The organism is Clostridium gallinarum, from assembly GCF_014836325.1.
Taxonomy (GTDB): Bacteria; Bacillota; Clostridia; order Clostridiales; family Clostridiaceae; genus Clostridium; species Clostridium gallinarum.
This window is the reverse complement of record NZ_JACSQZ010000015.1, coordinates 1-57,671: the sequence shown is the minus strand read 5'-3', so window position 1 is coordinate 57,671 and position 57,671 is coordinate 1. Positions and strand designations below refer to the sequence as shown.

Here is a 57,671-nt window from a genome sequence, read left to right as displayed (position 1 = left end):
TGGAGTAGTTATAACTTCATCACCTTTTCCTATTCCCATTGCTTTTAAAGCAAGTACTAGGGCATCAGTTCCATTCCCTACTGATATTGCATGCTTAACTCCTATATAGTTTACAAATTTTTTCTCAAAGTCTAAAACTGTTTTTCCCATTATGTAATTAGCTGAAGATAATATTCCTAAAGTTGCTTCATTTAACTCTTTAGATAATGACTCATATTGAGCTTTTAAATCTATTAAAGGTATATTCATAGTTATACTCTCCTTTATAAGTTTATACAAAAAAACTAACAATAATATTTTACCACATTTATTGTGTTATACAATGTTTTTGTACAAATTCTTAGACTAATTAATATATAAATGATAAAATATTAACTATAAAATTACAATTTAATATAGGGAGTTGAATTAGTTGAAAAAATATTTACTTAATGTCTATGATTTTTTTTCAAATAGCTTTTATTTAAAATTATTATATTTATTGGTTAGTTTATCTTATGTAACCATAATTTTTGATTTTCCTTTCTTTAAAATTTTAAATAAGATTTGTCTTCTTTGGGTTGCATTCTTATTTATAATTAACTTTGTAGGTATTATACGAAGAAAAAGAAAAATTTATATCTTTAATATATTCTTATATTTATTTTTGGCTGTAACTTTATTTTTTACTATTTATAAGTATCCTACTGATTTAAATTATAAAACCTGGCTTATGAACGTATTAATATTTACAGTTATTTTCTCTATAGATAATTATAAAGATAAAGAAACTATAAAAAATGAAATTAATATATACTCATTTTTTTATATTGCTTTTTCTTTTATTGCCTCTTTATCTTCTTTAGTTTTAATATTTTTAAATAAGAATATTGTAATTAATATAATTAATTCTGATGGAGTTGAAGAAACACTTTATTTTATCGGGATATTTAAAAATGAAAATTCTCTTGGTGTAGCTGCTGCTATTTCAATAGTACTAGGTATTTATTTACTTTCAAAATCTAAATTAAAGAAAGTTAATATATTTTTAATTATTAATACAATACTTCAAGGAGTAACTTTAGTTTTATCTTCTGGCAGAAGTGGATATCTTATTATACTTTCTCTTATATTTATCTTTGCTTTTGTTTATATAGAAAATAATTTTATAAGAACTTTAATGGTTGTTCTTCCTATAGTTTTTATATACTTTATTTTCAAGTTAGATGATAAAACTTTACATTATATTTTTACTGGTAGAGAGTATATATGGATTGCCGCTATTCGTATAATAAAATTTTCATTTTTTAGTGGTATTGGTACTTCTAATACAATCCCTACTTTAATTCAAAATCAACCAGCTGAATTAATAGGTGTAACTAAAGGTGGAATCCATAATATTTATATGGAAATAACTACAACTAACGGATTTATAGCTACATTTATGTTAATACTTTTTATATCTACCCTTATACTTTTTGCTACTTCTAAAATTCAAAAAATGAATAGTAAGGATAAGATAACCAATTGCATTTTATTAGGGCTATTATTAGGAATACCTGTTGTAAATCTTATGGAAAGTAACTTAGTTTATATAATTAGCTTCATTTCATTAATATATTGGTTCTATGCTGGTAATTTTATTGCACTATTATATAAAGAGGAAAATTAAAATATATTTAATAAAAAAATAAGTGGGACTTATAAAACAGTCCCACTTATTTTTTATTGTTTATTATTAATTTCTTTAACAGCCTTAATTAATTCTTCAGCAACATATTCTACATCTTGTAAAGCTAAAGTACTATAAACTGGAAGTGATATTTCATTTGCATATTGAGCATATGCATTTGGATAATCTTCTATTTTATAACCTAAATTTTTATATAATGTAAACATTGGTAGTGGCTTAAAGTGAACATTAGTTGATATTCCCTTTTCAGCTAATTTTTGAATAAGTAAATTTCTTTTGTCTTCATCAAAACCTTTAATCCTTAATGGATATATATGATATGAACTTTCTGTTCCTTCACCATATTCAGTAACTGGTATTATAGAAAAATCTTCCTTTTCTAATATTCTTGTATAAGTATCAAAGATTTCTTTTCTGTATTTAAGCATATCTTCATATCTTGTTAATTGTACTCTACCAATAGCAGCATTTATATCTGTCATATTACATTTGAATCCATCTGTAATTATATCGTACTCCCAAGCCCCTGCTTTCATTTTAGATAAAGCATCTTTTGATTGTCCATGTAATGAAGTAAACTTAAAGTCTTGGAATAAATTTTCTCTTCCTTTAAAGTTATTATCATTATATGTTATAGCGCCACCTTCAGCAGTTGTAAAGTTTTTTACTGCATGGAATGAAAATGTATGAAAATCACATTGAGCTCCAACTCTTTCACCTTTATACTTTGCTCCAAAAGCATGAGCTGAGTCTACTATTATAATTATATCTTCTCTATTTTTTTCTTTTAAAACATTTTTAATTCTATCATAATCACAAGGAACTCCTGCAAAATCTACAGGCATAATTACCTTTGTTTTTTCTGTTATTAAATCACCTATTTTATCATAATCTATGAAAAATGAATCTTTTGCTACATCACAAAATATAGGCTTAATTCCTCTATGTACTGCTACACTAGCAGTTGCAGTATATGTGTAAGGAGTTGTTATTATTTCATCTCCCTCTTTTATATCAAAAACTTTTAATATAAGTTCCATAGCTGCTGTTGCACTGTTTAATGCTATTGCTTTATTAGCCTCACAATAACTTGCAAGTTCTTCTTCAAACTTAGCTAAAGTTGGTCCTGATGTAATCCATCCTGACTTTAAGACCTCTACTACAGCATTTATTTCCGCTTCAGTTATATCTGGAGGAGAAAATGGAATTTTTCTTTGTTCTACCATTTTTTTCAATCCTTTCACAGTTCTTATAAATATATATCAATTATATATTTATAGCCTATAAACTTCAAGTACATATATTGTAAATTGTATATATCTATTCCCACTTTATTTCATATGATTGCTTCCCTTCTTTTGTTTCAATTAAACTCCCTCTAAACTTCTTGTATTTCTTTCCATCTATTAATACACTTGATATTTCTCCTAGTCCTATTGATTTTAAGTTTATTATTCCCTTTCCTGTAACTTCATTTAATTTTAATATTTTATTATTTTAATTCATATTTACCAAGCTAATATCCCAAATTGGAATATCACTTGCTAATCCTAATACATTAGGTTGATTTCCAGATTCCCAGTTAATATTTACATCTCCAACTGTCTGAATAATCAAAGTTCCTGGTTCATCCTCTAAAATATTCCAAGCTTCTATTGAATCTAAGTATGTTAGATTAGGAAAAGAGTCCTCAACTTCCATTGAATCCAAATATGTTAAATCATTATTGAATGAATAACAGCCTCCTATTCCTATAAGCATACTTATTATTAATAAAGTTATTATTATTTTTTTATTACTTCTCTTTTTCATAGCACCCTCCAATTTGTTAATTTATTACTATATTATATTTGATAGGCACTATATATTTATTTTGCTATCATTTTTGTTTTAAAAAAGTACTTATTTTAGTTTTCCTTATTCTATAGCAAACTTTAATTAGGTGCTCAAAACCCAAGAGTTGAGATTATAAAAAAAGAAGGTTTAAAAAACCTCTGTTTTTTAAACCTTCTTTTTTATTTAATCTAAAGTATTTTATTAAAATTTAAATAAAAATACTATCTTGTTCTACTTAACAATTCTCTAAGATTTTGAATAGATGCTTTTGATACTTTTCCACCAACTTGTATTATTTTGTTTGTAGTCTTATTAGCAAAAATACTCTTTTGAGTTGGTGTTAATCCATCTTCACAAATTACTACTGGTGAATTATTAATTACTGAAACTGGTCCTGCTGATAAAGCATCTGCAAGTTCTAGCCCTTCTGTAATATATACATTTTCTGTTATACTTCCATAGAACTTATCAATTATTATAGCATTTGTTTCATATCTTGTTAATCCACCTAATCTGTTTCCTGAAATATCTTGTCTAGTTAATGCATTAATGCTATTTAAAACATTATTAGAAACAGCTGTTGTTCCTCCAATTACGTAAGCATTATTTAAACTAGCATCTCTCATCCAGTTATAAGCTTCTGTTGGAATATTATTACTTTCTACAAGTATTATTGGCATTTTATCTCTTCCTGATACTGGTGCAATTGAAAGTGCATCTGGTTCTCCATAGCCATTAGCAATTACTACATTTTGTATATCATAAAGATTTTGATCTATATATCTAGCTACTTGAATAGCTGTTTCATATCTAGTTGCGCCACCTAATCTTGTAATTCTTGATATTCCTAAGTTATTAAGTTGTGCTTCTACATTTTTATCTACTACTGAAGTTCCTCCAATAATAATAACATTTTTAGCTCCAAGTCTCTTTATTTCATTTTGAGTTTCACTAGGAATTGAACTTTTTTCAACTAGTAATAATGGAGATTTATAATGTGAAGCTATTGGTGTAGCTGCTAAACCGTCTGGTATTGCATAACCATTAGATATTACTATAGTTTCTGCTGACGTAAAACTACTTTTACTTAATTCAACAGCTGTTGAATATCTATTAAGCCCATACTTAATTTCTAAAGGTGGTGTAAATACATTTACTAATGAAATATTACTTGCTTCTATATAAGCTCTATCACTCCAATTATAATTACCGTGATATTTACCTTCTAATGTTGATGTATTTCTTTCTGGATAAATTTCATAACAAGTTTTTCCATTAAAAACCACTTGTTGAAGGTCTGAAATTATAACTGATGTATCTACAGTTGTATTATAAAGTAAAGTTCCATTTTTATTAATAACTTGATTATTAGCTCTAACTACTCCTATTTGCTTTGAGTTAGTATCTCTTAAGCTAGAGCTTCCAGCAGATAATGTCTTATCAATCTCATAAGCAAAGCTTGCTGCTTTTTCTCCCCAGAATGGATCTGAAGCATATTTAACATTGGCACCTCTGTATTTATTTCCTACAAATCCTCCATAATATCTCCAATCAGCTGGATCTGCATAACCTCTTGAAATCCAGTTCTTTGCAAAATCAATAACTGAATCTCTTGGTGTTGCAAAGCTATCTGCTGATAATCCTGGCGATGCATCAACAGCATTTAATCCAAATAAATTATTTTTATCTTTAGCTATTTCTGAATTTCCATATCCTGATTCATTTATAGCAACAGCTAATGCTAATAAAGCATTTACTCCATATTGAGTTTCTGCATCTTTAAAAGCTTGTCCTAAATCTTTTAATTTAGAGCTAGTTCCTTTTATTCTAGGATGGTTATTTATAAAATTATTTAAATCTGCAGCTGTATAAATTGTTTGGCTTCTAAATGGTAAGTATTGATAATAAACATAATAAGGATTACCATTATTTACAGAATTAGTTCTAACTCCTGCTTTATAATCGCTTATTAATGTATTTAATCCATTTACTATGCCATTTTGATTTGTATGGTCATAACTATAGAAATACTGTCCATCATAACTTAAGTATCTAACACCTTCCCTTAATATACTAGGTGCTTTTCCTAAAATCTTTTCAAATCCTGTTGTTCCTGTTAAATCGTAGCTGATAAAATGAATTAATTCTCCATTTCTAACAGTATAGTAACTTGGATTTGAAGCTTGATTAAGTGGAACTACTATCATGTCATAATTTCCAGATGCTCTATTGTTGTTTATCCATCCTTCATATCCATTAACCATTATTTTAGTTGCATTACCATAAACATCTAAAATCGGAACATCATCAATGTATCCTTGATTAACAACAATAAGTGGACTTGAAAGACTTGCGTTTGGATAAACATTAACATTTCCAACCACATTTGAGTTGTTTACATGTCTTAATATTCTAGCCATTTCATTTGTAGAATAAACAACTTGTCCACGTGCATTTATTACTGCTGGTAGTTGACTTTCATCTAAGCTATTTTCTGAAATACTATTTGCTGCATTTACAGCTGAATCAATATCATCAAAGGATTCTAAATATTCAAAGCTTCCATCAGAATTTGCAATTGTTAATTCATATTCACTATCTGTCATAGGAACAAGAACTTCTAAATTGTTCATTGCTTCTTGCTTTAATCTAAACTCTTCTTTATCCTCCTCACCTTCTTCTAATGAGAACATTGCAGTAGCAATTCTAGCATTAACATTTATTGCTTTTTTCTTTTCATACGTCTTTCCTTTAATAGTTTCTGTTGATTCATTTTCTATATTGTTATTTACTTGATTAATTTCAGTAACCTCATTTTCATTTTGATTTTCAGGAGTTACTGATTCTTCATTAGTGTCTTTAATTTCTTCTATTGAATTATTATTATCACTTATTTCTTCAATAGCTTCTTCTTGAGTTGTTGTGTTGTCACTTTCAATTACTGTAGTAATTTCATTAGTAGCTTCTTCATTTACTGTAGTACTTTCTATTGCTGTTGTACTTTCATTAGTAACTGCCTTAACATTTAGGTTTGGCATCATAAGAGCAACTATAAGAAATTGTGCTAATATTTTTCTAATTTTTTTAAGTTTCAATCTTTCTCCCTCCTTCCATTATATAGATTACCAATTCAAAAGAAGTATTTCAACTAATTTCCTATAATTTTGTCAATTTTTATTTTAATTCAGTTGAAAATAACTTACTTTTTTTATAATATTTAGTAGAGGTGATTATTTTGTCAAATAAAAGAATAATTTCAGCAGATATAATTCGAATTTTATCTACATTTCTTGTAGTAATTCATGATTTATTTATAAAATATTTAATACGTCATAATATATTAAACGCTAATTTAAGTAATCCAGCTATAATGATACCATTAATAGTTTTAGGAATCTTTATTTTCTCTGTACTATTATCATATATTATAAAAAAGATTCCTATAATTAATAAATACATAATATAAAATGTAGAATTAAGAATGTAAAATGTAAAATTCTAGATGTAATTTGTTCCAAATTACTAAAAAAATTAAAACTCCCTTTCGGGAGTTTTCTCATTTATTATCCATTATGCATTACGCATTATCTATTATTCTTACTCGTCGCTTTTTCCTACACCTGAAAGTACTAGACCTTTATTGTGTTCTAATGCCCAGTTAATACCCCAGTCATTTTGGAATATAAGGATGTTTCTATCTTTGAAGTCCTTAACTTTCTTAGCATCTGAAGTTAAGTTTAATTTATCCATATCTATATCTTTGTTTTCTATCCATCTTACGTATCTAAATGGAAGTCTATCCATCTTTATATCTACGTTGTATTCATTTTTTAATCTGTATTCTAGAACTTCAAATTGAAGTACACCAACAACTCCAACTATTATTTCTTCCATCCCAACAAAGGATTCTCTAAACACTTGGATTGCTCCTTCTTGTGCTATTTGAGTAACTCCTTTTACGAATTGCTTTCTCTTCATAGAATCTACTGGTCTAACTCTTGCAAAATGTTCTGGCGCGAAGGTTGGAATTCCTTCAAACTTGAATTTCTTTGAAGGTGCACATAATGTATCTCCTATTGAGAATATACCTGGATCGAATACCCCAATTATATCTCCTGCATATGCTTCTTCTACAATTTCTCTATCTTGAGCCATAAATTGTTGTGGTTGAGAAAGCTTAATTTTCTTGCCACCTTGCATATGATAAACATCTTCGCCTTTTTCAAACTTTCCTGAACAAATTCTCATAAAGGCAATTCTATCTCTATGTGCCTTATTCATATTTGCTTGTATTTTAAATACAAAGGCTGAGAAGTTATCATCAAATGGATCTATTTCTCCTATACTTGAGTTTCTAGGAAGTGGTGATGAAGTCATTTCTAAGAAGTGCTCTAAGAATGGCTCAACACCAAAGTTAGTTAAGGCTGATCCAAAGAATACTGGTGTTAATTCTCCTTTTCTTACCTTTTCTAAATCTAGCTCATCTCCAGCTATATCTAAAAGTTCTATATCTTCCATTAGTTTATCGTGAAGCGGTTCTCCTAATATTTCTCTGAATTTAGGGTCATCTACTGAACCTTCAATAGCCTCTACAGCAGTTTGACCGTGATTTCCTGCTGAGAAAGCAATTATTCTATTGTTGTCCCTTTCATAAACTCCTTTAAATTCCTTACCAGAACCTATTGGCCAGTTCATTGGGTAAGTTTTTATTCCAAGTTCATTTTCGATTTCTTCTAATAATTCAAATGGGTCTTTAGCTTCTCTATCTAACTTGTTTATAAATGTGAATATAGGCATTTCTCTAAGGGATGCAACATGGAATAACTTTCTTGTTTGATCCTCTATACCTTTTGCTCCATCTACTACCATAACTGCGCTATCTGCAGCCATAAGTGTTCTATATGTATCTTCTGAGAAGTCTTGGTGACCTGGTGTATCTAATATATTTATACAGTGTCCACTGTAATTAAATTGCATTACTGATGAAGTAACTGAAATCCCTCTTTGCTTTTCTATTTCCATCCAGTCTGATACTGCATGAGCTGAAGCCTTTCTAGCTTTAACAGATCCTGCAAGTCTTATAGCTCCTCCATATAATAAGAACTTTTCTGTTAATGTAGTTTTACCTGCATCTGGGTGAGATATAATAGCAAAGGTTCTTCTTTTTTCTATTTCATTTATATAATCTGCCAAGGGCTTTTCCTCCTTAAATATAAATTAAGTTTTATCTCTATTTCTCTAGTTATTCATTATACCCTAAAGTGTGTAATTTTAAAATGAAAATTTATATTTTAAAGTAATTAAAGTATATAGAACTCTGTTTTAAAATATTGTTTTTTTAAATTATAAAAATACTCCTATTAATTTTATCTATGACTTAAGAATCTTCTAAATCACTATAAAACTAATAGGAGTCCTTCATTCATTATTAAGTTATTATATTTATATTATAAATTATCCATTATTAATGTTATTTACTACTTTTCTTTTTATAAATATTATTAATCCTATATTGGCTATAGCTGTTAAGAAGAAGATCATACTTAATGACATCCCACTTTCTAGAATTTGTCCATATAGTAATTGTCCTGGTGCAACACTTACAGTTGCAACTGCTACTGAAAAGGCTGATACCTTTCCTAATATGTTTTCTGGTATTTCTTTTTGTATAAAGGTTAGTGTTAATACATTAGTTATTGCAATAGTTAGCATTATGCCTAATCCCCCTATAGCAAAAAGTCCTGCTAGCGAAAGTCTATTAATATTTATTAGCGGCAGTAATATCATTAATATAACTCCCATTAGCATTGGAATATATGTATATTGTATTTTTTTCATTGAGAACATCTTTGGTTTTACACTTATTAAGAATCCTCCAATTATCATTCCTAAAACACAAACTGCTTCTACTATACCGTATATTTCTGATGATAGTTCTAAATATATATTAATAAAGTATGGTGCTACTATTGATAATATTGGCACTAGGAAAATATTACATAGTGCATAGGAGATTATTATTGAAAGTATAACCTTCTTTTCTTTTAATAAATATTTAAAGGTCTTATACATATCTACAAAGGAATCTTTTATGAATTTAATTGAAAATACTTTTTCTTTAGTTTCATTGATAACATTTTTGTTACTATGTGTATTATCATTACTATCTATATTTTTATTAATATCTACATTTTCATTAACTTCTTCTCTTTTCACATCTGGTATATCTAAGAATAATTCCATTATAGCAGCAAAGAAGAAGCTTATAGCATTTACTATTACTATTGCTTTTATTCCAAATATTCCATAAACAATTCCTGCTATTATTGGACCTGCAAAGTTAACTATAGATCCAACTTGATTTATTATTCCATTTGCACTTGTTAGTTTTTCTTCTTCTACCACCTGTGGAATTGAAGCTGTAACTGCTGGACCATATAATGTATAGCATATTGATAGAATAAACATTACTATTCCTACAATAAATTTATTATCTCTTCCACTAATTAATATAAAGGCATATGCTCCTATTATTATTGAACAAAAGAAATCTAAGTAAACCATTATCTTTTTTCTATTTACTTTATCTGAAAGCATTCCTGCTATTGGTGCAAATAAAACATAGGGTATTGTTGATATTGCTAATATATTTGCAAATACAGCTGTACTTCCTGTAAATTCTAATAAATATAGTGACATACTAAATCTTTGAATTGCATTTCCAAATAAAGATATAATTTGACCTATTACTATTATTATAAAGTTTTTATTTCTCATTTTTACCTACCTTTAAAATCTTATCTTAAAAGCTCATAATCCATACAAATTGGATATTTACCATCTTCACTTAATTGAAGCCTAGCATCTATTCCATAAATTTCTTTTAGATTTTCTTTATTTATAACATCTATAGGTCTTCCTTCACATATAAGCTTTCCTTTTTTAAGACCTATTATGTTATCTGCAAATCTACATGCATTATTAAGCTCATGTAAAACTATTACTACTGTTATTTTCTTTTCTCTATTTAATCTTTGTAAAACTTCTAAAACTTCAAGCTGATAAGACATATCTAAGTAAGTTGTTGGCTCATCTAGCATTATTATTTCTGTTTCTTGTGCTAAAGTCATAGCAATCCAAGCTCTTTGTCTTTGTCCCCCTGACAAATTTTCCACTTCTCTATCTGCAAATTCTGAAAGACCAGTTTCTTTTATTGCCCAGTCAATAACTTCTTTATCATGATTATTAAGTCCACCTATCATTTTTTGATGAGGAAATCTTCCAAAGGCTACAAGTTCTCTTACTGTAAGACCACTTGGACATACTGGCCCCTGTGGTAAAAATGCAACATCCTTTGCTATATCTTTTTCTTTTACCCTTTTTATATTTTTATCATTTATAAATATATCTCCATTTTTAGGCTTATTAATTCTAGCTATAGTCTTTAATAAAGTTGATTTTCCACAACCATTTGCTCCAATTATTATACTTATTTTTCCCTTTGGTATTGATAAGTTCATATCTTCAATTATGGTATTGCTTTCGTAGGCAACACTTAAATTTTTTACACTAATAGCTTCCATAATTACTTCTCCTTCATCATTAAATAAATAAAATAAGGTACTCCAAATATTGATACTGTTATTCCAACTGGAATTTCAATTGGAGAGAATAAATTCTTTGAAACTGCATCTGCAAGAAGAACTATAATCACACTTATTATTGCTGATATTACAACAAAGTGTTTATGATAAGGTCCAACTAATTTTCTTGCAATATGTGGAGATATAAGACCTAAAAATCCTATATTTCCTGCAAATGCTGTAGCTGTTCCTGCTAATATAACTGCAAAGCTTAAAAACTTTTTTCTTTCTCTCTCTAAATTTAAACCTAATGATATTGCAAGTTCATCTGAAAGGTTTAAAACATCTAATTTTTTATGATTTAATAAAACTAATCCAAACATTACTGCTACTATTGGAATTATTACTTTTGCATAACTCCAGCCAGATCCCCAAAGGCTTCCTGATGTCCAAACTAAAACTCTATTGTAATCACCAACACCACCTCTAAAGGTGAAGAAGGTTATAAATGCATTAAGTCCTGCATTTAATCCAATCCCTATTAATAAAAGTCTCTTTGGTCTTATACCTTTTCTGCTTGATAGCATATATATTATAAATGAAGAAACTCCTGCTCCCAATATTGCCATAAAAGGTAATACAAAGATAGAAAGAGATCCAAGCTCACTATAATATGTTCCTGTTTGATAAGTTATAAATAATACTGCTGCTACTGCTGCTCCAGCATTTATACCTATAATTCCTGTATCTGCTAAGTCATTTTTAGTTATTGTTTGTAAAATTGCTCCTGCTGTAGATAATGCAATTGCTACAAAGGCTCCAACTAAAAGTCTTGGTAGTCTAATACTTAATATTGCTGTATTTTGAAGTTTGCTTCCCTTTCCAAGAAGGGTTTTTATTACATCTCCTACTGAAACTTTATATGTACCCCAGCATAATGTAACTGCAAAGGAGATAAGTAATAATGCTATTAAAATAATTAATGCTATTTTAAATTTCTTTTTCTTCATTATCCCCTCTCCTTTCTAGCTACTGATATAAAGAATGGTATTCCAATAAGAGCTGTAAATACTCCAATTGGTGTTTCATATGGATCAAATAACATTCTTGCTGCTATATCTGCATATGTTAAAAGAACTGCACCAAGTAAAAATGAACATGGTATGTTTTTTCTATAATCTTCCCCTAATAATTTTCTAACTATTTGTGGAACTATAAGTCCAACAAAGGCTATATTTTTTCCAACTGCTACTGCTGCTGCACACATTGGTATCATAACCATAAGAGTTGTAAATCTTATTTTTTCTGGATTTTCTCCAAGTCCAATTGCAACATCATCTCCAAGATTTAATATATTTATCTTTGGTGATAATAAAATTGCTATTATAAGTCCTATTATTCCTACAATAAAAACTAATTTAAAATCTGCCCAAGTTGCATTTCTAAAACCACCTGATACCCAAAAACCTATCATTTGAGATTGGTTTGATAAAAGTCCTATTATTGTAGTTAATGAAATAAAAAATGTACTCATAGCTGTTCCTGCTAAAAGTATTTTTGCAATGGAATTATTATTTGCTTTTTTTGATATAAATCCTAATACTATAATTCCTGTTATAAGTGCTCCTATAAATGAAGCTATCATTACGTTTCTTGTGTTTATTGCTATTCCCGCTGCATAAAAAATTGCTATAACTAGTGTTGCACCTTGGCTTACACCTAATATTGATGGTTCTGCTATAGGGTTTCTTGTAACCCCTTGAATCATTGCGCCTGTTACTCCTAAAATACCTCCTGTTAGTAAAACAGATAAAGCTCTTGGGATACGAACATCTCTAACTAACATAAGCTCTAAAGTTTCACTATAATTAAAGATGCTATCATAAATCTCTGAAAAACCAATATGAACTGATCCTAGCCTTATAGCTAGAACCAGTCCTCCTATTAAAAGTAACAAACTACAAATTGTAAATATTATTGTATGTTTTTTACTTTGTTTCATTTAACATGTCACCTATTTCATCTACTAATAATTCTCTACCAATTGAGCTATATCCTTGGTTAAAGTAAGGAGATGCTTCTAACACTACAACTTTTCCTTCTTTAACTGCCGGTAGGCTGTTCCAAATTGCATTACCTTCAAGTTGTGCTAAATCTTCTTGTGTTGCAATTAAGAAAATATAATCTGATTTAATTGCTGCTAAACCTTCATAAGTTACAACTGGAAGACTAATATCACTTTGTTCTGGCATTCCTTCTGGTTTTGCAAGTCCCATATCTTCATATAATACGCTACCAAATCCAGCACCGTCAAAGATAAAGAATTGACCACCACTTGCTAAGAATGAAAGATATGTAGTATCTTCGCCATATTCTGCCTTAATCTTATCTCCAGCTTCTTTTGCCTTTGTTTCATAATCTGCTAACCATTTATTTGCTTCATCTTCTTTATTAAATACTTTTGCAAAAGCCTTAACATCTTCTTTCCAATCTAAAGCTTCTAATTGAATCATAACTGTTGGAGCTATTTCACTTAATTGATCATACATTTTTTCTTGAACTGTTGATATAACTATTAAATCTGGATTTAAGTTCATAACTGCTTCTACATCCATAGTATCTTGCATGCTATATCCTAAGATTTCTGCTCCACTTAATGTATCTTCTAAATATGCTGGAAACTTAGTGTAATCATAAGCATCACTATTTGCTGTTCCAACAACTTTATATCCTAAAATTGATAAAATATCACTATTACCACTTAAATCAACTATTCTTTGAGGATCTTTTGGTATCTCAACCTCTCCTCTTACATCTGTAACTACTACTTTCTCTTCTGATGTTTTATCTTCTTTTGTAGCTCCATTTCCACATCCAACAAGCATTATTGCTGTCATACATGAAACTACTAATGTTTTTAATAAATTTCTTTTCATAGTATACCTCCATCAATGTAGCTAATTTTTATGCTACTCATTCATCTGTTTTTGATTGTATATGAGATTCATTCTCATTACAATACTTGCACCCAATTTAATAATTTTATCACCTTTTATAATAATTTATGCTATAATAAAAAAGTGTTAAAGTATCATATCCAGGTTCCGTCGCATACGCTCCAAGTCACCTTGCTATGATATTTTAACACTTACAAACTGGAGGTTGGAAATTATAATGAATTCACTTCTTAAATTATTAATTTTACTATTCTAATAAAATTATATATAACTTATATATAGATATAATTTCCTAAATAATAAAAAAATGAGATAAATATTATATTCCTTGTTCCGTCGCAAGCTCCAAGTCACCGTCATACAATGTTTATCTCCTTCTAAACTAAAGGTAATAATTCCTCATTATTCGGAATTATGAAATTTTAGCTCCAAAAAACTCTGCTATGATATTTTAACACTTAAAAGCTGAAGGATTGAAATTATAAAAATAGTATACCCGGGCTGGGAATGAAAAATGTAGAATTAAGAATGTAAAATTATTGTTTTTTAAAGTGATTTAAATTATCCTAATGACTAAGTAAAATAAATTTTAAAATAGTAGCCTACTTAAATATACAAAAACTTTTAATTTAAAAATCTATAAGGATTTTTTTCCGAAATTATGCATTATCAATTATAAATTATTTTTATAAGTGAGGTACAGCTATGATTTGTAAAACGACTAAAGAATTTCAAAATACAGTTTTAGATAAAATGACTTTTTCTGAATATCCAATGGAAAACTGCACTATTTATAAAAATGAAGATAGACCTGAGCTTGGTTACTTTATTAAGTATAGCAGGGAAGGATATTATGATTTTGGAATTGGTGATTACACTATTCCTTATGATTTTTCTATCTCTTTTGATCATAAAGAAGAATTAGTACGCTTTGGAACTGTTTATACTGGTGAAACTAAATTTAAAATTGAAAATAATCCCGTGTCTTCTTTTAGTCCCTCTTCATTTTTTATCTCTGAAAAAGGACTTAAAGGAACTCAATCTTGGAAGAATGGGCAGCATCTTCATGGAGCTGAAGTAACTATTTATAAGAAATACTTTGATGAGATAATAAATCCAAACTTCCCTAATGCAATAGGTTTTGATAGCTTTATTACTAATTATACTTATAACTATCTTCCTCTTGATATAGCTTCTATTATTCAAAGCTTAAGAAGTTTATCTCAAAACGATATGCTAACTCCAATATACTTAGAAAGTAAAATCTTAGAATGTATAGCTCTTATTTCAAAGGAAATACAATCTTCCCCTGAAAATGCTTTTACCAATCAATTAAATTATGGAACTATAAAAATAGGAAAAGATAGATATGTTAATTTAACTGCTTCAGATGTTAAAGCTCTACAAAAAGCTTATGAAATCTTAACAATGGAAGCCTTAAATCCTCCTACTATTAAAAGCTTAAGTAAAATGGTATTTTTAAATGAACAAAAATTAAAAGCTGGATTTTCAGCTAAATACCATATGTCTATTAGCCAATATACAACATCAATTAGAATGGCAATGGCTGAGAATTTACTATCTACTACAGACTTAAGCATTGATGAAATATCTAAAATGGTAGGCTATAACTATAGTGGGAACTTTGTAAAGATGTTTAAAAAAATTCATGGAAAAACACCACTTGCATTCAGAAGAATGAAAGGATAAGATTCTAAATGTAAATGTATAATCCAGAATTAATGATGTTTTGCACAGCAAAACTTAATTTGCATTTGTGCAAAGCACCTTTTGTTGAAAAATCCAAAGGATTTTTTTCCTTAATTATGTATTATGCATTATCAATTATCTATTATAATTAGTTGCACTTAATCTTACTTTTTCTTCTGTTATTTGTAAAAAGATTTCTAATAGTTCCATTTTCTCTATAGAATACATCAATATATCATTTTCTATTTTATCCCTCTTATAGTAATCATGCGTATATCTATTTCTTAATATAACAACAGAAACTAAAAACTTAGCCAAATTATCATCTATAAAATCATATAAATTGGCTCTTTTTATTAGTTCAATACCTGAACACCCATCCGTATAGTTCCCTGTTATCACCAAGTAAGTTTCAGACATATCAATTATATATTCAGAAAAATCCTGAAAATATCCTATAATAGCTCTTTTTAAATAAATAGAGTTTGATAGCTTATACTCTTTTATTGCTCCTTGCATCAGTTTTAATGTATCTTTTGCACTAATAAACTTTAAATTTAAGCTTTCTTTTTTATATTTATAATAAGCTGCCACCATTAATATCCTCCAACATTTTATTATCCTTTTTAATTTTATCCTCTAACCATTTATTATTTCTTAAATATTTATTTACATACAATCTAAAATCAATTTCTTTAAGCTCATCAACAATTAATTTATCTTCACATTCTAAATACTGTCTTGCAAATATACTATCAAATTCTTTCATATTTATAAATGTTAAATGTATCTTAGAATATTTAAAGTATTCTCTTAAAATTGGAATAAGTTCCTCTTCCAACTCTATCTCCTCTATAATATCCTCTCTTTTCTCCATTATAACCAAAATATCTATATCACTATATCCTTCTCTCCAATACTGTGTTCCATAACTTCCAAATATAGCTAAAGAAATCAAGTTATTCATTTTATTAATTTTTAAATTTTTAAGCTTCATAATTATCTCACCCTGTTTACTTTTAATATATTAACTTATCATAATAATTACCTTACTATGATTATATTATACTATAATTCTATATACTATTCTGTTTTAAAATATTGTTGCTAAAAAAAGATAAACATTATATTCCTTGCTCCGTCGCATCCCCTCCAAGTCAACCTCATACAATGTTTATCTCTTTGCAAACTGAAGGTTGGAAATCATAAAAAATCCACTTCTTAAACTATAAATTTTACTACTGTCATCAAATTCCCTAAATATTTTACTTTATAATAATTTCATAAAAAACAAAAAAAACTGTTTTCTAATTGCTCCAATTAAATACTTCACCAACAATTTTCTAAAACACACCTATATAGACTCACCAACAACCTTCTAAAACACCCCCATATCACTTTTAAACTATATAACTCATATATTTATATTTAATTAATATATGAGTATGTATATAATATTATATGAAAGTATTACTTTATATAATTTAATGGGGGTGATTTTTTGCTTACTAAAACTGAATACAATTTAGATTCAGAAATTGTAAAAGAAATTTGTCAAATATCAAGTAAGTATAAAAATATTAATAAAGTTGTTTTATTTGGATCTAGAGCTAGAAAGGATAATTCACCCAAAAGTGATATAGATTTAGCAATATATACTGAAAGTAATTCAGATAATTTATTAGATTTTATTTATGATATAGAAAATAATACTACTACATTATTAGAATTTGATTTTTCTAATATGTCAGAAATACATGATGATTTCTTTATAGAACAAATTGAAAGTGAGGGAATCACCTTATATGAGAAATATTGAATTTAAATATATTAATTTAAAGAAAGCTTATATCAAACTTAAAGAAGTTAGTGATATATACGATGGACAAAATGATATTATTAGAGATTCTTTAATACAAAGATTTGAATTTACTTATGAATTAACACATAAAACCTTAAGAGAATTTATGAAGTATTTAGGAGTTACTTTAGAAAACTCCTTTCCTAGAACAATATTTAAAAAGGCATATGTTAATAATTTGATTTCAGACGATAAAACTTGGATTAATTTATTAGAAGATAGAAACTCAACTTTTCATATCTATAGTGAAGATATGCCAAAAGAAATTGCTGATAGAATTATTAGCAACTATGTTAGTGCTATTGGAGAACTTATAGATAACCTAGAAAAACTTCTATAAAGAAGAGATAAACAGTATATTCCTTGTTCCGTCGCATACGCTCCAAGTCACCGTCATATATTGTTTATCTCTTTGCACACTAAAGGTAATAATTCCTCATTCCTCGGAATTAATAATTTTAATTCCATAGATACCATTAAAGTCACCTTGCTATGATATTTTAACACTTACAAACTAAAGGTAGAAATAATATTAAAAAACAAAAAAACTCCCGAAGGAGTTTTTATAATTTCATATCTCAGCTAGCTGAGATATTTCCCTAATTTTACATTCTTAATTTATAATTCTTCATTACTTTCTAGCCATGTCTAAATTAACATCCTTGCCATCTTTTGCATTTGAAAGATTAAGCATTTCTAGTATTTTTTCTGATCTTTCTTTAGTTGAGCCTGTTATAGTTGTGTATCTAACATTTTCAGCTTCTAAGAAACTTAATATAGCATTGTCCACAGCTTGAGCTACTTTTTCATCTTGCCATCTTACACCATCTTTTGTATATCCAAATTCTCTTGGCACAAAGAAGATATGATCATATTTTGGTAAGTCTCTTAATGCTAAAATATATAAATCTTTTAATATTTCTATTTCCTTAGTTGTTCTCTTCTTGTCTCCAAGCATAAATCTACCATATATGTATGGAACAAAAGTAGCATAATCAGTAATTGCATAGTCAAAATCATTTAAGCTTTCTTCTAAATGAAGTTGTCCTAAATATATCCCATATTGTTCTGAGATATTTTCTATCATTCCTTTATCTCTTAAATAATCAGTACTATATTCTGTTGCTACTCCAACATTTAAATCTCTAATCTTCATATCCACATAAAGTTGTTGTATTAATGTAGTTTTTCCACATCTTGGACCACCTAAAATGGCTATTCTCTTTGGCATAGTAAACCCTCCAAAAATTCTATATAAAAGTAAATTATTTTACAAAACAGAGTTCTATTATACCAACTATTCACGATAATTTCAATGTATATTACATGGAATATTCAGGTTTTTAAATTTTCTTAGCTTTTATCTATGACTATTTTTCTAAATTATTTAATAGTTTATCTTATATATTTGCTATTTTTATTAAATTTAAAAAGTTCTCCTATAGTAAATAAATATTAAACCTAATAAACAGGTCTTTTAAATTTATCTACCATAAGAGAACTATACTAAAAAGGGAAAAACTTAATTTTCATAGCTAAGCTATCTTAACTATTTTTTATTTAAACTAAAATTTAAATTTAGATATTATCAAAAATTCCAATAATTCAGCTACTCTGAATTATTTCCTAAATTCTACATTCTTAATTTTTCATTATTCATTTGAAATAAGCCCTTGTGATTGTAAGAACTCTTTTGCTACTGTTTTTACATCTCTTCTATTTATATCTACTTCGTAGTTCATACTTCTCATAGCTTCTTCTGTTAATTTCCCATCTAGCACACCTATAACTTCTCTTAATTCTGGGTGTTTTTCTAGTGTTTCTTCTCTTATAACTGTTACTGCGTCATAAGGTGGAAAGAAGTCTTTATCATCTTCTAATACTGCTAAATTAAACTTATCTATAAGTCCATCTGTTGTAAATGCATCTATTACTTGTGTTTCATTATTTACTAAAGCTGTATATCTTAAACTACCATCTATTGGTTTTACATCTTTAAAAGTCATATTGTATGCTTTTTCTAATCCTACTAATCCATCATCTCTATTTGGAAATTCTATTGTAGGTCCAATTATTAATTCATTTGATACTTTGGCTAAATCTGAAACTGTTTTCAAGTTGTATTTTTCTGCTGTTTCTTGTGTAACTGCCATTGCATAGGTGTTATTAAAGCCTACTGGATTTAATAATTCTAACTTATATTTATCTTTAAAGCTTTCTTTAACTATATTATAAACATCTTCTCTATCTGAGTTTGGCTCTGTTATATCTAGTATGCTTACATAAGCTGTTCCTAAATATTCTACATACATATCTACTGCCCCTGATTTTACTGCATTGAATGTAACTTGGCTACCACCTAAATTAAACTTCTCTTCTATCTTTAAATCTGTATTTGCTTTAAGATACTCTGATAAAATATTACCTAAAAGTAATTGTTCTGTATAATTTTTAGATGCTACTACTACTGTATTATCATCCTTTGGTAAAAATTTTGGAATTATAGAAAAGCCTAATAATACTAAAACTAATACTGCTGCTATACTTGCTACAAGTTTCTTCGTGTTTTTTGACATCTTACTTCTTTTTATTTTCATTGTTCCATCTGCTTTTTTAATTCCATTTGGCATTGTAGCTTCTTCTATTTTCCCTGTTATAAAATCTATTAATAAAGCTAATACAGCAGCAGGTATAGCTCCAAATAAAATTAAGTTATTATCAACAGTTTGAATTCCTGAGAATACTAAATATCCAAGACCACCTGCCCCTACAAAGGCTGCTATTGTCATAAGTCCTACAGCTGTAACAGCTGCCATTCTTACACCTGCCATAATTACCGGCATTGCTAGAGGTATCTTTACTATCCTTAAAGTTTGACTACTTGTCATTCCAAGACCTTTTGCTGCCTCTAATGTATCTGGATTAATATTTGTAACTCCTGTATATGTGTTTTTTATTATAGGTAGCATGGAATATAAAACTACCATTGTTATTGCAGGTCCTGATCCAATCCCTATAAGGGGAATTAAGAATCCTAAAATAGCTAAACTTGGTACTGCTTGGATTAAATTTGCTATTCCTATTACCCAATTAGCTACTTTTTTATTTCTACTAATAAGAATTCCAAGAGGTACTCCTATGATTACAGCTATTAAAACTGCTACTATTGTTAATTGTATATGAGCTAATAATAGTGATACTATTTCTGATTTTTTTACTATTAATTGATCTATAAACATCTTTAAACTTTCTATAAAATTATTCATTAGTTGTTACCTCCCATCTCTATATATTGACTGCTTAAAACTGAAATTAAACTACTTCTTGTAACTAATCCTTGTAGTTTTCCAGCTTCATCACAAACTGGTAAATATCCTTTTTGTAAGTTATTAAAGACTTCTAAAAGTTCTGGAAGGGTTATTTCTCCACAAACACAAATTGGTTCTACATTCATTACTTCTTCTACTGAAAGATTTTTATTTTCAAATTTCCTTATAAGTTCTAAAGTTATATATCCTATAAGTCTATTTTCTTTATTTACTACAAGTAAACTATCAACTTTCTTTTCTCTCATAATTTGACTTGCTTGAAGAAGGTTTCTTTTTGGAGTTACTGTTATTGGCTTTGAAATCATAACATCTACTGCTTTTATCATTTCAGGTTTTGTCCAAATTTTATTTTTACCAACAAATTCTTCTACATATTCACCAGATGGATTTTTTAATATATTTTCTGGAGTATCATATTGTAGTATCTTTCCATCCTTTAATATACAAATCATATCAGCTAAATTTAATGCCTCATCCATATCATGAGTAACAAAAACTATAGTTTTCTTATATTCTCTTTGAATATTAAAAAGTTCTTCTTGAAGTTCTGCTCTTGTTATTGGATCTAAAGCACTAAAAGGCTCGTCCATTAATATTATTTCAGCATCTGCTGCAAAAGCTCTTGCAACTCCTATTCTTTGTTGCTGACCTCCACTTAGCTCTACTGGATATCTATCCATATATTCTTCTGGACTTAATCCAACCATAGTTAAAAGTTCAACTGTTTTTTTAGATATTTCCTCTTCTGGTTTTCCCATAAGCTTTGGAATAATTTCTATATTTTCTTTTACTGTCATATGAGGAAATAATCCTGTTTGTTGGATAACATACCCTATACTTCTTCTTAATTTAATAGGATCCATATCCTTTATATTTTTCCCATCAATTAATATTTCTCCAGATGTTGCTTCATGAAGCCTATTTATCATTTTAAGCAATGTAGTTTTTCCACATCCACTCGATCCAATTAAAACTACTAAATTTCCATCCTCTATCTTTAAATTAAAATTTTCTAAAATAACGTTATTTTTATAACTTTTCTTTATATTTTTAAACTCTATCATAAAATCCTCCTTTATCTCCTTTTTTTATAAACAACCTTAGTATAAATTAAAGTTGTCAGTTTGTCAAAGTTTTTTGTATATTCTTAATTTTTCTAAAAATTTTATATAGAACTTATTAATTATATACATTTTCTATATGTATGAAAAAAAAGAGCTGTTTGTATCAGCTCTTTCATTAATTATTCTCTATATATTTAACTATCTCTTCACAAATTCTATGGGTAATTATAGAATCTTCAATTGAAGGATTTGGCTTACTTCCTGATTTAACTGAATTTAAAAAGTGATTTATTATATCTTCAAAGCCTCTTTTATACAAGGTATTTTCCCATCCACCATAAGTAGTTTTAATTTTTCCTTTTTTATTGTTTACTTCAAAGGAATCTACTAAATCTTCTACTATATACTTATTACCTTTTACCATATACTCAATGTTTTCTTCTGTTATTCCTGCAGTTCTATTCATTATACCTATGGCAGTTGTATTTTCTCCTTTAAATGTAACTACTACATTTTCTAGATTATTATCTTCCTTTGAGAAATTTATATTAATATTTTTAACTTCTTCATCCATTAAAAATCTTAAGGTATCAACAACATGTATAAAGTCTTCAACAATAAATCTTCTAATATCACCAGGTGGATATTCTCTATTTTTTTGCATTACTATTATATCAGCTTTTCCCTTTGATTTAAGTTCTCTAACCTTTGGGCAAAACCTTCTATTAAATCCTACCATAGCAATTGTATTTTTTTCTCTTGCAAGCTTTTCTATTTCAATACTCTTTTCTAAATTATAAGTTAAAGGTTTGTCTATATATACACTAACACCTTTTTCTAATAATTTTTTAGCTATATCATAATGTCCATCTGCATGAGTTGAAATTATTGCTGCATCAATATCTTCCTTTAATAAACTGTCTAAATGATTATAAGCTCTATCTATTTTATATTTATTTGATACTTCCTCTAACACCTTTATATTTCTAGTAGAAATTAAAAGTTCTATATCATCTAAAACTGATAAAATAGGTAAGTAAGCTTTTTTAGCAATAGCCCCTATTCCAATTAACGCTACTCTCATAACATCCTCCTTCAGAGTTACCCTTATATAACTCAATTAATAATTATATACTTTTGAAATATTTTACTTATTACTAATTATAGAATTTTATTAATTAAATTTCTACTAGGCTATCACTAATTATTCCTAATCTAATTAAAGCTTTTTCTATTCCTTCATTTTCTACATCTTCTGTAAAATCATAAGCATAAGGTTCTAATCTTTTATGATACCCTCCCATGGCAATTCCATACTTTACAGATTGGAACATTTCTATATCATTTTCACCATCACCAAAGGCATAAGCATTATCCTTATCTATATCTAGTAAATTTAATAACTGATCTACTCCATACCCCTTTGTGTATTTAGCTTTATATATTTCAAAAAGTCCACCATTACTTAAGTTTGACATAAAGGCATAACCTTCTTTTTTAAATCTATCAACAACTATATCAAAGGATTTTTCATCATATGCTACAGCTATTATTTTACTAACCTTTACTGTATCCTTGTCCCATTCAGTTTTAAAGTTATTTATATTTAAATTAGCTTCTCTTATAAGATCTAAAATTTTATTATTCTTCATATCTAAAACATAGTTATACTCTTGTCCTTCAAGCATATATACAACGTTATTTTCTTCTAAAAAATTAAGTAATACTTTTAGTTCTTTATTATCTAAAGGCTCATTAAATAAAACTTTATTATCTATTTCTGCATATGCTCCATTAGATAATATATAGCCATCTAAACCTAAATCTAATATTCCCTCATCTATACAATTTTTAGGTCTACCAGTTGCTAGTATAGCTAAATATCCATTTTCCTTAAGTTTTTCTATTGCCTTTTTTGTTGCTTTAGTTGGTACATGTATTTTCTTTGTCCAATCTATTAAGGTTCCATCTACATCAAAAAATACTGCTCCTTTATTCTTCATAACTTCCTCCTATGACTTATATACTCAATATTAATTTACATCTTATTTATATATTAACAAATACAACTAAAATTTTTTATCATATTTTGAAAATAGTAAGAATCTAAAGAGTTAAAACTAGAATATTTCAATTCATTAGAACGAACTTGTAAAATATGTTAATATAATATTATAAATTAATATATTTTAGTATTTTAATTTGCTTTAAAATAAATAAATTCAATAATAAATAAGGAGAGAACAATGTATAAATATAACTTAGTTAATAATGATGAGTTTAAAATAGCATATAAAAAATATCTTAGAAAATATCTTTTAAAAAGCATACTAATTCTTATTAGTATAATTACAATTATAGTATTTTTAGCAACATACTTCTGCTTAAAAATGTTTTATAAAGATAATGCTTCATCTTTTCCCTTTGTAATTTTAATATTAATAACTCTTGAAGTATTATTAATTTTTATTGCTTATAAAAAAGAGTTGAAAAAATTATTAAATAGTATATATAACTGTGAAATTAATCTTTCTTTTGATGAAAAAGGTATATTAATTCTTCAAGATGATATAGAAAAACATATTAATTGGAATGCAGTTAGAGATGTTATTGTACAAGGTGATAATTTAATATTAAGCTTTAAGATTACTGGATTTACAGGTAACTTCTTTTACTTTAAATTCTTTGATACTCCTAAAGAATTTATAGTTAGTGATATGAAAAAATATACAAAAGTAAAGGAGGTAAAATAGATGAAATTTGAATTTAAACCAACTGATAATATTAAAGACTTTAGAGAATATTTAAGCTTTTTTAATAGAATATTATCAAGCGTTATAATTTACAAAAAAGCTATTTATCCAATTGCTATACTAAGTGTATTTTACTTTGCTACTCTTTCACTAAGTCAATTTTACGATATTTTCATTTATATTGTCATAATCACAATGGTTGTAATTTTAATTTATTATTTATTATTTTTATTAGCTTTTAAAGTTTTTAAAAATAAGAAAAATAAAGTGTTGAAAAATACTGCTCTCTTTTGTGATCTTGAAAGCACTTTTTTCTTTACTATAGAAGATAATTATCTAATAAGAGAAAATGAATTTAGCACTATTAAGCTTCATTTAAGTAATATTGAAAGTATTATTCTTTTAAAGAATGGATTAGTTTTATCAATTGCAAAGGGAAATAATTCTATTTTTATTCCAATAGCTGTACTACCAGTATCTCTTAAAGAATTTATCTCTTTAATAAAAGATATAAATCCATCTTTAATGGTCTTTGAAGAGTTTACTCGATTAAAAAAATTAAAGAAAAAAACTTATATTTCCTTTGCACTTATGCTTATTTTAACTTTTGTTACTAGCTTTTTCATTGGAAAATATAATTTTAAAAGATATGATTTAATACTTACTTCTGATTTAATAAAGCAAAATTCAACTAACTTTGCTTCTGGAGATAATTCCAGTTATATTTATGAAAATCCTACTTTAGGCTTTTCATTAGCTTTACCAGGTAAATGGGAAGGAAAAGTTGGAATTGAAGAAAAATCCGATAGAGTTAACATATATTATCTTGCAAATGGTAAACAAAGCCATGATACTACCTTATTATTTTCTGTAAGAGGATTAGATGTATTCTTTAATACTATTGATTTCTATATTATTAAAAGTGAAGGCTTATATCTTTTTGTAGGCCCAACTAAAATAGGTCTAAAAAGAGGTTCAAAAAAGCTTTTAGAGTACCAAGAACTCTATAATGATATAAAAAATATTAAATTATATAGGAATACATATCATCAAGGTTAAATATTTAAAAGCACATAAATTCATCATAAAATATGAATTTATGTGCTTTCTAATTTATTTTAACTTATTTAATACGTAGTCTACTTCTATATTGGTTGTTACTAATAATCCCTCTTCATCTATATCAAACAAATGATTATGATGCTCTGCACAAGTATTGGAATTACATGAATTCTTAGTTCCTACATGTATATATGTGCCTGGAACTTCTATTAAGAACTCTGCAAAATCATCTGCTCCTAATCTTTTTGGAGCATTAGTTATTACATTTTCTTCTCCAATTATTTTACTAGCTATATCTGCAACTTCCTTAGTTACTCTTTCATCATTTATAAGTGGTGATGCATAATCTTTAAATTCTACTGTAACTTCTGCCCCATAGCTTTCCCCTATAGCCTTAGCTATTTTTTCTACATTTTTATTTGTTCTTTCTCTTGTTTCAAAGGAAAACGCTCTTGTAGTACCTTCTAATGTAACTTCCTCTGCTACAGCATTATAAATAGTTCCCCCATTAATTAAGCCTACTCCAACTACTACTGTATCAACTGGATCTGTTTGTCTACTTACTATTGATTGTAAGTTTACTACTATTTGACTTGCAATATATAAAGCATCTATTGATAAATGTGGTGTAGATACATGTCCACCTCTTCCTTTAACTATTATTTTAAAATAATCGCATGAAGCTGATATAGGTCCACTTGTTACTGATGCCTTACCAACCTCTATATGTGAAGATACATGAGCACCTATTATTTCATCTACACCATCTAATGCTCCTTCTTTTATGAATATTTTAGCCCCTGCCCCTATCTCTTCTGCTTGTTGGAAAAATAATCTGACTTCTCCATTTAGCTCTGCTTCTTTTTCTTTTAATATTTTTGCTGCCCCAAGTAAGCTTGCTGTATGAGCATCATGTCCACAGGCATGATGATAGCCATTATTTTGTGATTTATAATCTACTTCCTTATCATCTGGAACCTTAAGAGCATCTATATCTGCTCTTAAAGCTATAATTTTATCTGATGAACCATTCCCCTTTATAACACCTAAAACTCCTGTTTCCCCAATTCTTTTATGTGGAATATTTAATTTATCTAATTCTTCCTCGATTTTTTGTGCTGTTTTATATTCCTTTAAACTTACTTCTGGATACTTATGAAACTCTCTTCTTAGAGAAATTATATAGTCTTTTTCCTTCAATACATAATCTTTTATATTCATTTTAATGCCCCCTTATCTATAGTGCTTATTTCCAAGTTGCTATATATGCACCTTTGTACACTTCTTCTATAACTTTTGCAACTTCATCTGATCTAAAGTAATCTACAACCTTCTTATATGTTTCATTATCTTTATCTTCAGTCCTTGCTACAATTATATTTATATATGGATTATCACTGCCTCCATTAGCTTTTTCTAAATAAATTGAATCTTCACTTGGGTTAAAGCCTGCATCAACAGCATGACCTCCATTTATTACAGCCGCTGCTACATCATCTAATAGTCTTGGTGTTTGAGCTGCTTCTACTTCTACAAACTTTATATTTTTAGTATTTTCAGTTATATCACTTAAAGTTGGTGTATATCCTGCTACCTCATCTACTTTTATAACACCTGCAGCTTCTAAAACCTTAAGAGCTCTTCCACCATTAGTTGCATCACTTGGGATTGCAATAGAGTCATCATTTTTTAATTCATCTAATGATTTTATTTTATTAGAATATATTCCTAATGGAGCTATTATTGTTTCTCCTATAATTGATAAATCTAATCCTCTATCTTTAATATCTTGATTTAAATAAGCCTTGTGTTGGAAAGAATTTAAATCTATTTCTCCATCTTGTAATGCTTGGTTTGGCTGACTATAATCAGAAAAAGCCACAAGTTCTAAAGTTATACCTTCTCCTTTAAGTCTTTCTATTACAGGTTCCCATTGTTCAGTATTTTCTCCAACTACTCCAACCTTAATAATATTATTATCCTTCTTAGCTTCTTTTGCCCCACAGCCAGCTAATGATAAAATTAAAACTCCTGATAATATAACACTTAATAATTTCTTTGTTCTCATATTTAAACTCTCCTTTTTATTTATTACTTATTGCTTTAATGTGTTGTTTTTTTAATTATTATATTTCCTGCCCCTTGAATTATATTTACAAATACAAGTAGTATTATTACTGTTACATAAGTTATATCTACTTGATATCTTTGATATCCATATCTTATAGCTAAATCACCAAGTCCCCCTCCACCTACTGATCCTGCCATAGCTGTTAATCCTACTAAACTAACAAAGGTTATGGTTGTAGCTCTTACTATATTTGGAATACTTTCCTTTAAGTAAACTCTAAATATTATTTCAAAAGGAGATGACCCCATTGCTTGTGCAGCTTCTATAACTCCCTTATCAACTTCAGATAATGCATTTTCTATTTGTCTTGCAAAAAAAGGTATAGTTCCTAAAACTAATGGTACATAAGAACCCTTTGTTCCAATAGCAGTTCCTACTATAGCTCTTGTTAATGGAATTGCAGCTGCTAACAAAATAATAAATGGAATTGATCTTGTTATATTTATTATTTTTTCTAGCACATAGTATATTGGTTTATTTTCTAATATATTTCCCTTTCCAGTTACAACTAATATAACTCCTAAAACAATCCCTATAAAAAATGATATTAACCCTGCTACTGCAATCATAAGCAATGTTTCCCCTGTAGCTTTATAAATTTCTGGTAGCTTTGTTATTACATTAGGCAATAACTTTTGAATTAAATCTTCCATCTTTAATCACCTCTACTTCTACGTTGTTTTCTTTAAGATAGTTTATAACACTATAAATTTGATTTTCTTCTCCTCTTATTATTATGATTAGTCCCCCTAGTGGAGAATCTTGGATTATTTCTATATTTCCAAAAATAATACTAGTATCTACATTAAATTCTCTAGATATTATTGAAATTATTGGCTCACTTGTACTATTTTCTAAGTACTTTAATTTTAATATTTTTTCATTTTCCTTTATATTTACAACGCTAGACTCATCTTTAATTAGTTCATAAATATTAGTTAAGGAAGATGTACTTTCTATAAAATTCTTTGTTATCTTCTCTCTTGGCTCTGAGAATATTTTAAATATATTTCCTTCTTCAACAACCTGTCCATTTTCCATTACAGCGGCTCTTGTACAAATTTCTTTTACTACCTGCATTTCATGAGTTATTATTACAATTGTTATTCCAAACTTTTTATTTACTTCTTTTAAAAGCCTTAATATAGACTTTGTTGTTTGAGGATCTAAGGCACTAGTTGCTTCATCACAAAGTAAAACCTTTGGGTCATTTGCTAAAGCTCTTGCAATTCCAACTCTTTGCTTTTGTCCTCCACTTAGTTGAGAAGGATATACATTAGCCTTATCCTCTAATTCTACAAGCTTTAATAAATCATTAACCTTATTCTTTATTTCCTCTTTAGAATAACCATTACCTTTAAGTGGATATGCTATATTGTCAAATACAGTTCTAGATTTCATAAGATTAAAATGTTGAAATATCATTCCTATCTTTTTTCTTTCTTCCCTTAGTTCTTTATTAGATAAACTTCCAAGTTCTTTTCCATCTATAATAACTTTCCCACTAGTTGGTTTCTCCAAAAAATTCATACATCTAACTAATGTCGACTTTCCAGCTCCACTAAAACCTATAATTCCGTAAATCTCACTTTTTCTAATATTTAGTGTTACATCATTTAATGCTTCCACCTTGCCACCTTTAGTACTATAAACTTTGCATAAATTTTTTAACTCAATCACATTTTTACCTCCCTTATTAAAATATACCTAAGTGTTAAAGTATCATATCTAGGTTCCGTCACAAGCTCCAAATCACCTTGCTATAATATTTTAACACTTACAACCTGAATGTTGGAAATTATAAAAATGTTATTCATATGGTAACATTTTATAATTTCCTAAATAAAACAAAAAAACTGCCTTCTTATAAAATAAGAAAGCAGTGCTATTTACACTCATATATTTGTTCTTATCTTTAAGACGCAGAATTAACTGCTGGATTTATAGTCGTTATCTCACTTAATATTTCTCTTTAAAATGTTAAATACAAAGTATATTACTTTTATTTTTCATTTTAATAGTGTGATAACACCTAGACTTCCCAGGGCCAGTCCCTCCGTCTTTCTGATAGAATATTTTATTATTTATTCCAAATTATATATTTATATATTATTTTTGTCAATTGTTTTTTATAAAAATATATTTTCTTCTTTTTCAAATTAGTTAATCCTTTAATTGTAGTAACTAACATACTATTTTATTAAATCCCTTATTTATCAACAGTTTATTCACTATAATCTAATTAATTAGAATAATACTATGATAATATTTCTTCTATTTCATTTAACTCTTCATATGAGAAATTTAAAGTTTGTATAAATAGTACTTTATTTTTTCTCGCACCTTTAGCTTAATTATTTCTTTGTAAATAGTTATATAAAGCGCCTAAAAGATTTGCATCATTTTTAAACTTACATCTTTCAATTGTAGGTCTTATATTTCCATATTCAACATCTTCTATTATTACTTCTAGTTTTTCATTTATTTTATCTATAAAATCTTCCCTATTACTAATAGCTCCACCAATAAGTATCTTTTCAGGATCATATATATATTGTAAGTTGAATATACCTACTGCATTATAAAAATAAAAACTATCTATAGCTTCTATACAATCTTTATCTCCTTTTTCAGCTAATTCAAATATAACTTGTCCATTTATATCATCCTCAGATATTCCTTTTCTCTTTGCAACATCTTTTATTAATGCTCCTGTTGATCCTAAATGACTCCACATCTTAAATTTAAATTTTTCATCATTTCCATCATATCTTAAAATGCTATATCCAAATTCTCCACCATGAAGATTATTTCCCTTATGAATTTTCTTATCCTTTATTATTGCTCCACCAATTCCAGTACCACAAACAACAAAAAGAACATCATCATTATCCTTTGCAGCCCCCTTCCAAACTTCACCTAAGGCTGCACAGTTAGCATCATTTTCTATTTCTAATTTCAATCCTAAATCTTCACCAAATATCTTTTTAAAATTAGGTCCATGAATACAAGGTAATGCACTAGCTCCACCAATAATACCAGTATCACTATCTACTCCACCAGGTGCACTAATTGCTACTCCATCTATATTATAATTTTTCTTAGCTTTTTCAATTTCTTCTATCATAGAAGATTTAAATACTTCAAAATTTTCTCTTTGTGATTTATAACTTCCTTTATCAATAAATTCTCCATCTTCAGTTATAATAGCGTGTTTAACACTACTTCCACCAATGTCAAATACAATGTATTTTTTCATCTGCCCGTCTCCCTTATACTCAATTTTATGATTTAGCTATTATATAATAACAATTTTATAATATTATACCATATTTTTAAGTAATCATTTACACAAATTTATTATAATTACAATTAAAATTTACTTAATTTCTAAAATCAACTTAAAACTATCTTATTTAATATATATTACTTAATTAAAAATCCTGCTCCCCTAAGCCCTGCATCATCACCAATCTCTGCTATTCTTATATCTACAGCTTCCTTATTTATTACTTTTTCTTTTACTCTTTCTTTAATTATTTCTACTATGCTTGTATTGTATAAAATAACTGAACCTCCAAGGACTATTACTTCTGGATCTACTACAGATATTATATTGGAAATTCCTTTAGATAAATTTTCACATAATTCATCTATAATTTTTGATACTTCATTGTTATTTTTTTTATATAAATCAAAAACCTCTGGTGTATCAACTTTTCTTCCTAATTTTTTACTTACTATTCTAGAAATATTAGGACCACTACACTGTCCTTCAAGTCCCCCTTTAACTAATCCTGAGTGACTATATTTATCTTCATTTATTATTAAATTACATATTTCTCCTGCAAAGCTATTTGCTCCATTAATTATTTGATTATTTATTATAAGTGCTCCTCCAACTCCTGTAGAAACTGTTATATAAAATACACTTTCAGCTCCCTTAGCAGATCCTATCATAGCTTCAGCTAAACCTGCTACATTAGCATCATTATTAACTTCTGTTCTTAAAGATGTATTTTCTTCAAAATATTTTTTCACATTAAAATTATTCCATCCTCTTAAGTTTGGTGCTTTTAATATAGTTCCTGACTTTATATTTAAGGGACCTGGACATCCAACACCAATACCTTTTATTCCTTTTGAAATCCAATCTTCATTAATATAATTTATAATTTTACTCAAATTATATTCTGGCCCTTTGTCTACTTCATTTTTTATCTTAATTTTTTCTAATATTTTTCTATCTTCATCTAATAAAGCTGCTCTAATATTAGTTCCACCTATATCTATACCCACAATATATTCCATATTACTCCTCCAAATATTTTCTAAACTCTGTCTGAAATCTATATAAAATAAGAGATAAACATTATATTCCTTGCTCCGTCGCATGCGCTCCAAGTCACCGTCATACAATGTTTATCTCTTTGCAAACTGAAGGAAGGAAATTATTAAAACTCTAATTCTTACACTACGAAATTTACTACTCTCATAAAATTATCTACAATTTGTCCATAGATATAATAATTTCCTAGCGAATAAAAAAGAGACACATTATATTCCTTGCTCCGTCACATACGCTCTAAGGCAACCTCATACAATGTTTATCTCTTTGAAAACTGCAATGTACATTTATTGTTTCTATTCTTATATTAGTAAATATATTTAAAATATATTATTTATTGAACTACTTTTTACTTTCATTATCTAAAAACTACTGTATTTACTTTAAAGTCTTCACATCTATGCGTAACTATAGAATATTCAAAAGCTTGTCCATTATCTAAATATGCAACTTGCTCTATTATTCCTATAGGATCATTTTCTTTAACATTTAAATGCTTTATCTCATAATCTGTAGCTTTTTTTACTGTGATTGTTCTATGAGCACTTTGTATTTTTAATTTAAGTATTCTTTCTATGTATTCATATATAGAGCCATATAAATTTTTTCTTTTAAGTCCAGGTATTATTTGAATTGGCATATACATTTCTTCTATAACTGAAGGTACACCATCTACTGATCTAACCCTTATTATCTTATATACAAAATCCTCTTTATTAACTAATAATTGCTCAGCAATATTTTCATCAGGATTAATAACTTCATAGTCCAAAATTTCACTCTTAATTTTATGATTTACATAAAAAGAAGATAATCCTCTAAACTGAGTGGAAGCTATTAAGTTTTCTCTTTCTTTTGGATTTATATCTTTTACAAAAGTTCCACTCCCTCTTCTCTTTACTAACAATCCTTCTGCTACTAATATATCTAAAGCTTTTTTTACAGTCATCTTGCTTGAGTTATATTCCTCACAAATGTCTTTTTCATATGGAAGTTTTTCATTAGCTATATATCTACCTTCTATTATTTTATTTCTTATATCATTAGAAATCTCAACATACTTTAACATATTTCTACTCTCTCATTCTCATTTTATCTAATCTATAATAACTCTAAATCATATATCGATTATCTAAAATAATTAGCAATTATTTTTTCAGCTTTCTTAAATTTAACGCTATACCCATTTATAATTTTCTCTTCCATTTCCTTTGGTGATTTCATTGGCCAATCCCACAAACAAAAACCTTTAACCCAATTATGTTTTAAACTTTCTTCAAATAGCTCTTCATAAAAATTGCATTGTTCTTCTTCACTTGAAATTCCATTTAAAATTACAGTCCAATCATTAGGAGCTGTTCCTGCTTGTGTAACAGATGGACATCCTGCTTCTGAAAAGAAAAATGGCTTATCATATTTTTTAGATACTTTCTCTATTCTTTCAAGTTCATTTTTATAAATAAAAATCCATATAAGCTAAATGAAAATAAGACTAGAAATTCCTTCATTGCAATTCCAACAAATATTAAAACAATAAAAAGTACTATTGAAGTTAAAAGCTTCTTTATATTCTTAAACATTTCTGCTAAAACTCTTAAATATTTATACTCTCTTTTTTCAACTATATTTATAAGAGCATAAAATATCCAATAAATATTTATCATAGCAAATATATACATAAATAATATATTTAAACTTGTTGCAAAGGGAAGATTTACTTTTTTCAATATTAATATGGCTATAATTAAAACTAATGTATATCCTCCAGTTATCAATTCTTCTTTTTTATATGTTTTTATATTATTAGTGATTTTGGAGTTAAAATGTTTTACTATACCTGAATATCCATCTATTTCTCCATCTATTAACTCTTTCATAATTTCAATAACAGTAAAACTAACTGGCACTAAACTAAAGGATAATAATCCAAGTACCAAGTATATTACTGCCATTATATTTGTCATCATTATTACATAAAGTGAATTTATAAATCTAAAAGTCTTATTTTCCATAGCGTCCTCTCTATTTAACTGCTCCATCAACAAATCCATTGTATATATATTTTTGTAGTAGTAAAAATACTATAGCAGTTGGAATCATTATTAAAATTACACCTGCTGCAATTACATTCCACTGTCCACCATATGGTCCTATAAACTTATATAGTGATGTTGCAACTGTTCCAAGTTCTTGAGCTGGTGCATATAAAAATGGTGTATAGAAATCATTGTAAATTCCTACACCTCTTAATATTATTATCGTTGCTATTGCAGGTTTTAATAGTGGTAATATTAATCTATTAAAAATATATATATAAGATGCTCCATCTAACATAGCTGCCTCATCGTTTGCTATAGGAATAGATTCCATAAATTGCATCATTATATAAATACTCATTACATCAGCACCTAAGTATAATATTATTGGTGCCCAAATTGTATTATAAAGTCCAAGCTTTGATACTATTTGGAAGGTTGCAACTTGTGTTGTTACCATTGGTAAAAACATTGGGAATAAATATATAAGTAAAATTGCCTTTTTCAATTTAAAGTCAAATCTTTGAAGAACAAAAGCTACCATAGCGCCCATTAGTATTGCACCTGTTAATGATATTACCATTATAAATGCAGTATTCATAAATCCTCTAAGCATTCCACCATCTATAAAAGCTTTTGTGTAATTAGAAAAGTTAAGTAAATTATGAGGTATTGATAACTTACTAGTCGTATAAAACTCATCATATTCCTTAAAGGATGCTAGAAATATAGTTAATATTGGAAGTATGAAAATTAGAGCTGCCAATATACAGGAAGCATATTTAGTTATTGACCAAGCTATTTGTCTAACTTTTGATTTACGTACATCTATATCACTCATTACTTTTCCTCCTTAAAGAAAATATTTTGAATTAATGCTACTATTGCTACTATTATCATTACAATTACTGCCATAGCTGAAGCTTTTCCTACTTGATTAAACTTAAATGCTGTATTCATTGTTTCTATAACAAAAGTTGAGCTTCCATTTGCTCCTCCAGTCATAATATATGGAATTTCAAAAACTGAAATTGCTCCTGAAATATTAAGAATTAGGTTTAATTTAATAATGTTTTTTACTGAAGGAATTAATATATATCTTATCTTATGCCATTCCCCAGCCCCATCTATTTCTGCTGCTTCTAAAACTTCTGTAGGAACTGATTGCATTGCTCCTAAGAATATTATAAAACTATATCCTATGTATCTCCAAACTGAAGTAAATGCCAATGAATAGTTAACTACATTTTCATTTCCAAGCCATTGAGTAATTATACCTTGAAGACCTATTGCTTTTAAAACTGTATCTAATGTTCCATCTGGTTGGAAAAAGAATAAAAACATTAAAGATATTGCAACACCATTAATTAAATATGGGAAAAAGAAAATTGATTTGAAGAAATTTTTTGCTTTTAACTTTGAATTAACTACTACTGCTAAATAAAAAGCTAATATTAACTGTATGATTCCACCTATAAAGTAGTAAATACTATTTTTAAAGACTGAAAAAGTTTCGGGGTTACTGAAAATATCAATATAATTTTTTAGTCCAACAAAAGTTTTATTCCCATATCCTTTCCAACTAGTAAAACTATAAGATATCATGTTTATTGCTGGTAAATACGTAAATAGTAATAAAAATGTTAGTGGAACTATTAGAAATAATATTATTATGACTCTTCTTTGATATTTATAATCTAACTTACTAAACACGGCACTATCCCTCCCATTTATAATAATAATTTCAGTTTAGAACATCTTGTCCTAAACTGAAATTTAAATTTCTATTTATTAATTTGCTGCGGCCTTACTCTTATTCCAAGCATCGTTATATTTCTTAACTACTGCTTCAAAATCTTCACGACTCTTTTTAGCTGCTATAACTGCTTCTTGAATATAAGAACCTTCCCAGAATTTAAATCCAGCATTATTTGCTATTTCAGTAGTTTTATCGCTTGCTACTGGATCAGCTTCTTTAGGATCAGCAAGTAATAATTCAACACCTGAATCTTGGTAACCTTTAACTACAGCATTTTTAGACTCTTGTCCTTTTTTAGCTGGTATTAAACCTTCGCTATCAGCATATCCTGATGTAGCATAGAATTCAACGAAGTCTTTTGCTTCTTCTTTATGCTTTGAATGTACACTTACTGCAATGAATTGGTCAGGACCAGCTTCTGCTTTTAATTCTCCACTATTATTTACAGGGAATGGTGCTATACCAATATCATCTGGATTAGATGCTAATCCTTGAATTTGTGGAACTGCCCACATACCTAAAGCCATCATACCAATTTTTCCATTTGCCATATCTGATTTTGATTGTTCCCAGTTAGTAGTAGTTAAATCTTGCTCTACCCATCCACTACTTACAAATTTATAAAGAATTTCTAATACATCTCCTGTTGGCTTTCCTGCTAATAAAACATCATCCATTTTACCCATATCTCTATAGTAATAAGGAGTTCCATATGCTACTGATGCAACTGAATCATATTGTCCTAATGGCCATTTATCTTTAGAGTTAATTGCTAGTGGAACTACTCCTCCCATTTTAGCAAGCTTGTCCGCTAAATCGTAAAGCTCATCTAATGTTTTAGGGAATTCTGAATATCCAGCTTCTGCTACAACTTTCTTATTATAAACAATACCTGTTGCTCCTAAACCATTTGGTAATCCATAAACTTTACCATCATCTGATCTTTGAGTAACACCTTGATAGTCACTTAACTCATCTACTGTTCCTAATGGTTCAAAGAATTGAGATAATTCAGTGCTTGTAATAGCAGGTAATACATTAAGTACATCACCATAATCGTTAGTGTTCATTCTTGTTTTTACAACACCTTCGTAATCTGTGATTCCTTCCCACTCAATTTTTACTCCTGTCTTTTCAAAATACTCATCACCAATTTCCTTTAAAGTAGTATCAATAATATCTGTTCTATGGGTTAAAACCTTTAATGTAACTCCTTCCTCTTTAGAAGTTCCTTTTGAACCACATCCAGCAAATATTGTAGCTGCAAAAATTGATAAACACATTACACTTATTAGTCTCTTTTTCATACCCTTTCCTCCTCAAATTATACCTTTTTTTATTTATTATTCGAAAACGTTTCCCTCAATTATATTTTACTCCTACTTTTCTTAAATGTCTATACTTTTATTTGTTATAAATATACTTTTGTTAAGTTTGATATTATATGTCATAACTAATATCTATTATTCATATAATTATACATTATTTGTCATCCATTTTTCATATTATTTTATAAAATCTATTTGAACTCTACACTATCACCATCAACTAACTCTGAATTTTCTTTTATATACTCTACTAATTCATCTACCTTAGCATATGCTACTGCTACATAGGTATCTGCTGCCCCATAATAAATTGCTATTCTTCCTGTTTCAGCATCATGTAATGTTGCACATGGGAAAGCTACATTTGGAACAAAGCCTGTTGTTTCATAATCCTTTTCTGGTGTTAATAAATAATCTCTTGTTCTATATAGTACTTTTGATGGATTTTCCTTGTCTAAAATAGCTGCTCCCATACTGTATACAAAACCATTACAAGTTCCAGATACACCATGATAGAATAATAACCATCCTTCTGTTGTTTCTATAGGCGTTGCACCACCACCAATTTTAGTAGCTTGCCACCAACCAGATCCACCTTTACTCATAACCCTTCTATGTCTTCCCCAGTGAACTAAATCTGGACTTTCACTTATAAATATATCTCCAAAAGGAGTATGTCCACTATCACTTGGTCTACTTAAAAGAAGATATTTTCCATTAACCTTTCTTGGAAATAAAACTCCATTTCTATTAAAAGGAATAAATGGGTTCTCAAGTCTAATAAATTCTTTAAAATCTTTTGTTGTCCCAAGTCCAAGTGAAGCTCCACCAAACTCAGCACACCATATAATATAATAAGTATCTTCAATTTTTACTAATCTTGGATCATAGGAATAATTAGGTTGATAGTCATTTCCTTCTTCATCTTTCCAATGTATTTCTTCATCTTCAATATCCCAAGCTAATCCATCTTTACTTCTTCCAAGATGTAATTGTGGTTTTCCATTTTTATGATCAGCTCTGAATATTCCAATAAACCCATCTTCATATGGTAATACTGCACTGTTAAATATTCTTGCAGTTTTCTTTGTAGGATTCCAATTTATAATTGGATTACCTTCATGTCTCCATACAACGCCTTCAAAACCTTCTGGTTTATCTTGCCAAGGCATTTTCTTTAAAGTTTCACCTATTATTTTTATGTTTTTCATAATTAACCTCCCAAAAATTTTACTTTATATTAATTTATATTGTTACTAAATCTTTAATTTATGCTTTCCAGATATCTTCACCAAAGGATTTAATAAAGCTTGTTAATTCATCTGCCATTTCTTCTGCCTCTGGTATTCTAATATGACCTGGTGTTCCAGTTCCATTTCTTTTAAATTTAAATCTAACTATTTTTTCATCATTTAATGATTGAACCATTTCATCTAAGGCATCATCCCATCCCTTGCTATGACATAAAATAGTTGTTATAACTATAAACAAAGCATTTTCATATTTACTTCTCAAATCCTTTATTATTTCAGCATATTTTGATTTCCATACTTCTCTTTTTTCTTTATCTTCATCTATATAATTGTTAGGATGAGAGTCATTTTGACCTAAAGCCATAATTACTACATGAGGAGTATATTTTGAAAAATCCCACTCATTACATTCCCCTAACTCAGGATTGTATTTTAACTTATCATAAGTTGATTCTAATCCTAAATAACCTTTTGATGGAACAAAATAACCGCTTCCATCCATTACTGCAATTCCACCTTGAGCATTATTATTTATTTCTGCATCTAAGTTTCTTGCTGTCATCATTGAATAGGAATACCATGAATTAGAATAAACCCCTTCATGTCCTTCTGGATCAACTTTTCCTACATAATCTATTGCTTCAGCAACTTCTCCTGCTGATACTGAATCACCAAAACACTCAATTCTTCTCTCTTTTTTCTCTCCATATGACTCAATATAACAATCCTTATCAAGCACTAATCCATAAAAATCAAAGTAATGTGCAGAATCAGATCTTTTATATAAAATCAAATCATGTATCTTATTTTCTAACCCCTCTGCAATATTTATCACAATAACCTTATTATGCTCTTGAATTACTACTTTTCCTTCTATATCCTTGTCAATTATATATCCAATAGCATTTTCATAATGATTATGGTAATTTTTAATTACTATTTTTAAGCTTGTCCCACTAAACTTTACTCTTATATTACTACCAGCATAAATCATAGTTGGTGCTTTAGGATTTTGAAAATCAATTCTTCCCATGTATTGATATTTATAATTATCTGCCTCTATAAACTCATATCTTTTTCTATCTATATTTTCTAAATTCATTTACTCACCTCCTAAGAAACTAAAAATCCCATTATATATATTTCATTTTTTACCTCATCATCAATTAGCTTTATTTCTATGGTATGATTATCAGACTCTTTATCTGATATTAATAGTTTTGTCTCTGAATAGTCTCCCCAACCATTTTCAAAGTAAGTATCTATAATAAATGGAGTATTTCCATCTATACTTACCTGAATTTTTCCTGAGGTTTCTTTAATAGATTTTTTATATAATAAGAAAATATTTTTTCCTTTTAAATTTACTTTTAATATTGAATTATCATCTTTAACTCTACTACTCTTCCATCCATTATTAAAAACTTGGAACCCTTCTGGATCTTCAATAATCCCATTACTTTCCGTAATATTTACTTCTTTATTATTTTTTATTTCTCCATTAATATAATTTTCTCCAAAAATAGGACTTCCTAATTCTATTATTTTATTCTCTACTTCATTTCTAGAATATTGTGATACATTCTTTATAAAATTAATTAATAATTCAGATATTATAAAATGACCATAATCATTTGGATGAACTTCATCTGTAGCTACATCTTCCCATTTAATTTTTCCATTTTCAATTTCTTTCTGTACTGTATCCCTAAAGCTTATCATTGAGATCTTATATTTCTTTCCTATTTCTATTTGCTGCTCTTGGACATTACTTCCATCAAAATTGCTCATAAATACTTCTATTATTGCTGGTTGATTTTCAGTAGATAATATTCTTCTTATTAAGCTTTCATAAGCTATCTTATCGTAAATATTATTTTTATCGTTTACAGCAAAATCAATAAATATTATATCTGGATTGTATGCTAATACTTGCTTCTCTACCCTATGTACTCCAATTATAGAGCCTGTTGCTCCAACCCCAGCATTAATACATTTTATATTTATATCTTTAAAAGTATTTTTAAACCAGGAATAAGTCCTATTTACATAGCAATTTTCTTTTTTGGTTGCATTACATCCTTGAGTTATAGATCCCCCTAAAAATGCTATAGTTATATCTTGTCCTCTTTCAGCTTTATCTATTAAATTTGCAATTCTTTTTATATCACCCTTGCTAACCAATGAGTTATTTATCATTTCCTGTGTTATATATTCCATATTCCCCTCCATAAAATAAGAGATAAACATTATATTCCTTGCTCCGTCGCATGCGCTCCAAGTTGCCGTCATACAATGTTTATCTCTTTGCAAACTGAAGGAAGGAAATTATAAAATCTCTAATTCTTACACTACAAATTTTACTACTCTAATAAAATTATCCATAACTTGTCCATAGATATAATTTCCTAACGAATAATAAAAGTGTATATCCTTATTATATATAAGATATATACTTTTATCAATATAAATATATATTTCATTTTGAAAATTCTAACTTTTCTAAAAAAAGAACTGTTACACTAACTTTTTAGCGTAACAGCCTTATTAATAAATACTTTTATAATCATATATCAAATTAAAAACCATTATTTTTAGAAACTTCTTTTATCCATTTACCTGATTTTTTAATAGTTTTCTTTTGTGTATTTAAATCTACTGCTATAAATCCATATCTATTTTTATAAGCATTACTCCAAGACCAGCAATCAATAGGTGTCCACATATGATATCCAAAACAGTTTGCACCTTCTTCTATTGCTTTGTGTAAATTAACCAAATGTTCCTTTATAAATTCTATTCTATAATCATCTTCTATATATCCTTCAGAATTTATATATTTTTCTTCTCCTTCTACTCCCATACCATTTTCTGATATATACCATGGTATATTGTTGTAGTTATCCCTTACATTAATAGCTATATCATAAATAGCTTCAGGATATATTTCCCATCCTCTGTATGGATTCATTCTTCTTCCTGGCATTTCATAATTATCAAAATATTTATCTGGCATCCAACCTCTTGAATAGTCAAATTCATATTCTTTTGCTTTTACTCTTCTTGGTTGATAATAATTAACACCTAAAAAGTCTATGGTATTATTTTTAATTATTTCTAACTCCTCTTCTGTAGATTCCCATATTACTTTTTCTTCCTCTAAAAGCTTTACAAGATTCTTTGGAAATTCTCCTTTTACAGAAGGATCTAAGAATGAATTATTAAAGAAATCATCTGCTATTTTAGATGCCTTTAAATCCTCTTCATTATTTTTGTCTCTTGGATATGCAGGAGTTAAATTTAATATTATTCCTATTTTACCATCATCCTTATTATACCCACCATCTCTAAAAGCTTTAATAGCTTTAGCTGAAGCTAAGTTTAAATTGTATAACACTTGCATAGCTTTCTTTCCATCTACTACTTTAGGATAATGGAACTCATATAAATATTGACCTTCTACTACTACTATTGGTTCATTAAAGGTTGTCCAATACTTAACTCTATCTGAATATAAATCAAAGGCTACTTTAGCAAACTTAACAAATAAATCTACAACATGCTTAGATTCCCAACCACCGTATTTTTCATATAGCTCTACTGGTAAATCGAAATGATGTAAATTTATTATTGGTATCATCCCTTTTTTTATAATTTCATCTATAACATTATTATAAAATTTGACACCATCTTCATCAACTTCTGCTGTTTCAAAATCCTTTATTAATCTTGTCCATTGTATAGATGTTCTTAAACTATTTAATCCTATTTCACTAATCATAGCTATATCTTCTTTATAAGAATTATAGAAATTTGATGCAACTTTAGGTCCTACATTATCAAAAAAAGCTTCTGGCTCTACTTCATACCAGTAGTCAAAAACGCTTTTATTTTTTTTATTAAAATCCCCTTCACTTTGTGGTCCTGATGTTGCTGCTCCCCACCAAAAATTCTTTGGAAAAATATTATTTATGCTCATTTGTTTTTCCTCCTCTATTCCTTATACCTAAATTATACCTACCACTATTAAATATGTCTATACTTTTACCATATTAATATATATTAATTTTAAATATAGTAATCCTTTTATAATTTCCCAAAAATAAAAAAAGCTATAATTATCTAATAATTATAGCTTTAAATTCATGACTATCATATCTATGTCTTGAAAAAGAATATTCATATACTTTTCCATTATCTAAATAACCTATTCTTTCAACTTCTAATACTGGTTCATCACTTTGAAGTCCTAAATATTCCATATCTAAACTTTCAGGTTTTCTTGCTCTTACCGTAGAATGAGAACTTTGAATTTTATATTTTAAATCTTCTTCAATATAACTATATATAGATCCTTCTGCATCAGATTTTTTTATTGTTGGAAATAGGTATAAAGGCATATATGTTTTCTCAATTACTGTTGCTTTCTCATCTACATATCTTACTCTATGTATAAAACAAACAAAATCATCTTTATTTATTTTAAGATTTTCTGCAATTAATTTATCTGCATTTATAATTTTAAAATCTAATAGCTTACTTTTTATGTTATGGCCTGCCATTGTATGTGTTAATCCTGCAAATTGATTTTTTATAACTAAATCCTCTATTTGATTTTTTGAAATATCCTTTACAAAGGTTCCTGAACCTCTTCTCTTTACTATTAATCCTTCTGATACTAAAGAGTCTAACGCTTTTTTAACAGTCATTTTACTAGCCGAAAACATTTCACATAGATCTTTTTCAAAAGGTAACTGATCATTTCCTTTATATTCTCCATCTGCTATCTTTTGTTTTATACAAGCAGCTATTTCTTCATATTTAGTCATGTATATTATCCTTTCATTTTTAATTAGATATATATATTATAATATATAATATATATATCTACAATAAAAGCTCCTTACATAATGTAAAATAAGAGATAAACATTATATTCATTTAAACGGTTGGATAGCTCTTTAAAACTTTTAAGTGTCCCTTTATAGTATATTCTCCCAAAGTTGCAGGTATTAAGAAACTATCTCCCCTCTTAATAACTTCTTTAAAATTATCCCCTTCAATAGTTCCTTGTCCCTCAACACAGGTATACATATCAAACTTCTCAATATTACTTAAATCATTATATTCTTTTGTTATAGATATTTTTTCTATACCAAAATACTCATTTTTACAAAGGATACTATTAGAATATCCTTCATATTGTTTTTCTTTCTTTTGACTTAAATTCTCACATTGTAAATCAAAATTTATAACATCTAATGCTTTCTTTATATGAATTTCTCTTGGTCTTCCATAATCATAAACTCTATATGTTACATCACTATTTTGCTGTATTTCTGCAATTATTACCCCTTCACAAATAGCATGTACTAAACCACTATTAATTAAGAAACAATCACCTTTTTTTACTTCTATCTTATTTAACAAATTTTCAACAGTATTATTCTTAATTGATTCTTCAAATTCTTTCTTAGTACAATTTTTAGTTCCTACTATTAAAGAAGCTCCTGGTTTTGCATCAATAACATACCAAGCTTCTGTTTTTCCATAATCCCCTTCATACTTTGCTGCATATTTATCCCCTGGATGAACTTGGACTGATAATTTTTCCTTTGAATTTATTAACTTAATAAGTAGTGGAAATTTTTCCAAACTTACTTTTTCTCCAACTAAATTATGTCCAAATCTCTTTATTAAATCATTAAAATTAATTCCTTTAAAATCCCCATTTGCAACTATACCTGTCCCATTTTTATGACAAGCTATATCCCAAGTTTCACCAATTTTTCCTTCTGGCATATTATCTCTAAAGGCTTCAAAATCTCTTCCACCCCATATTTTTTCATAATATAAATTTTCAAATCTAATTGGATACATAATATTCCTCCTCACATAAACCCTCATGCAAAAATATATACTTATATTATAATTATATATCCTTTTATTCATTTTACCAATATTTATTTTTTTGTAAATTCAATTTCTTAAAATTATTAGAAGATAATACTAGGAATTAAATTTTGTTTCCCTCAAATAATAACTTTATAAGGAGGGATTTATATGGCTAAAATTACAAACAAGAAAAATGTTTATTTACCTGATGAAAGAACAGGTTATGCTCCTGAAGCTCATTCTTTGATAAGTCATGGAAAAACTGAAGGACCATCAAGTATGTTACCTAATACTGTCGAGGATGATATAGTCGTAAACAATATTTCCTATATGGAATTTGATTACACTGAACAACCTGAACTTGACCTAGATGATGATATTTAAATTTTATAGGAGGGATTTATATGGCTAAATCTAATAATAAAAAACATAGGACAGATGGAACTATTCCTATGAAAAATAAAAACATTGCAATCCCATTAAATTCAAGTAATAGCCCCACTTCAGCTTATAATGGTGATTTAAACAAAAACTCATCTATTAGAAATAGTAAAACAAATCAATTATATTAACTTATATTTTTATATCTATATTTAGGAGTTGTTTTTAACAACTCCTTTAATTTTAAAATATTTTAATTTTAAAATATTTTAACATCTCCAAATATATACTCTATTTTACACTTTTTTTACCCTTTAATACTTCTCAAATTATACTTGATATACTATAATATAAACCGTTGTATTATATTTATTTTATGGAGATATTTTATGATTAATAACTTAAATAAAAAAGAAATAAACGTTAAAAAACGACTTTTTAAAATGACTCTATTTATATTAATTATAATTATGTCATTATTTATTTTTTCTTCTGTATCTATAAACCTTTTAAGAAAAATAAACAAACAATTTCATGTTGATAATATTCATTCTTTAATGAATGAATATAAATTAAATATAGATAATCAACTAAATTCTGATATTGAAAAATTAATATCATTATCATACTTTTTAAATAATAACGATTCTATAAATATTGATAATTTTGTAAATTCTCTTAAGGATTATTCCAATAATGGAGATTTTGTTAGGATTAGCTATTATTTATTATCTAATGATTATATGAGTGTTATCTCATCTAATAATGATCATTATAATAAAAATATTGCTGATTTAAGAATTGAACTTAAAAATCTAATTCAAGATTGTTATACAAATAAAGTTCCTACAATATCTGAAGTTTATTTTGATTATGAATTTAATGATTATTTTATTTCTTATTCAGTACCAATATTTAATTCTTCTAATGAAATTGTTGGAGTTCTTAGTGCCTCTAGATTTTTAGATGTATTTTTTAATATCCTGGATTCTCCTACAATATTTAATAAAAAGTTAAATATCGATTGGATTAACTCTAATGGAGAATTTATTAGTTGGTCAAAGGAGAGTTTATTAGATACAAAATTAAGTACTATTTATGATTCTAATCATGTTTCTGATAATGAACAATTAAACATAAAAAACAATATTGAAAATAATGCATATTTTCAATCTAGTTTGTCCTATAAAAATAAAGATTATGATTTGTTTTTTATTCCTTTAAAATTTAATAATTGGTATTTAATTTACTTAGATAAATTAGCGGTATTTGATAAGCCTGTATCTAAGCTCCTTGATTCTATAAATTTATTTACTGCTTTAATAGTTATTACTATTCTTATATTATTAGCTTCTATATTATTATATATTAAGAATAATAATAAAGAATTAATGCTTCTTGCTTATAGTGATAAATTAACTGGAGCATATAATTTCGAAAAATTTTCTTCTTCTGCTGTTGAATTGTTGTCTTTAAATGATAAGCAATATAGTTTTGTTACTTTAAATATAAGACATTTTCAATTTATAAATACAATATTAGGTACTGAAAATGCAGATTTATTATTAATTTATATCTCAGAAGTATTAAATAAATCTATTCATTCAGATGAAGTTTATTGTCGTTATAATGCTGATCAATTTTATTTATTACTTCATGCAACAAATAAAGATGAGCTATTAAATCGTGTTTCAAAAATTGTTAATGATATAATTGAATATATAAATAATAAAATTAATATGAATTATCCTTTAAGTTTATATTCTGGAATTGCTATACATGATGAAACTTTTATTAATGATTCTAATGCTTTAGAAGTTTTTAATACTCTTATTTATAGAGCTGAATTTACACAAAAACATATTGAAGAAGAATATGAAAGTTCTATAGTTCTATATGATGAGAATATGCATAAAGCTAAATTATTATATAAATCTATAGAAATGGATATGCTATCAGCTTTAGAAAATGAAGAGTTTAAATTATTTTTACAGCCTAAAATGGATTTTAAAACCAATATAATTACTAGTGCAGAAGCTTTAGTTAGATGGATTAAAGATGATGGAAGTGTTATATATCCAGATGAATTTATACCTGTTTTTGAGAAGAATGGATTTTGTACTAAATTAGATATATATATGTTAGAAAAAGCCTTCCAAAAAATTCGTTCATGGATTGATAACGGAAAAAAACCTATTCCTATTTCAGTTAATCAAACTAAACTATTATTTTATCAAGCAGACTATATAGATACTTTATCTACTTTTGTAAATAAGTATAATATACCAAAGAAAATGATTGTTTTAGAATTTACTGAAAGCTTGGCAACAGATAATATAGATGATTTAAATAAAACATTATCCAAATTAAAAGAATTAGGTTTTGTAATATCTCTTGATGATTTTGGTAGTGGATATTCTTCATTAAATATACTTTCTAGTCTAAATATTGATGAAGTTAAATTTGATAGAGTGTTCCTTCAAAAAAATTCTGATAATGATAAGTATAAATCTACTATTATGAACTTAGTTAATTTATCTAAAGATTTATCATTATCTACAGTTATGGAGGGTGTTGAAAGTAAAGAAGATGAGCTCTTCTTAAAGGAAATTGGTTGTAATTATGGACAAGGTTACTTCTACAGTAAACCTATAAGTTCAGATGAATTTGATGAAAAGTTTATTTATAAAAACTAAAAGTATTAAAATATCATATCCAGGTTCCGTCGCATGCGCTCCAAGTCACCTTGCTATGATATTTTAATACTTCAAAGTTTAATTGTAAATTATCACTAATAAAATGTATAAAAAGGTGATGCAACATAAATACTTGCATCACCTTTTTTATTATACTAAGCAAGGAATATAGTGTTTATCTCTTATTTTATTATTTAAAAAAATTTTTAACAGTCTTATAACCTTGCATTATATTCTAAATTATGGCATTCTTATGTATAATTAAAATATAACTATGTTTAAAGAAAGATGTGATATTAATGAAACCAAAATATTTGATTATCATATCATTTGATGCTGTTTCATCACATGATATTGAAAAACTCAAAGAATTAGATAACTTTAAATACTTAATAGATAATGGAAGTTTACTTACAAATGTAGAAAGTGTCTATCCAACTTTAACATATCCAGCTCATGCTACAATCATGACAGGAATGTATCCTAAAAATCATGGAATAATAAACAATACTTTGAATAAATTTTCTGATGTAAACCCTAATTGGTATTGGTATAGAAAGTATATAAAAACTAATACATTATATGATTTAGCATCTGAAAAGGGATTAACCACAGCAGCCTTATTATGGCCAGTTACTGGCCGTAGTAAAATTAATTACAATTTAACTGAAATTTTTGCTCCAAAACCTTGGCAAAATCAAATAGTTATGTCTGCACTATCTGGAAGCGTAAAATATCAATTAGATTTAAATAAAAGATTTGGTCATTTAAGAAATGGCTTATCTCAACCTGCTTTAGATAACTTTGTACATGAATCTGTAAAATACACTATTTCTAAATATAAACCTAATTTATTACTTATTCATTACACTGATGTGGATACTAATAGACATAATCATGGCTATGATAGCAAAGAAGCAAATGATGCTCTATTAAGACATAATGAAAGATTAGGAGAAATAATTAAAACTTTAAAAGAAAATAGCATATTTGAAGATAGTACTATAGTAGCTTTAGGCGATCATAGTGCTTTAGATGGTGAATATTTAATTAGACTTAACTCTTTATTTAGAGAAAATGGATTACTTAAAGTAAATGATAATGGAATTATTAAATCCTATAAGGCAGTTGCCAAAACCTGTGATGGTTCTTCTTATATTTATTTAAAGGATAAAAATGATACTGAAACTTATAATAAGGTTCATGATATATTAGAAAAACTTATAGATAATCCTAATTCACCTATTGAGTTTATTTTAAATTCAAAGGAAGCTGAAGATTTTGGTGCTGATCCTAATTGTACTTTTATGGTGGAAGCTAATTTAAACTACTATTTTGTTGATGAAGCTATTGGAGATATAGTTGAAAAAATTAAAGAAGATGAGATTGGAAAAGTTTCTCACAGAACTAAGGCAACTCATGGTTATCATCCTAAAAAAGCTAATTATACTACCTTCTTTATAGCTTGCGGAAAAGGAATTAAAAAGGGAGTTAAAATAGATGGTGGAAGTCTTATTAACCATGGCCCTACCCTTGCTAAACTTTTAGGTGTTAATCTTGGAAATACTGATGGTGTGGCTGAAGATACACTTCTAGATTTATAGCTTATCATAATTATATATATTGTTCTCAGTCTCCGTCGCAGGCTCCAAGTCGACTTCCTAACAATATATATAATTATGTAAAACACTCTAAATTGGTCAGTAACAATACTAATGGAAAAAATTCAGCAAGCTGAATTTATATATTAAAAATAAGAGGTGAAATATGAAAGGTTTAAATAAACAAGAAAAAAGTTGGGCTCTTTATGATTGGGCAAATTCTGCTTATTCAATGACAATTACGTCTACTGTATTACCTATATATTTTAAATCAGTTGCTGAAGCTGGAGGAATGTCTTCCTCTAACTCTACAGCTCTTTGGGGATATACAATTTCCTTATCTACTATGGTTGTATCATTACTTGCTCCAATCCTTGGAACTATAGCTGATTATAAGGGAAATAAAAAGAAATTTTTTAAATTCTTCTTTACAATAGGTGTTTTATTTACTACTTTACTTGCGTTTATTCCAGAAAATAATCCTATTTTACTATTATTTTGTTATGGATTTACCTTAGTTGGATTCTCTGGTACTAATATTTTTTATGATGCTTTTTTAGTTGATGTATCTTCTAAGGAGAGAATGGACAAGGTTTCATCTTATGGATTTGCTCTTGGATATATAGGAAGCACTATTCCATTTATGATTTCTATAGTAATTGTTCTACTTTCTCAAAAGAATATATTACCTATATCTCTTCCTATGGCATGTAAACTAACATTTTTAATTACATCTATTTGGTGGCTAATATTTACTATTCCACTTCTTAAAAATGTTAATCAAATATATTATGTTGAACCTGAATCAAATCCAGTTCAAAAGTCTTTTAAAAGATTATTTTTGACTTTAAAAGAAATTAAGAATCATAAAAATATATTTCTATTTTTATTTGCTTACTTCTTTTATATTGATGGTGTTGATACTATAATTGGTATGGCTACTTCCTATGGAACTGATCTTGGAATTTCTATGATAGCACTACTTATTATTTTATTATTAACTCAATTTGTAGCTTTTCCATTTACGATTTTATATGGTAAACTCTCAGAAAAACTTGGTGGTAAAAAACTACTTTATATAGGAATTGCTACTTACACTATAATTTGTGTTTATGGATATTTCATAAAAACTGCAGTTGATTTTTTGATTTTAGCTATGGCTGTTGGCTCTGCTCAAGGAGGTATTCAAGCTATTTCAAGATCATTCTTTGGTAAAATGGTTCCTAAAGAACATGCAAATGAATTCTTTGGTTTTTATAATATCTTCGGAAAATTTGCAGCTATTATCGGTCCACTTCTTGTAGCTATAATTACTCAAGCAACTGGACAAACTAGAAACGGAATTTTAAGCTTAATAATTCTATTTGTTTTAGGATTTATTTGTTTAACCAAAGTAGATGAAGAATGAAAAATTAAAAATGAAAAATGTAGAATTTAGGAAAAAACTCCTTCGGAGTTTTGGAAATTAGTAAAGGACTGCCTTTGGCAGTCCTTTATTGTTTTATTTTCAGTTTTGCTGTGCAAAACATCCTTAATTATGCATTATGCATTATCAATTATCAATTATTTTGTTATGCATTATCAATTATCAATTGTTTAGAGTTTCTTTTCTTCCTTCAATAGACGAAGTTAGTTTTTCTCCAAAGTTTTTTAATAGAACTGAAATTGTTAAAAATGCTATTAGCACTATTCCTAGTATTAGGAAATCTTGTCCTATTATGCTGTAGTTTATTATATCTGCTGATACAACTTCTCTTAGTGCTTGTACTGCATATGTGAAAGGCATAAATGGATTTAATACCTTAAAGAATTTAGGTACTACTTCTAATGGGAATGTACCTGCACAAGCTGTAAGTTGAAGTATTAATAATATTATTGCAAGTAGTCTTCCTGCATCTCCAAATAGAGAAATTAAACATTGAACTATTGCAACGAATACTAGCGATAAGAAGATATTAGTTGCAAAATATAATACCATATTTGTTGGTTTTAAACCTAGCATAAGTACTACTACACTTACTAATATTGCTTGTAAAATCCCTACAAATGAATATGATAAATATTTTCCAACTACTTTATCAAATTTAGATAAATTTTCTTCATCCTTTACTTTAGAAGGAATTACGAAGAACATCATTATTGCACCTATCCATAATGATAATGGCATAAAGTATGGTGCAAAACCTGTACCATAGTTAGGAATAGCATTTATTGCTTCTAAATTCATATCTATAGCTTGTGATGCAAATTCTCCCATATCAGATGCACTATTAACTAGTCCATCTTTTAATTTATTAGCACCTTCTTCTAATTTAGTGCTTAGTTCCTTGCTACCATCATAAAGCTTATTAACACCATCTGTTAATGTAGGAACTGCTGAAGTTAACTGAGTTATACCTGAACTTAATTCTTGTTGTCCATTTACTAATTTATTTGAACCACTTGCTAATTCAGTAGTACCATTTGCTAATGTACTTGAACCATTATAAAGTTCAGTTATTCCTGCTGATAATGTTGGAATATTAGAATTCAATTCCTTTGCTCCTGCATTTAACTTTCCAGCACCTTCATTTATAGCACTTAATCCTGTGCTTAAATTAGCAGTACTATCTGAAATTGCTTTTAATCCAAGTCCAAATTCGCTTGTATTAGGATTTAATCCTTCTTTTAATTGATTTAATCCTAAATTTAATGCACTAACTCCATTTTGTACTTCAGAAACACTAGAAATCAATGAAGTTGTTCCATTTGCTACTTGCTTAGAACCTTCTGTATATTCATTAAGCTTTTCTTTAAAATAACTATTTCCTTGTACTAATTTTATTACATCTGCAGAACTATTTTGAGCTTTTTCATTAACTGCTTGAGCTATTTGTAATGCTTGATTAATTAATGTATTCTTTGTATCAATATCAGTTGTACTAGCTGCTTGACTTAGTAATGCCATAACCTTACCATTTGCTTCAGCTGAAGTTGATACTCCTGAAACTAAAGTGTTAATTCCATTGTAAATATCATTATATCCTGCAGATATTGCATCTGAACTTTGTGATACTAAATTAGCACCAGAATTTAGTTGTGCTATACTTTCACTACCTGCACTTAATGCACTATTTAATTGGTTTGAACCTTCACTTAACTTTTCTACCGAAGGATAAATAGTTGAATTATATGCATCATATAATTTTTTACTTCCATCAGCAATTTGTTTTGATCCTGAATTTGCTGTAGAAATTCCACTTTGTAAATCTGAAGTTCCTTTTGTTAATTCATTTACTCCAGTACTTAAGCTTGGAACCTTTGAATATAACTGTCCAAGACCTTCATTTAAAGCTTTTGAACCATCAGAAACTTGACTTATACCATTATTTAAGGCTACTTGTCCATCTAATAATTGAGATGCACCATCTCCTAATTTGTTAGCACCCTCAGCTAATTCTGGAACCTTATCATTTAAGGTAGCTAATCCATCATTAATTTGTTTACTTCCATCAGCTGCTTGTACTAATCCATCCTTAGCTTCATATAAACTATCAAAGGCTACTTCAATATAATTGCTTGAAATGCTAGAATTTAATTTTCCTTTAAGCTCAGCTTCCACCTTTGAGTTAATTTGAGATGCTAAGAAATTTTTCTTATCATTTGTTATAAACTCAATTTTTGCTTTTTGTGGTTTTCCTTCCTTAGCTGATATTACATTAGATGAAAAATCCTCTGGAATAACTACTTTAGCATAATAGGTTTCACCTTCTAAACCTTCATTTGCTTCTTCTTCCGTAGTAAACTCCCAACCAATTTCATTGTTAGACTTAAGTTCATCTACAATATCATTTCCATAGTTTACTTTTTCTCCATCCATAACAGTACCAGCATCATTGTTTACTACTGCTAAATGAATATCTTCTAATTTTGAATAGGGATCCCAAAAGGCATACAAGTATAATAATGAATATAAAAGAGGAACTACTATGATTGCAATTATTGACACTCGTATAAACCTATTCTTTAGAATGCTTTTAATATCTTCCTTTGCAATTCTTAGGAAATTCATAAAATCACCTTCTATTTAGTTTTTTGTACTGACTAGTCAATAATCAGTATGTTATAGTTATACTATTTTTGTACTAACTAGTCAATAATTAAATATATATTTTATAAATTTACACTAGAAAACATTTACTAATTTAAATTTGTTAAAAATAATAAGAGATAAGTATTATATTCTTTAAAATCTAATACTTATCTCTATAACTAATTATCTAAATTTATTATGTTTTTTTATTAATTATAATTTTTTATTTCATATCCGTTTTTACCGTTATTTTTTACTTTATAAAGCATTTCATCAGCTTGCTTGTACAATTCCTTAAAATCACTATTCTTATTACTTATAACACAGCCAATGCTTAAAGATATTTCTTGTTTAATATTATTATACTCTATATTTTTTTTCATTTTTGTACATAATACATTTAACTTTTGGCTAATCATATTAATGTTATTTTCTTGAATATCTTTTACAAAAACTATAAATTCATCTCCACCTAGACGACAAATAATATTTTCTTTAGTAAATTTCTTCATTAATATTAATGTAAATTCTTTTAATACATCATCACCAATATGATGTCCTAATCTATCATTTACTTTCTTAAAATAATCTATATCAATTATTATAAAAGCATAATATAAATTTAAACTTTTTGTATTTAAATATTCCTTTATTAATGTTTCTCCTGCTTCACGATTATAAGCACCTGTTAAAACATCTATTTGTGATTTCTTTAATAGTAATTTCTTGTCTTCATTCAGTTTCCTAACTCTACGTAAAATTATCATAGAAATTGCTATTATTATAATTACTCCTATTACTGTAAGTAATGCAGTATTTTCAATAATTATTTGCTTTACTGTAACTTTATGATGAATATTAGAAGTATTCTCATAAATAATACTACTAATTTCATCTTTTGATAGAGTATTAATTGATTTATTAATAATATTAATTAATTCTTTATCTATTGGCTTTGCAAATCCTATTGATGCACCAACGTTATCTTCTCGATATAAAACAACTAAATTAGAATAATAATTCGTAGAAATATAATTTGATACAGAATAGTTATTATAACTAGTTATTGTTGCTTCTCCTTTTTCTATTGCCTTTAAAGCCTCTTCTAAATTTTCATAATATTTAATTTCACCTTCATCAATTAGCTCAGGATACCCATACCCTTTTACTACAGCAGTTATTTCTTTATCTAATTTAATATTTTTATTCTTTACTCTAACTATATCTGTATTCATGTATGATTGTGTAATAAACAATTCTTTTCCATTTTCAATTGAATATGTATCTGGTACAGCTACTATTAAATCAGCTTTTTTATCTTCAATCATTTTGTAAGCTTCTTCATAAGTATAAGCCTCTATAAATTCAACTTTAATACCTGCTCTTTCCATAATTAATCTTACTAAATCAATAAAAATACCATCTGCTTCATTAGTTTTAGTATTGTAATATTGAACTGGTATATTATTATCAACATAAATTGCCTTTAATACACCTAGACTATTGATATATTCTTTTTCTTCTTTATTTAAGCTTACTATTTTACTGTTAAAAATTTCAAAATATTTATTATATAATATTTGTTCATAATCTGGATTTTTTTCTTTTATTTTAAAAATTGCTTTATTTAAATCAGATATTATTTCTGTATTTTCTTTTGTTGTTGCAAAATAATATGGTACTGCTCCAAATCTAGCAATAACTTTTTCTTCATCATTATTTAATAAATCTCCAGTAATAATAGCATCTATTTCGCCGCTCTTTAATGCTTCTTTAATTTCAGTATCATCACCATAGGGATAAGGAATAAGATTTACATTTTCAATACCACTAGCTTTGCAAAACTCATTGAATTTTTCAAGTTTTACTTTTGCTGTTTCAAAGTACCCTACTTTAATTCCATCTAAGGTTTCAATATTCGAAATATCTATACTATTATTATCCTTTAAAGTAACTAAAGTAGTATATGTAGCACCAGTGCTGTACTCTGGAAAATCATATAATTCCATAGTTTGCTCATTTTTAAACATTCCACCTGCAATATCTATCTCTCCGTCTTTTAATTTATTAATAACATCATTGAGACTCATTTGAATAAATTCATATTCCCACCCAGTATATTTACTAATTTCCCTTAAGTATTCAAAAGAAAATCCACTATAAATACCATCGTTAACTTCTGTGAATCCAGGAACAATTGAATATCCAACTTTAATCTTATTATTAGTTTCGGCATTTACATAACTAATTTTCATACTTAAACATATATGTATAATACCTAATATCAAAAGAATATTTTTTACTTTTTTTAAACATTTCATTATTCTATAACTCACTCTCAATCTCCATTTTGCTCTAATTTATTTTAAATATTATATATTATAAATTAAAGAGCCTTTATATCTTCTAGATACATTGGTTTATTGTAGTAATAGCCTTGTACATATAATAAATTATTTTCTATTTTCTTAATTGCAATATCTTGTTCTTTTTCTTCAACGCCTTCTAATATAACCTTTTTATTTGCAGCTCTTGCTATTTTGGATATAAATAATACAATTTCATTTCTAATTATATCCTTACCAATTCCATCAACAAAGTTCTTATCTATCTTTATAATATCAATATCTAGTTTTTGAAGTACATCTAAGTTTGAATATTCTACTCCAAAATCATCTATTGCAATTTTAAATCCTGCTTTCTTTAAAAGATTTATATTTTTATTTATCTTCTCTAAGTCATTCATTTTAACTCTTTCAATTACTTCTAAACAAATCTGATTAGGGCCTAAATTAGATTTATGTAATATTTGAATTGCTTTTTTTATAAAAACATCATTTTCTATTTCATTTAAAGATAAGTTAAGTGATATATAAAATCTCTTCCCCTTAACACATTTATAATTCTTAATTTCATCATAATCTTTAATCACCTTTTTAAGAATCCAAAGAGAAATATCAAATAGCATATCATTTTCTTCAATTTCAGGTATAAATTTATAAGGAGGAATAATTTTATTATCTGAATCTATAAGCCTTAGTAAACCTTCAAAGCCAGCTATTTCCCTATTTCTAGGATTATAAATAGGCTGATATTGTATTAAGTAATTATCATTTTTCATTCTATACTTAATTTTATTTCTTATTTTTCTCTTCCTTATTTGCGGAATTATTAAGACTATACTTACAACTAAAGATAATACAATCAATATTATAATGGTAATTATTTTTTCAATTAATTTTTTATTATAATCCTCGTTAAAGTATTTAGCTTGAATTGTTTCAATTGGATTATACTTTTGCTCTTTATATTCTTTAATAGCCTCATCAATATTATCTAAAATATCTGCACTACCTTTATTACCGCCTATATAGATTTGCTCACCTGCAAATTTATATATCATTTCATACTTACTTTTTTTATATGCATTATCTACCATTAAATCAATTTTATCATCTTTCATTAGTTGCTCTAATATTTTATAATTCTTATCGTATACAATTTCCATCTTAATATTATTTGCTTCAAAGAATTTTAAAATCCATTCTGCATTATGGTCATCTTCAACTAATCCAAGTCTTAACTCATTATTTGATTCAAAATCACTTACACTAATATTTGTTTTACTAAAAATACCAAATTCCTCTTGAGAAATGCTTTTTTTATTGAATATTATGTCTCTACTTTCCATAATACTAATAGGTAATCCTAGCATAATATCTATATCACCATCTTCTAGCATTTCTAATCCATCAGAAATATTGCATAAAACATATTCATATTCAAAATCATATTTTTTACGTAATAGCTTCAAAAGATCATCATAATATCCTTTAATTGTGCCATTTTCCTCAACATATATGTAAGGCTCGTATTCATACACTCCAATCTTAATTACATCTTTTGACTCTGTATTCATAGAATATACATTTATTGAGAGCATATTTAAAATTAATACAATTATTATCATCGATATCAGGTGTTTAAACTTTATTTTAATCTCCCCCAAATCCTATAATATATTGTTAAACCAAAATTTTCATTAATTATTATATTTACTTTTTTCTTGTAAATCAATATTTTTACATTATACCATAAAAAATACTACTTTAATACATTATTTATACAATTTAATCATAATAAAATAAGAGATAAACATTATATTCCTTGCTCCGTCGCATGCGTTCCAAGTCGCCGTCATACAATGTTTATCTCTTTGCAAACTGAAGGAAGGAAAGTATAAATAGTTAGTAATAGGTCATAACTTTTTTATACTTTCCTCGTATAATAAAATTATAAAAGCTAATACGAATATTATTACTTTTATAAGTAAACTCTAATCAG

General features: G+C 27.4%; 49 protein-coding genes and 1 pseudogene (1 of these 50 running past the window's edge). 12 read left to right on the top strand and 38 right to left on the bottom strand.

What is annotated here, in order from left to right:
• Nucleotides 1–249, bottom strand: the 5' portion of a protein-coding gene (locus H9660_RS06175; RefSeq protein ID WP_191749492.1) for a DegT/DnrJ/EryC1/StrS family aminotransferase. 930 nt of this gene lie to the left of the window's left edge; only the first 249 of its 1,179 coding nucleotides appear in the window; the start codon lies at nt 247–249; its stop codon lies beyond the left edge, outside the window.
• Nucleotides 250–412: 163 nt separating this feature from the next.
• On the opposite strand from H9660_RS06175, the gene H9660_RS06170 reads away from it, so the two are divergent.
• Nucleotides 413–1,651 (top strand): O-antigen ligase family protein, encoded by a 1,239-nt coding sequence (locus H9660_RS06170; protein WP_207729426.1) that lies wholly within the window; start codon nt 413–415, stop codon nt 1,649–1,651.
• A 53-nt stretch (nt 1,652–1,704) separates the two neighbouring features.
• Here H9660_RS06170 and H9660_RS06165 read toward each other — a convergent pair whose 3' ends face one another.
• The 3 genes from H9660_RS06165 to H9660_RS06155 all read right to left on the bottom strand — a co-directional run bounded on the left by H9660_RS06165 (nt 1,705) and on the right by H9660_RS06155 (nt 6,603).
• Nucleotides 1,705–2,898 (bottom strand): DegT/DnrJ/EryC1/StrS family aminotransferase, encoded by a 1,194-nt coding sequence (locus H9660_RS06165; RefSeq protein ID WP_191749490.1) that lies wholly within the window; start codon nt 2,896–2,898, stop codon nt 1,705–1,707.
• 271 nt (nt 2,899–3,169) lie between these two features.
• Nucleotides 3,170–3,484 carry a hypothetical protein gene (locus H9660_RS06160; RefSeq protein WP_191749489.1) on the bottom strand — a complete coding sequence of 105 codons (315 nt, stop codon included), beginning with the start codon at nt 3,482–3,484 and terminating at the stop codon, nt 3,170–3,172.
• Between the two features lie 245 nt (nt 3,485–3,729).
• Complete coding sequence (locus H9660_RS06155; RefSeq protein WP_191749488.1) at nt 3,730–6,603, bottom strand: cell wall-binding repeat-containing protein; 2,874 nt, start codon at nt 6,601–6,603, stop codon at nt 3,730–3,732.
• 140 nt (nt 6,604–6,743) lie between these two features.
• Here H9660_RS06155 and H9660_RS06150 point away from each other — a divergent pair, with 140 nt between their 5' ends.
• Nucleotides 6,744–6,974 carry a hypothetical protein gene (locus H9660_RS06150; RefSeq protein WP_191749487.1) on the top strand — a complete coding sequence of 77 codons (231 nt, stop codon included), beginning with the start codon at nt 6,744–6,746 and terminating at the stop codon, nt 6,972–6,974.
• Nucleotides 6,975–7,105: 131 nt separating this feature from the next.
• Here H9660_RS06150 and H9660_RS06145 read toward each other — a convergent pair whose 3' ends face one another.
• The 6 genes from H9660_RS06145 to H9660_RS06120 all read right to left on the bottom strand — a co-directional run bounded on the left by H9660_RS06145 (nt 7,106) and on the right by H9660_RS06120 (nt 14,027).
• Complete coding sequence (locus H9660_RS06145; protein WP_191749486.1) at nt 7,106–8,701, bottom strand: peptide chain release factor 3; 1,596 nt, start codon at nt 8,699–8,701, stop codon at nt 7,106–7,108.
• 261 nt (nt 8,702–8,962) lie between these two features.
• Entirely contained in the window at nt 8,963–10,285 is a 1,323-nt protein-coding gene (locus tag H9660_RS06140) for an MFS transporter (RefSeq protein ID WP_191749485.1), read from the bottom strand.
• Nucleotides 10,286–10,305: 20 nt separating this feature from the next.
• Nucleotides 10,306–11,091, bottom strand: a complete 786-nt coding sequence (locus H9660_RS06135) for an ABC transporter ATP-binding protein (RefSeq protein WP_191749484.1) — start codon at nt 11,089–11,091, stop codon at nt 10,306–10,308.
• Nucleotides 11,092–11,093: 2 nt separating this feature from the next.
• Nucleotides 11,094–12,101 carry a FecCD family ABC transporter permease gene (locus H9660_RS06130; RefSeq protein WP_191749483.1) on the bottom strand — a complete coding sequence of 336 codons (1,008 nt, stop codon included), beginning with the start codon at nt 12,099–12,101 and terminating at the stop codon, nt 11,094–11,096.
• Complete coding sequence (locus H9660_RS06125) at nt 12,101–13,093, bottom strand: FecCD family ABC transporter permease (protein ID WP_191749482.1); 993 nt, start codon at nt 13,091–13,093, stop codon at nt 12,101–12,103. Before H9660_RS06125 ends, H9660_RS06130 begins: the two co-directional genes overlap by 1 nt.
• Nucleotides 13,080–14,027, bottom strand: a complete 948-nt coding sequence (locus tag H9660_RS06120; protein WP_191749481.1) for an iron-hydroxamate ABC transporter substrate-binding protein — start codon at nt 14,025–14,027, stop codon at nt 13,080–13,082. The genes H9660_RS06125 and H9660_RS06120 overlap by 14 nt, the downstream gene beginning before the upstream one ends.
• Before the next feature lie 726 nt (nt 14,028–14,753).
• On the opposite strand from H9660_RS06120, the gene H9660_RS06115 reads away from it, so the two are divergent.
• On the top strand, nt 14,754–15,758 hold the full coding sequence (locus tag H9660_RS06115; RefSeq protein WP_191749480.1) for a helix-turn-helix domain-containing protein: 1,005 nt from the start codon (nt 14,754–14,756) through the stop codon (nt 15,756–15,758).
• Nucleotides 15,759–15,893: 135 nt separating this feature from the next.
• On the opposite strand, the gene H9660_RS06110 is transcribed toward H9660_RS06115, so the two are convergent.
• Both H9660_RS06110 and H9660_RS06105 read right to left on the bottom strand, forming a co-directional pair.
• Nucleotides 15,894–16,355 (bottom strand): hypothetical protein, encoded by a 462-nt coding sequence (locus tag H9660_RS06110; RefSeq protein WP_207729425.1) that lies wholly within the window; start codon nt 16,353–16,355, stop codon nt 15,894–15,896.
• A complete protein-coding gene (locus tag H9660_RS06105; RefSeq protein WP_191749479.1) occupies nt 16,336–16,755 on the bottom strand; it encodes a nucleotidyltransferase domain-containing protein in 420 nt (139 codons plus the stop codon). The genes H9660_RS06110 and H9660_RS06105 overlap by 20 nt, the downstream gene beginning before the upstream one ends.
• 504 nt (nt 16,756–17,259) lie before the next feature.
• Here H9660_RS06105 and H9660_RS06100 point away from each other — a divergent pair.
• Nucleotides 17,260–17,577, top strand: coding sequence for a nucleotidyltransferase domain-containing protein (locus tag H9660_RS06100; protein ID WP_191749478.1), 318 nt, complete (start codon nt 17,260–17,262; stop codon nt 17,575–17,577).
• The gene (locus tag H9660_RS06095; protein WP_191749477.1) at nt 17,564–17,959 is read left to right on the top strand and encodes an HI0074 family nucleotidyltransferase substrate-binding subunit; all 396 of its coding nucleotides are present in this window, start codon (nt 17,564–17,566) and stop codon (nt 17,957–17,959) included. Before H9660_RS06100 ends, H9660_RS06095 begins: the two co-directional genes overlap by 14 nt.
• A 291-nt stretch (nt 17,960–18,250) precedes the next feature.
• On the opposite strand, the gene H9660_RS06090 is transcribed toward H9660_RS06095, so the two are convergent.
• The 5 genes from H9660_RS06090 to H9660_RS06070 form a co-directional block, all read right to left on the bottom strand.
• The gene (locus H9660_RS06090; protein WP_191749476.1) at nt 18,251–18,850 is read right to left on the bottom strand and encodes an AAA family ATPase; all 600 of its coding nucleotides are present in this window, start codon (nt 18,848–18,850) and stop codon (nt 18,251–18,253) included.
• Between the two features lie 421 nt (nt 18,851–19,271).
• Nucleotides 19,272–20,885, bottom strand: coding sequence for an ABC transporter permease/substrate-binding protein (locus H9660_RS06085; protein WP_191749475.1), 1,614 nt, complete (start codon nt 20,883–20,885; stop codon nt 19,272–19,274).
• A complete protein-coding gene (locus H9660_RS06080) occupies nt 20,885–22,012 on the bottom strand; it encodes an ABC transporter ATP-binding protein (protein WP_191749474.1) in 1,128 nt (375 codons plus the stop codon). The genes H9660_RS06085 and H9660_RS06080 overlap by 1 nt, the downstream gene beginning before the upstream one ends.
• Before the next feature lie 175 nt (nt 22,013–22,187).
• On the bottom strand, nt 22,188–23,096 hold the full coding sequence (locus H9660_RS06075; protein WP_191749473.1) for a Gfo/Idh/MocA family protein: 909 nt from the start codon (nt 23,094–23,096) through the stop codon (nt 22,188–22,190).
• Nucleotides 23,097–23,190: 94 nt separating this feature from the next.
• Nucleotides 23,191–24,015: an HAD family hydrolase gene (locus tag H9660_RS06070; RefSeq protein ID WP_191749472.1), complete on the bottom strand. Its 825-nt coding sequence runs from the start codon at nt 24,013–24,015 to the stop codon at nt 23,191–23,193.
• Nucleotides 24,016–24,258: 243 nt separating this feature from the next.
• On the opposite strand from H9660_RS06070, the gene H9660_RS06065 reads away from it, so the two are divergent.
• Nucleotides 24,259–24,765, top strand: a complete 507-nt coding sequence (locus H9660_RS06065; RefSeq protein WP_191749471.1) for a hypothetical protein — start codon at nt 24,259–24,261, stop codon at nt 24,763–24,765.
• Complete coding sequence (locus H9660_RS06060; protein WP_191749470.1) at nt 24,766–25,824, top strand: hypothetical protein; 1,059 nt, start codon at nt 24,766–24,768, stop codon at nt 25,822–25,824.
• A 54-nt stretch (nt 25,825–25,878) separates the two neighbouring features.
• On the opposite strand, the gene H9660_RS06055 is transcribed toward H9660_RS06060, so the two are convergent.
• The 18 genes and pseudogenes from H9660_RS06055 to H9660_RS05970 all read right to left on the bottom strand — a co-directional run bounded on the left by H9660_RS06055 (nt 25,879) and on the right by H9660_RS05970 (nt 44,562).
• Nucleotides 25,879–27,048, bottom strand: coding sequence for a M20 metallopeptidase family protein (locus H9660_RS06055; RefSeq protein ID WP_191749469.1), 1,170 nt, complete (start codon nt 27,046–27,048; stop codon nt 25,879–25,881).
• Between the two features lie 25 nt (nt 27,049–27,073).
• Entirely contained in the window at nt 27,074–27,895 is an 822-nt protein-coding gene (locus tag H9660_RS06050; protein WP_191749468.1) for a MetQ/NlpA family ABC transporter substrate-binding protein, read from the bottom strand.
• Nucleotides 27,896–27,930: 35 nt separating this feature from the next.
• Nucleotides 27,931–28,611, bottom strand: a complete 681-nt coding sequence (locus H9660_RS06045) for a methionine ABC transporter permease (protein ID WP_191749467.1) — start codon at nt 28,609–28,611, stop codon at nt 27,931–27,933.
• Nucleotides 28,580–29,638, bottom strand: a complete 1,059-nt coding sequence (locus tag H9660_RS06040; RefSeq protein WP_191749466.1) for an ATP-binding cassette domain-containing protein — start codon at nt 29,636–29,638, stop codon at nt 28,580–28,582. Before H9660_RS06040 ends, H9660_RS06045 begins: the two co-directional genes overlap by 32 nt.
• 670 nt (nt 29,639–30,308) lie before the next feature.
• The gene (locus H9660_RS06035) at nt 30,309–31,217 is read right to left on the bottom strand and encodes an ROK family protein (protein WP_191749465.1); all 909 of its coding nucleotides are present in this window, start codon (nt 31,215–31,217) and stop codon (nt 30,309–30,311) included.
• Nucleotides 31,218–31,384: 167 nt separating this feature from the next.
• Entirely contained in the window at nt 31,385–32,269 is an 885-nt protein-coding gene (locus H9660_RS06030; protein WP_191749464.1) for an ROK family protein, read from the bottom strand.
• Nucleotides 32,270–32,664: 395 nt separating this feature from the next.
• Nucleotides 32,665–33,375, bottom strand: coding sequence for a GntR family transcriptional regulator (locus tag H9660_RS06025; protein WP_191749463.1), 711 nt, complete (start codon nt 33,373–33,375; stop codon nt 32,665–32,667).
• A gap of 164 nt (nt 33,376–33,539) precedes the next feature.
• A pseudogene (locus H9660_RS16665) lies at nt 33,540–33,743 on the bottom strand (glycoside hydrolase family 113); the annotation flags it as partial.
• The gene (locus H9660_RS06015) at nt 33,740–34,318 is read right to left on the bottom strand and encodes a hypothetical protein (RefSeq protein WP_191749461.1); all 579 of its coding nucleotides are present in this window, start codon (nt 34,316–34,318) and stop codon (nt 33,740–33,742) included. The gene H9660_RS06015 and the pseudogene H9660_RS16665, both read right to left, overlap by 4 nt.
• Before the next feature lie 10 nt (nt 34,319–34,328).
• On the bottom strand, nt 34,329–35,183 hold the full coding sequence (locus H9660_RS06010) for a carbohydrate ABC transporter permease (protein ID WP_191749460.1): 855 nt from the start codon (nt 35,181–35,183) through the stop codon (nt 34,329–34,331).
• Nucleotides 35,183–36,055 (bottom strand): ABC transporter permease subunit, encoded by an 873-nt coding sequence (locus H9660_RS06005; RefSeq protein ID WP_191749459.1) that lies wholly within the window; start codon nt 36,053–36,055, stop codon nt 35,183–35,185. Before H9660_RS06005 ends, H9660_RS06010 begins: the two co-directional genes overlap by 1 nt.
• A gap of 78 nt (nt 36,056–36,133) precedes the next feature.
• The gene (locus H9660_RS06000; protein WP_191749458.1) at nt 36,134–37,408 is read right to left on the bottom strand and encodes an ABC transporter substrate-binding protein; all 1,275 of its coding nucleotides are present in this window, start codon (nt 37,406–37,408) and stop codon (nt 36,134–36,136) included.
• A gap of 212 nt (nt 37,409–37,620) precedes the next feature.
• Nucleotides 37,621–38,640, bottom strand: a complete 1,020-nt coding sequence (locus H9660_RS05995; protein WP_191749457.1) for a glycoside hydrolase family 130 protein — start codon at nt 38,638–38,640, stop codon at nt 37,621–37,623.
• Between the two features lie 58 nt (nt 38,641–38,698).
• Entirely contained in the window at nt 38,699–39,784 is a 1,086-nt protein-coding gene (locus H9660_RS05990; protein ID WP_191749456.1) for an SGNH/GDSL hydrolase family protein, read from the bottom strand.
• A gap of 11 nt (nt 39,785–39,795) precedes the next feature.
• Nucleotides 39,796–40,902 (bottom strand): SGNH/GDSL hydrolase family protein, encoded by a 1,107-nt coding sequence (locus H9660_RS05985; protein ID WP_191749455.1) that lies wholly within the window; start codon nt 40,900–40,902, stop codon nt 39,796–39,798.
• Between the two features lie 358 nt (nt 40,903–41,260).
• A complete protein-coding gene (locus H9660_RS05980; RefSeq protein WP_191749454.1) occupies nt 41,261–42,661 on the bottom strand; it encodes a glycoside hydrolase family 1 protein in 1,401 nt (466 codons plus the stop codon).
• A 139-nt stretch (nt 42,662–42,800) separates the two neighbouring features.
• Nucleotides 42,801–43,511, bottom strand: coding sequence for a GntR family transcriptional regulator (locus H9660_RS05975; protein ID WP_191749453.1), 711 nt, complete (start codon nt 43,509–43,511; stop codon nt 42,801–42,803).
• A 112-nt stretch (nt 43,512–43,623) separates the two neighbouring features.
• Nucleotides 43,624–44,562, bottom strand: coding sequence for a type I phosphomannose isomerase catalytic subunit (locus tag H9660_RS05970; RefSeq protein ID WP_191749452.1), 939 nt, complete (start codon nt 44,560–44,562; stop codon nt 43,624–43,626).
• 183 nt (nt 44,563–44,745) lie between these two features.
• Here H9660_RS05970 and H9660_RS05965 point away from each other — a divergent pair, with 183 nt between their 5' ends.
• The 5 genes from H9660_RS05965 to H9660_RS05945 all read left to right on the top strand — a co-directional run bounded on the left by H9660_RS05965 (nt 44,746) and on the right by H9660_RS05945 (nt 50,663).
• Complete coding sequence (locus tag H9660_RS05965) at nt 44,746–44,961, top strand: hypothetical protein (RefSeq protein ID WP_191749451.1); 216 nt, start codon at nt 44,746–44,748, stop codon at nt 44,959–44,961.
• A 20-nt stretch (nt 44,962–44,981) separates the two neighbouring features.
• Entirely contained in the window at nt 44,982–45,149 is a 168-nt protein-coding gene (locus H9660_RS05960) for a hypothetical protein (RefSeq protein WP_191749450.1), read from the top strand.
• 198 nt (nt 45,150–45,347) lie between these two features.
• Nucleotides 45,348–47,654, top strand: coding sequence for a GGDEF domain-containing protein (locus H9660_RS05955; protein ID WP_191749449.1), 2,307 nt, complete (start codon nt 45,348–45,350; stop codon nt 47,652–47,654).
• Between the two features lie 299 nt (nt 47,655–47,953).
• The gene (locus H9660_RS05950) at nt 47,954–49,258 is read left to right on the top strand and encodes an alkaline phosphatase family protein (RefSeq protein WP_191749448.1); all 1,305 of its coding nucleotides are present in this window, start codon (nt 47,954–47,956) and stop codon (nt 49,256–49,258) included.
• A gap of 163 nt (nt 49,259–49,421) precedes the next feature.
• The gene (locus H9660_RS05945; RefSeq protein WP_191749447.1) at nt 49,422–50,663 is read left to right on the top strand and encodes an MFS transporter; all 1,242 of its coding nucleotides are present in this window, start codon (nt 49,422–49,424) and stop codon (nt 50,661–50,663) included.
• Nucleotides 50,664–50,843: 180 nt separating this feature from the next.
• On the opposite strand, the gene H9660_RS05940 is transcribed toward H9660_RS05945, so the two are convergent.
• The 3 genes from H9660_RS05940 to H9660_RS05930 form a co-directional block, all read right to left on the bottom strand.
• Complete coding sequence (locus H9660_RS05940; protein ID WP_191749446.1) at nt 50,844–53,306, bottom strand: YhgE/Pip domain-containing protein; 2,463 nt, start codon at nt 53,304–53,306, stop codon at nt 50,844–50,846.
• A gap of 230 nt (nt 53,307–53,536) precedes the next feature.
• Nucleotides 53,537–55,663: a diguanylate cyclase gene (locus tag H9660_RS05935; RefSeq protein ID WP_207729424.1), complete on the bottom strand. Its 2,127-nt coding sequence runs from the start codon at nt 55,661–55,663 to the stop codon at nt 53,537–53,539.
• A gap of 50 nt (nt 55,664–55,713) precedes the next feature.
• A complete protein-coding gene (locus H9660_RS05930; RefSeq protein WP_207729423.1) occupies nt 55,714–57,246 on the bottom strand; it encodes an EAL domain-containing protein in 1,533 nt (510 codons plus the stop codon).
• Nucleotides 57,247–57,671 lie beyond the last annotated feature (425 nt).

Coding starts and splice junctions, on each gene's coding strand:
- H9660_RS06075 (WP_191749473.1), bottom strand. CDS start 23,096: ATGAGAGTAGCGTTAATTGGAATAGGGGCTATTGCTAAAAAAGCTTAC.
- H9660_RS05975 (WP_191749453.1), bottom strand. CDS start 43,511: ATGACTAAATATGAAGAAATAGCTGCTTGTATAAAACAAAAGATAGCA.
- H9660_RS06135 (WP_191749484.1), bottom strand. CDS start 11,091: ATGGAAGCTATTAGTGTAAAAAATTTAAGTGTTGCCTACGAAAGCAAT.
- H9660_RS05955 (WP_191749449.1), top strand. CDS start 45,348: ATGATTAATAACTTAAATAAAAAAGAAATAAACGTTAAAAAACGACTT.
- H9660_RS06110 (WP_207729425.1), bottom strand. CDS start 16,355: ATGGTGGCAGCTTATTATAAATATAAAAAAGAAAGCTTAAATTTAAAG.
- H9660_RS05980 (WP_191749454.1), bottom strand. CDS start 42,661: ATGAGCATAAATAATATTTTTCCAAAGAATTTTTGGTGGGGAGCAGCA.
- H9660_RS05940 (WP_191749446.1), bottom strand. CDS start 53,306: ATGAATTTCCTAAGAATTGCAAAGGAAGATATTAAAAGCATTCTAAAG.
- H9660_RS06130 (WP_191749483.1), bottom strand. CDS start 12,101: ATGAAGAAAAAGAAATTTAAAATAGCATTAATTATTTTAATAGCATTA.
- H9660_RS05960 (WP_191749450.1), top strand. CDS start 44,982: ATGGCTAAATCTAATAATAAAAAACATAGGACAGATGGAACTATTCCT.
- H9660_RS06115 (WP_191749480.1), top strand. CDS start 14,754: ATGATTTGTAAAACGACTAAAGAATTTCAAAATACAGTTTTAGATAAA.
- H9660_RS06035 (WP_191749465.1), bottom strand. CDS start 31,217: ATGAAAAAATACATTGTATTTGACATTGGTGGAAGTAGTGTTAAACAC.
- H9660_RS06085 (WP_191749475.1), bottom strand. CDS start 20,885: ATGAATAATTTTATAGAAAGTTTAAAGATGTTTATAGATCAATTAATA.
- H9660_RS06055 (WP_191749469.1), bottom strand. CDS start 27,048: ATGAATATAAAAGATTATGTATTGAAGGAAAAAGACTATATAATTTCT.
- H9660_RS06015 (WP_191749461.1), bottom strand. CDS start 34,318: ATGGAAAATAAGACTTTTAGATTTATAAATTCACTTTATGTAATAATG.
- H9660_RS06000 (WP_191749458.1), bottom strand. CDS start 37,408: ATGAAAAAGAGACTAATAAGTGTAATGTGTTTATCAATTTTTGCAGCT.
- H9660_RS06080 (WP_191749474.1), bottom strand. CDS start 22,012: ATGATAGAGTTTAAAAATATAAAGAAAAGTTATAAAAATAACGTTATT.
- H9660_RS06050 (WP_191749468.1), bottom strand. CDS start 27,895: ATGAGAACAAAGAAATTATTAAGTGTTATATTATCAGGAGTTTTAATT.
- H9660_RS06125 (WP_191749482.1), bottom strand. CDS start 13,093: ATGAAACAAAGTAAAAAACATACAATAATATTTACAATTTGTAGTTTG.
- H9660_RS05970 (WP_191749452.1), bottom strand. CDS start 44,562: ATGTATCCAATTAGATTTGAAAATTTATATTATGAAAAAATATGGGGT.
- H9660_RS06160 (WP_191749489.1), bottom strand. CDS start 3,484: ATGAAAAAGAGAAGTAATAAAAAAATAATAATAACTTTATTAATAATA.
- H9660_RS06165 (WP_191749490.1), bottom strand. CDS start 2,898: ATGGTAGAACAAAGAAAAATTCCATTTTCTCCTCCAGATATAACTGAA.
- H9660_RS06105 (WP_191749479.1), bottom strand. CDS start 16,755: ATGAAGCTTAAAAATTTAAAAATTAATAAAATGAATAACTTGATTTCT.
- H9660_RS05930 (WP_207729423.1), bottom strand. CDS start 57,246: ATGAATACAGAGTCAAAAGATGTAATTAAGATTGGAGTGTATGAATAC.
- H9660_RS06070 (WP_191749472.1), bottom strand. CDS start 24,015: ATGAAGAATAAAGGAGCAGTATTTTTTGATGTAGATGGAACCTTAATA.
- H9660_RS06095 (WP_191749477.1), top strand. CDS start 17,564: ATGAGAAATATTGAATTTAAATATATTAATTTAAAGAAAGCTTATATC.
- H9660_RS06025 (WP_191749463.1), bottom strand. CDS start 33,375: ATGTTAAAGTATGTTGAGATTTCTAATGATATAAGAAATAAAATAATA.
- H9660_RS05990 (WP_191749456.1), bottom strand. CDS start 39,784: ATGAATTTAGAAAATATAGATAGAAAAAGATATGAGTTTATAGAGGCA.
- H9660_RS06140 (WP_191749485.1), bottom strand. CDS start 10,285: ATGAGAAATAAAAACTTTATAATAATAGTAATAGGTCAAATTATATCT.
- H9660_RS05950 (WP_191749448.1), top strand. CDS start 47,954: ATGAAACCAAAATATTTGATTATCATATCATTTGATGCTGTTTCATCA.
- H9660_RS05965 (WP_191749451.1), top strand. CDS start 44,746: ATGGCTAAAATTACAAACAAGAAAAATGTTTATTTACCTGATGAAAGA.
- H9660_RS06060 (WP_191749470.1), top strand. CDS start 24,766: ATGAAATTTGAATTTAAACCAACTGATAATATTAAAGACTTTAGAGAA.
- H9660_RS06065 (WP_191749471.1), top strand. CDS start 24,259: ATGTATAAATATAACTTAGTTAATAATGATGAGTTTAAAATAGCATAT.
- H9660_RS05985 (WP_191749455.1), bottom strand. CDS start 40,902: ATGGAATATATAACACAGGAAATGATAAATAACTCATTGGTTAGCAAG.
- H9660_RS05945 (WP_191749447.1), top strand. CDS start 49,422: ATGAAAGGTTTAAATAAACAAGAAAAAAGTTGGGCTCTTTATGATTGG.
- H9660_RS06120 (WP_191749481.1), bottom strand. CDS start 14,027: ATGAAAAGAAATTTATTAAAAACATTAGTAGTTTCATGTATGACAGCA.
- H9660_RS06010 (WP_191749460.1), bottom strand. CDS start 35,183: ATGAGTGATATAGATGTACGTAAATCAAAAGTTAGACAAATAGCTTGG.
- H9660_RS05995 (WP_191749457.1), bottom strand. CDS start 38,640: ATGAAAAACATAAAAATAATAGGTGAAACTTTAAAGAAAATGCCTTGG.
- H9660_RS06030 (WP_191749464.1), bottom strand. CDS start 32,269: ATGGAATATATTGTGGGTATAGATATAGGTGGAACTAATATTAGAGCA.
- H9660_RS06090 (WP_191749476.1), bottom strand. CDS start 18,850: ATGCCAAAGAGAATAGCCATTTTAGGTGGTCCAAGATGTGGAAAAACT.
- H9660_RS06045 (WP_191749467.1), bottom strand. CDS start 28,611: ATGGAAGATTTAATTCAAAAGTTATTGCCTAATGTAATAACAAAGCTA.